This is a genomic window from Dyadobacter sp., assembly GCF_017744695.1.
In the GTDB taxonomy this organism is placed as follows: domain Bacteria; phylum Bacteroidota; class Bacteroidia; order Cytophagales; family Spirosomataceae; genus Dyadobacter.
In genome coordinates this window covers 314,095-371,765 of record NZ_JAGIAS010000008.1, presented here as the reverse complement: position 1 = coordinate 371,765, position 57,671 = coordinate 314,095, and the positions used below count along the sequence as shown (strand labels likewise).

Here is a 57,671-nt window from a genome sequence, read left to right as displayed (position 1 = left end):
TCGCAAGTTTAGGAAACGGATTTCATTCGCTGGATGATCAGAAAATGAGGGTATTGCGCCCCGACGCTTCCATGGATCTGTGCATTGTTTACGGCACCGGCGCTGCCTTGTGTGGCTGGGAGGGAAAGCTGGTGAACCTCGATTCTGCTATTGAAACGAATGCAGTTTTGTAACACAAAACTGGTCATACTCAGAAAGCCCTTAATCAAAGAACATCTTGCAAACACAACACGTAAAACATTTTACCTTTCTCATCACGCTCATCGCGGCGTTGGGAGGCTTTCTGTTCGGGTTCGATATGGCGGTCGTGAGCGGGATCATCGAGCCAGTCAGGACCCAATATGGCTTGTCGGCCGCAGAAGAGGGGTTGTTTGTTTCGTTTGCGTTGCTGGGTTGCATTATTGGGGTAGCGTTCTCGGGGTATCTGGCCGATAAGATAGGGCGGAAGAAAGTCCTGTTTGTGGCGGCATTACTCTTTCTGGTGAGTGCCATAGGATTTTCATTTTCAAATACCTATACAATTCTCATTTTATTCCGCATACTCGCCGGAGCGGGGGTAGGAGTGGCTTCCAATGTATCGCCGCTCTACATTTCCGAGATTGCGCCCGCCCCTAAGCGCGGTGGGCTGGTCACGTTTTATCAGTTGGCGATCACGATAGGCGTGCTGGCGGCCTATATCAGCAACTTGTTCCTGCACAGGTACTCGCTTGCGCATGCGAGTATGGGAAGCGGCATTTTGCATTGGCTGTTTGTAGAAGAGGTGTGGCGCGGGATGTTCTTTGTGAGCGTGATCCCGGCCGCCGTGTTTTGCGTGTTGCTGGTGACGGTGCCGGAAAGTCCGCGCTGGCTGGCTAAGCACGACAGAAACGAAGAAGCGCTCGCGATACTGATCAAAATAAATGGGGAGGACGATGCCCGTGCCGAATTCGGGGCAATCAAAAAGGCCTTCCTGCAAAAGGAGGGTGGGGCGAAGGAGCTGATGCAATATCCTTTGCGCGGACTACTGGTGATGACCATGGTCCTGACGGCCCTTTCACAATTCAGCGGAATTAATGGCGTGATATTCTACGGCCCGACCATCCTGCGGTCGGCCGGCATTGTGATCGGCGACGTGCTGTTGTACCAGGTCATGCTGGGCCTGGCCAGTATGGTCTTCACGCTGATTGCCATCTGGAAGGTCGATACGCTGGGTCGCAGGTCGCTGTACCTGATAGGCTCTGCCGGGGCGGCGGTATCCCTTGCATTGACCGGCCTGTGTTTCACCTATGGCATCAATGGGTGGGGAATGCTGGTGTGCATCATGCTGTTCCTGCTTTTTTTCGCCTTCTCGCTCGGGCCTTTAAAGTTTGTCATTGCTACGGAAGTATTTCCAAATCATATCAGAGGGACCGCATTATCGATCTGCATTATGACGATGTGGGTGTCGGATTGGATCGTAAACCTGCTTTTTCCGCTTATGCGCGACGGATTGGGTGTGGCTAATACATTTTTTGTTTTCTCCTTCTTCTGCGTTTGCTCGTACGTGTACGCGAAGCGGAACCTGTTTGAAACGAAAGGAAAGCGGCTGGAAGAAATAGAACAGTTCCTGAGTTCGGAGACTGTGAAAGGCGAAGTAAAGATTGGTTGATTGTGTAAAAAATTGCAAATGAAAAAGAAGTTCTTGTATCTGGGGGTACTATCCGGCGCCGTTGCTTTTCTGGCGGTTTCTTGTTTCAAAAAGAACGGCGTGTTGCAGTCCCAGTCGGGTAGTGAAGCCGTGAGTTATAATTTTGATATCCGGCCCATTTTATCCGATAAATGTTTCGCATGCCATGGCCCCGATGCCAAAAAGCGGGAGGCCGGGCTGAGGCTCGATCTGGCTGAAAGCGCCTATGCCAAGCTGAAAGACGGAAAAGGCGTGGCGATTTTCCCGGGCAAGCCGGAGCAGTCGGAAGTGTACAGAAGAATTACCTCGCCGGACCCGTCTTACCAAATGCCCACGCCTGAGTCGCACCTGGGATTGCTGAATGAAAACGAAATCGGGTTGGTGAAGAAATGGATCGAAGAAGGTGCCAAGTACGAGCGGCACTGGGCGTTCACCGCACCGGTGTTGCCGGCGGTGCCCGAAGTTTCCAATGAAGACTGGCCCAAAAACGAAATAGACCATTTCGTGTCGCGCAAAATGGAGGGCGCCGGATTGGCACCCAACGATGAAGCGGCCAAAAGTCACCTGCTGAAAAGGGTGGCACTGGACCTGACAGGGTTACCGCCGACCGTGGAAATGCAGCAGCAGTTCGAAGCCGATAAAAGCGACAAAGCCTACGAAAAAGTAGTGGATCAGTTGCTGGCACAGAAAACTTATGGCGAAAAGATGGCTGTTCATTGGCTGGACGTAGCGCGTTACGCCGATTCCTATGGTTACCAGGACGACGAAGTGCGTACACAATGGCCGTGGCGCGACTGGCTGATCAACGCATTCAACAAGAATATGAAGTATGACCAGTTCCTGATGTGGCAGATAGCAGGCGATATGCTGCCTAATGCCAATAAGGAGCAGATACTGGCTACGGCATTTTTCAGAAACCATAAATACACCGAAGAAGGCGGGGTGATCCCCGAAGAATACCGAATCGAATACAATATCGATAAAACAAAGACATTCAGTACGGGCGTGCTGGGGCTTACTGTCGAGTGCGCGCAATGCCACGACCACAAGTATGATCCTATTTCGCAGGAAGACTACTACCGGATGTTCGCATTTTTTAATAATTCCAAAGAGTCCGGTTTTGAGGGGGATATCTCGCAGACAAAACCGGCTAAAAACCCGATCATGACCATCTCGGACGAAGAGGCCCGGACGCTGCTCTCGTTCATCAACCGGCCGGATACCAGCCGTCTGATGGTATCGGTGCTGGGCGACCTGGATACACTCAGGCCTACGCATATCCTCAACCGTGGTTCGTACGATGCGCCGGGTAGGGTGGTTACCGCCTCTGCATTACCGGCGGTAATGCGTTTTGACACCATCAAACTACCGCAAAACCGGTTAGGATTGGCCAAATGGACAACCAGTAAGAGCAATCCGCTTACAGCCAGGGTGTTTATTAATCAGATATGGCAGGAGTTTTTCGGAAGGGGAATCGTGAAAAGCACGGGGGACTTTGGAATGCAGGGCGACTTGCCTACGAACCCCGCATTGCTCGACTGGCTTGCCGTCGACTTCATGAACCACGGTTGGGACATTAAAAGGCTTGTCAAGCAGATCGTGACTTCCGCCACCTACCGGCAATCCGCCAAAGTCACCGACGAAAAGCTAAAAGCCGACCCGGAAAATATTTACCTCTCGCGCGGCCCGCGCTACCGCCTGCCGGCGGAGCTGGTCCGTGATATGGTGCTGTCGACCAGTGGTTTGCTGAATCCCAAAATCGGTGGGCCGAGTGTAAAACCTTACCAGCCGAAAGGCTTGTGGGAAGCCGCGACCTCGGGACGGGGCACCCTGCGCACCTACCAGCAGGACAAAGGCGATGCGTTGTACCGCAGAGGGATGTACACGTTCATCAAACTGACCGTGCCGCCGCCGTCGATGATCATTTTCGATGCCAGCAACCGCGACCATTGCGAGGTAAAACGTTCCAAAACCAATACCCCTTTGCAGGCGCTGGTGATGCTGAACGACCCGACCGTGCTGGAAGCTTCCCGTGTGATGGCCGAACGCCTGGTAGCGAAATCGACCGATGTCGAGACCAATATCCGTTCGTCCTTCCAGGCGATTGTGTGCCGCCAGCCCACAGACAAGGAAGTGGAATTGCTCAAAAAATATTACCATGAAGAGGCCTCCATGTTCTCGAAACAAAAAGACAATGCAGCCAAAGTCCTGAATGTAGGCGAATTCCCGCACGAAGCAAAGGCCGATACCGTGCGTGCAGCAGCACTGATGCGTGTGATCAACACGCTGTATAATATGGAGGAGACGATAACGAAGAGTTGATGTGAGGGGCTTTAAGCTGTATGCTATAAGCTTTAAGCTTTTTGAATAAAGAACTGAGATAGTAAAGTAAAAGGAATATGTCAATTAAAGCAGACAGCTTAGAGCTTACAGCTTATAGCCTAACGCTTGCAGCCTTAAAAATATGGAAAAGCCAATATTTGACTACGGAGTCAACACTACACGCAGGCATTTTTTATCCAAACTCAGCCTCGGGCTCGGCAGCGCGGCGCTGGGATCGCTGCTCATACCGGATCTTTTCAAAGGTGGCGGCGGTGAACCGGATGTGAATGAGCTGATGGCCGGCCTGCCGCATTTCGCCCCGAAAGCAAAGCGGGTGATTTACCTGTTCCAGAACGGGGCACCATCGCAGCTCGACCTGTTCGATTATAAGCCGATGCTCAACAAAATGCACGGGCAGGACCTGCCGGAATCGATCCGGGGCGGGCAGCGCCTGACGGGTATGACCGCCAATCAGGCCAAATTCCCTTTGGCAGGTTCGATTTTTAATTTCAAACAGCACGGGAAAAGCGGTGCCTGGATGAGCGAGCTCCTGCCGCATATGGCGGGCATTGCCGACGATCTTTGCATTATCAAAACCCTTAATACCGAAGCCATTAACCACGACCCCGCACTTACGTTCTTTCAGACGGGTGCACAGGTGGGGAACAGGCCCAGCTTCGGCGCCTGGCTGAGCTATGGGTTGGGTAGTGAAAACCAGAATTTGCCGGGTTTCTGCGTATTACTCTCGCGTGGAAAGGGGAACGGGCAGGGGGTTTATTCCAAACTCTGGACCAACGGCTTCCTGGATTCGGTACACCAGGGCGTGCAGTTCAGCAGCGGCGAGAATCCCGTGTTGTATCTCAATGATCCCGACGGGATGGACCGTACCCAGCGCCGTAAAATGCTTGATAACCTGGCGGAATTGAACGCAGGCACATTCAATGATTTTGGCGATCCGGAAATCACGGCCAAAGTACAGCAGTATGAAATGGCGTTCCGCATGCAGACAGCCGTTCCGGAAATCACTGATATGAGCAAGGAACCGGAATCGATCGTGAAAATGTATGGCCCCGAATGCCTTGTACCCGGTACTTATGCAGCCAACTGTCTTTTGGCGCGGAAACTTTCCGAGCAGGGCGTACGGTTTGTGCAGCTTTATCACCAGGGATGGGATAGCCACGGCGGGTTGCCGACGGAAATCAAAGGGCAATGCATGGATGTAGACCAGGCGTCGGCCGCATTGGTTACCGACCTTAAACAACGCGGATTGCTGGACGAAACGCTGGTGATCTGGGGAGGGGAGTTCGGGCGTACCAATTACTGTCAGGGAACGCTTACCAAAGACAACTATGGCCGCGACCACCATCCAAGGGCGTTCACGGTGTGGATGGCCGGCGGCGGTATCAAACCGGGCATCGTTTACGGCGAAACCGACGAATTTGGCTACAATATTGTCAAAGACCCTGTCCATGTCCACGATTTTCATGCAACCATTCTCAATCAGCTGGGACTGGATCACGAAAAGTTGGTGTACAAACATCAGGGCCGCCGCTACCGCCTTACGGACGTGGCTGGTAAGTTGGTGAAGGGAATTATTGCGTAAAGTACAAACCTCTAATACAGTGAGTAGAATTTTGTCGGATTGGAAAGGGTACGTATATAACATGGCCTTTTTCCTGAATGGATTGCTCGTATTTCTGCTATTCTTCGAAAGCCGGTTTGCTGTTCCGCAGTGGATGCAGGCGTTGGGAAGAATGCACCCGCTCGTGTTGCACTTTCCATTGGTTGTGCTGATCCTTTACAGCCTCTGGGTACTGATTGTGCGGAAGCCGGATTCTCCCGCCTGGAATGAAGGGCTCGCCGAGAGTCTGCTTGTCATTGGCACATTTACGGCCGCAGTAGCGGCGTTTTCCGGCTTTGTTTTATCGCACGAGGACGGTTATGAATCCGACACACTGCTTTGGCACAAATGGCTGGGTATCGCCATTTCCATTGCTGCCGTGATCTGGTACGGGATAAGAAAGTCCCTGTTGCCGTGGACGGCCGGGGCAAAGGTGGTTGCGGGGGCATTCCTGGTGCTGCTTTTCGTAGGCGGGCATTTGGGCGGTAATCTCACCCATGGCGAGGATTTCCTGATCTCTCCGCTGGGGCCATCGGCCGAGCCTGCCCAGCATGTGGCTTTCGAGGAGGCCAAAGTATACGAGCACCTGGTAAAACCGGTAATTGAACAGAAATGTCTTTCCTGTCATAACGAAGAAAAATCGAAAGGCGGATTACAAATGCAGACGCAAGCCTTGCTCCAAAAGGGCGGAAAAGGCGGGGTGCTTTGGGATACCACCAAAGCGGATCTGGGACTGCTGATCAGCCGCCTGCATTTGCCGCTGGACGATAAAAAGCATATGCCGCCGCGCGGTAAAGTACAATTGACGGAAGAGGAAGTGGTATTGCTCGCGGCCTGGGTAAAAAGCGGTTCGCGCTTCGACCAACTGGTGAGTTCGCTTTCGCCCCAAAGTCCGGTGTATGCTTACGCGCAGAATGTGCTGGGCGGGGATCGTACCGAGGAGCAATACACGTTCAGCGCCGCATCCGCCGACGAGGTGAGGAAGCTCAACACCAACTATCGCCTGATTAAACCATTGTCGGCAGGATCTCCGGCATTGTTCGTGAATTTTTATAACAGGGCTAGTTTCAAAAGCCAGGACATCGAAGGGCTGCTGCCATTGAAAGATCAGATCGTATCGATGGATTTGAGTAAAATGCCCGTGAAGGACGAGGATATCAAAACGCTGGCCAAGTTCCCCGAACTCCGCAGGTTGATATTGAATTTCACAGATATTACCGGCGGCAACCTGCCTGAGCTTAAAAAACTGGCTAATCTGCGGGAGCTTTCGCTGAGCGGCACCGGCATTACCATGGCACATGTCAAATCGCTCGATGGTTTTCCCGCGCTCAGAAGGGTTTATCTGTGGAGCACCGGCATTAGCCCGCAGGAACTGGAAACTTTGAAAAAGGGCCAAAAGATCGCATTTGAAACCGGTTTCCGCAGCGACACACTCGTGATGGCGCTTAACCCGCCGGTGATCATCAACGAGAAGCAGCTGATAGGCAAGGGAGAAACGGTGGCCATGAAACATCAGATTGCCGGCACCGTCGTCCGTTACACGCTGGATGGCTCCGAGCCTGATAGCGCGACATCTCCTATTTATGACAAGCCGATTTCCATCAACGGAAACTTAAAGCTCAAAGCAAGGGCATTCAGGAAAGGATGGTATGGCAGCACACAGGTGAGCAAGTTGTTTTTCAAAGAAGGTTTTCACGTCGATAGTGCGCAGCTGATCACGCCGGTAGATCAGCGGTACCATGCCAAAGGGGCCGCTTCGGTCTCCGACGGCAAAGTTGGCGACACCGAGCGCGTAAGCGGCACCTGGCTGGGCTATGTCGAGAATGATTTCCAGAGCTATCTGTTCTTTAAAAAACCGGTAAAAGCCAGTGTTGTGACGCTGAGTACGTTGCGGAGTTTCGGGAGCTTCATCTTCGAGCCCACCAGGATCGAGGTGTGGGGCGGTGCCGATCCGAAAACACTGAAATTATTGAAAGTAATCACCCCGGAAATCCCGGCCAAAGACATTCCGGGCACGGAGAATATTGTTTATGAAGCCGGATTTGAGCCTCAACAGCTGAGCTGCATCAAACTGGTTGCGAAACCGCTTTCAAAAATACCAGCCTGGCATTCGGGTAAAGGCAACAAAGGTTGGCTGTTTGTCGACGAAGTAATTGTAAATTAAAGGCTGTTATGGCATATTCATGCTATTTAGTCCATTAGGTTAATCGGTGATGCATAAGCCCGCAGGTCATTGACTTGCGGGCTTTTATAATGAAAAGGCCCGGAGACGAAAGCCCCCGGGCCTGATTTATTAAAGAGCCTGCCTTTTGAGTACGCAGAACGGCTTGCTGTTTCGGCCGTCAAGGTCGGTTTTGTAGAGCTTCCAGGTATCCTTGTCAAGTTCTTCGAGGTGGAACTGGTTAACAGGGTCGGCAAGCTGCTTTTTGAGCCACCTGGGGAACGCATTGGCGGCCCGGGCATTTTCCCAGGTCCTGATGGCTTTGAAAATCGCATATTTCTCCGTGCAGGCTTCTACATCTTTCTGGTTGATTTGAAGGCTGTAAGTAGAGCCAATACCTACGGAGATGGCCTGAATGTGCTCATATTGCGCCACTGTCGAGCCCGCCTTGATCGGGAAGTTGCCGCCCATTCCCGACGGGAAGAAATTGGCATAGGTAACGTCGCGGAGATCCTTGCCCTGGCTCGTGCTGCTGCCCCATTCCCGTGTATCCACATCGTATAGGTTTTTACCCCCACCCACATTCCACACACTCTGGTAATGCCAGGAACCTTCGGAAAGCGTCGATCCGGTGAATCGGATGTAAGGCACACCCAGCGATTGGGCTTTTTCAAACATGTGACGGAAAAAGCGTTTGACGGAGTAGTACCCGTGGCCGTTGTTGAACAAAAACTCCTGACCGTCGAAATCGTAGTAGGCCATGCCGTTGACTTTACAAACCGTCGCATAATACGCGGCGATCTGGTCCTGCAACTGCATATTGGGGATCAGCCCGTCGTAACCGTAATTGATCGTCACTTGCAGCTTGTAAATGGTGTCACCGGCCGCGTGATGGGTGGTTGTGGTGTTCCAGTAGCCTCGTTTCACGTTGAGCAACCGGTATGGGGCCTCTTTGGAAATGCCCAGGTAATGAATGAGCTCCTTGCCGATCTTGATCATGTTCAGGTTCTTGCAATGGCCTTCCCAGCTGGCTATTTCATCCAGGTACTGGGGATCGTTGACGAATATCAGGGTGTCGGAGGCCGTGATGCTTTGCGTGAGAATGCGCTTTTGCTGATAACAAAGGCTGTCGCTCGGGAAAGGGCTGGCGTCGTGGGTACCGGGTGCGAGCGCGGTGGTGATGGGTGTGCGGCCGATGATAATGCCGAGCCGGGCGGCGATTTCGGAAAGTTCCTTGTGGGATTTATCCCCTGCCGCCATTTTCAAAGGTTTTTTCTCAAAGTTCTTTCCATCGATGTATCCTCCATTGCCGCGGTCGGGGCGGATAAAACCCTGATCGTACAGGCTGATAGCCTTGAAACCCAATTGATGGGTATAAGGTACAATGCTATCGTACACACCGCCGCTGGTGAGTACGTCGGGCCTGTACGCGGAAGGGTCTTTGACCCATTTGCCATTAAAGGTAGGGTAGGGCAAGCCTTCGGATAATACGATATTCCGGACGACATCCAGCAGGGCAGTACTATCGGGACTGCCCCAGAATGCCACCGAAGAGCCCACATAATCGATACCTGGGAGTGGTTGTACATCCAGGTGGTTCGGGATATTGGCTTCCATGTTGGGGATCAGGGAAAAGAATACGGTTCTTTTGGGGGCCCTGTCCCTGGAGTTGTATGCAATGGATATTCTGCCCTGTGCGTCGATCTGCGCAGCATTACCATACAGAATCCGGTAATAGGGCTCCTTATGGGCATAAAACGCCACATCGCTGATCCCATCGCCGCCGATGGGGAATATCTGGCCTTCATGCAGTTGGGCGGGAAGCGGGAAACGCTTCTTGTCCGGGCTGTGGATGATGTATTGGAATGGCGCCGCGTCGGCCACGGTTTCGGACGTGCCACCGAGGGTGTTGTCATTAAGCGCCAGCATTCCGATGGCGTAGTTGACCGCTTCGCTCGTATCCCGCGCCACACCGATGATCTCGCCGAAAAGGTTGGTGATATTGGTATGATAAGCGCCCCACTGCACATTATCGATGCCGTTGCGGGGGTGGAGCGATTGCAGGGTCAGTTTGAAGTATTTCTGTTGCGGGACGAGCGCAACCGTAGCCACCGAGCCATTGGCATAATGCAGCGTAAATGCCTGTTTGGTTTTGTTAAAAACGGCTTTTGTCGGCTGGTAATGCTTGTTGTTTTTACTGTCGAAAAGTGATAATAGGGGCGACGGCTTGTCGGTGGGGCTGAACTCGCGCTGGTGCGTTTTACCCGTGACATTTTTCATACTCGTGATCCATCCCTTGTTGTTGATGTGGATCTTAAAATAACGGGTACTGAAATCATGCTGGGCATAGGCACAGGATGCCAGAAAAACGGCAATCAGGCTTGAAACAAATGTTTTGGAAAATTGGAATCGCATAGCTGGGTAATAATTAATAAACACGCTTCCTGAAAGGTGACCTTCATAAAAAAGCGATGATGCCTATTCATTAAGAGTAAGCATCATCGCCCCCGTGACCTACTTTGTTTTTATTCCAATGGGTTAAATGTACCACCCCATTCGACATTTTGCTTCAATGCGGAGCTGGCTTCGAGGTCTGTCTGACTGATGGGGTAAAACCAATGGTTCGTATCAAGATTGAACTTGTATTGCGGGTCGCCATCGAGGTTTTCGATGAATACCGCCGTGAATTTCTTGCGGACTGGGGCGTCGGAAATGTCGTCGGTCCAGTCAATTTTGGCGCCATCCTTCAATACAAAATAGATACCCTGACGAAACCCGGTTTTATTCACCACGTCGAATCGCTTCCATCGCCGCAGATCGTTCCACCGCTTGTTTTCAAATGCGAACTCCACGAACCGCTCCGCCATGTAGGCTTCGCGGATGCCTGCCTGCGTGGTAGCCGTAATGCCGTACTTGCCCGATGTGCCCGGCGTAATGCCTGCCCGCGCACGGATATCCTTCAACACCTGCAGAGCTTCCTCCTGCTTACCCACCTCATTGGCTGCTTCGCCGTAATGCATCAGCACTTCCGCGAAACGTATTTCCACCCAGTCGGTTGATGCATTGCCGATGACTGTACTGGTAAGTGTATTATCGAGCCCTTTGATACAAAAGAACCCTGAAACGCCAGCGCCGATCGTAACGGCTTTCTGGTCACTCGCGAGCGAAACATATTTGAAACCGCCGGGCGCGGAGGCATCTGCGGCTTTCCTCCAAGCGCTCCAGTAACGGGTGCCTGTGGGGAGATCGGGGGTGGGATAGGGCGTACCACCGGTGAAAATCGTTGCGTAGAACCGGTCGTCGCGATTGGTGACAAAATCTGTCAGGTACTGCTCATTGTAAGCCGGGTCGGTCGCCAGTTTTGCCGCATCGAACTGCATCGGTGAGCCGTCCTTTTTCGGATAGGCATTCAATAGCGGCAGCAACGGCTGGTTCTTATTCGCGTCGCCCTGGGTGAGTGGTTGGGGGCGGATGCCCGCCTGGTTGAAGGGATGATCGGGGTAGGAGAACTGACTGACCATAATCACCTCTTTATTGCGCTCCTGTTTCCAGATTTGCCCGTATGCGCCGAGCAGGCCTTTTCCCTGCGTTTTCAGGAAATCAACGGCAGCTTTGTTGGCCTCATAGGCCTTTTGCCAACGCGACTGGTCGTTCGATGGGTTGAACAACGGGCTCGCGTACCAAAGCAACACTTTCCCTTTGAAAGCCATGGCTGTTCCTTTGTCGATCCGTCCATAGTTGGCATTATCCCATTGGTCGGGCAATGCGGCGATGGCGGCGTCGAGGTCGGCGAGAATCTGCGTCATGCATTCGGATGTTTTGCTCCTTGGTACGAAGAGGCTCTCCTTGTTGGCAGGATCCTGAGGTTTCAGTATCAGCGGCACCCCTCCGAAGATCGTCACCTTGCCAAAGTAATCCCATGCCCGCCAGAAAAGCGCCTGACCGGTCATTTGCTGCTGCTTCTCTTCGGAAAGTATCGCGGGCGACACATCCGCGATTCGTGCGAGGAAAAAGTTGATCTTGTCGATATTGGTATAAACCAGGTTCTGTCCGTCCGAAGCTACGCTGATGATTCCCCGCAGGTAAGTGCCCATGGACCCGGGGGAGTTCATGCCCTCATCGCTGCTATTGCCGTTGACAGGCCAGGATGGGATCATATTGCCGTGAATGTCCGTGAGAAACGCGGTAATCAGCTTTTCGTCATTCCAGACGTTATCCGGGTTGATCGCATTCGTATTCTCGTAGTCGAGGTTGGGTTCGCAGGCTTGCGGTACCATCATAACGGCCGCAAACAGCAATGAGAACGGAAGGTTTTTAAAATATTTTCGCATGATTAAATCCTTTAACATTGATCAGAATGTGACATTGATACCGAAGTTGAAATTCCGCATGACAGGATATGCCGTGCCGTCGCCGATTTCGGGATCGTAGTACGAGAAGCCGGTCAGGTTAAACAGGTTGGTACCTGAAAAATAGAGCTTCACGTTTTCCAGTGCCTTGTTGTACAGGTGCTTAGGGATGGTGTAGCCTACTGTGAGGTATTTCAGCCGGACAAAACCCGCATTACGGTACCAGAAGTTGGACTCCGCGCCGTAGGTGTTGGATTGATTGGCCGAGACCCGCTTAGGCAAAGTCGCATTGGGGTTTTCGGGCGTCCAGCTGTCATCGTACCACGCAGAGTACATCCGGTTCCATTCCACGCCGGCTGCCAGGTCGCGGAATGACTTCTGTTGTTTCAGACTCCCGTTGAACATCAGGTCTACGCTGAACCCTTTCCACGTACCACCGAGGTTTAGCCCGTACACGATCGGGAAATTGCTCGCTTTGATCACCACACGGTCGTAGGTGTCGATGATGCCGTCAGGAGTACCTTGTGGGCCGCTCAGGTCCTTGTAGGTCATCATGCCGAGCTCAGGGGCAATGCCATTGTACGAATACTTGGGATGTTCTGCGTTGAACTTGTCAAGGTCTGCCTGCGTGCGGATAATACGGTCGAACTGAAAACCTCTGATGACGGTCATGGACCTGCCTGTCGGTACGTCGATAGATAGCGCGTTTTGCGCGTAATCTTGCGTGACAACTTTGTTCCAACCATACGAAGCATTGACAGCGCCGTAGTAGCTGAATGCCTTGTCCTTTTTGTTTTCATAACCTACACTCAGGTCGAATCCCTGTGCTTTGATCACCCCATAGTTTTCTGCCGGCAAGTTGAGACTGAATGTCGGTGGAATGGATAGGGTTCTCGGGCCGAGAATATCGTAGGACTTTCGCTTCCAGTATTCTATTGTTGCCGTCCAGTTTTTCAGGAAGGAGATGTCGGCGGCCGCATTATAGGTCAATGCTTTCTCCCAGGTCAGGTTCGGGTTCACCACCGAGCCATAGGTTATCCCTGTTGCGGTTTTAGGTTCTGTACCAAAATAAGCGGAAGTTCCCTGCTTGTAGGATTCCTGCCAGAGCCAGCTGGTCAGTACCGGGCTGCCATTCAACCAGCCGATTGCGTCGTTTCCGGTAAGACCGGCCGATACGCGGAGTTTCAGCTGATCGATGCCGGAGGATGCCGGAAAGAAGGGCTCTTTGGACACCACCCACCCCAGTGCGCCAGCGGGGAAAAAGCCCCACCTTTTATCGGGCGCGAAGTTCATCGAACCATCTTTCCGGAATGAGAAGGTAGCCAGGTACTTCTCGTCGTAATCGTAGTTGAACTGGCCAATGTATGAAGCCCGGCCATTTACGTAGTCGCTGCTTCCGCCTGCATAATCGTCGGCGCGTGCGTTGCTGGCTGCCCACCACTGGTCGGTCGTGTAAACGGGGAACGTTTCACGGCCCGCATAAATACCGCTTCCGCTGGTCTCCGCTTTTTCATACACCAGAATGCCTTGCACGTGATGGATATTGTTGAACGTATTTTCATAGTTCAGTTGGAGGTCAAGCTGGTAATCCTGCCCCCACGACGCGTCGGTTCGCAGGTAATCCTTGGAGATGTTGGTTGATGCCTTGGTACCGATAATGCTGGCATCGTCGGTATGGATAATGTGCTTGTTAGCACCGTCCCGCTTCATGATATTCATCTGATAGCTCTTCTGGAAAACCTTACGGCGGTAGCTGCTGAAATTCTTGCTGAATATGGCTTTCGCGCTAAGGCCCTTGATGACCGGAATATTATAAGTGGCATTCAGGACGACCTGCGGTCTCAGGAAATTGCTCTTATCGTACCCGCCATGTCCGTTTACGGTTCCGCCCACGTTGGCGATCCAGCCGTAGTCGAGCAGTTTGCCGCTGTCGGTGTACACAGGCTGGTCAGGCTGCCACACGAGCAATTTTCTGTAAAGTGATTGCGGGCCTTCCCAGGTGACATTCCCCTGAAGATTATTGCTCAGGCCCAGACCGACAAAGAATTGCAGATCCTTGGTCGCGTCGACGGTCGTGTTCAGACGGATATTGTATTTGTCGTACGTCAGCGGTTTTAAAAAGCCATTCTGTTTGACATAGGAAGCGCCGGCGAAATATTTTACTTTCTCGGTGCCGCCGGAGACGTTCAGGTTATGCTGCGATGTGGAGGGGTTGCGCCAAACCGATTCCAGCTGATCGTAGCCCCATCCGTTGTTGATGGTTTTGTAATGGTCGATCTCCTCCTGCGACCACGCCCAGCCTGCGGGGTCGGAGTTGCCGTTGATGCGGTTGTATAGCTCACCTGCCTGCACTGCGCTGGTAAGGGGCACATTTTTGGTGCGGGTATCGAACCCGGTATTGAAGGAATAATTGAAAGATGGGATTCCCGTTTTTCCTCTTTTCGTGGTGACCAGGATTACCCCACCGGCAGAGCGCGACCCATAGACGGCGGCCGAGGCGGCATCCTTCAAAACGGAGATGGTTTCTATTTCGTTAGGACTCAAATTGTTGAAGTCCTCCCAGGTTCTGATAATGCCGTCGATGACGTAAGTCACCGGCTGCGCATTGAGCGAGGAGCCCGTTCGAATGCTGATTTGCGGGTTCGTACCGGGTATACCGTTGGGCGTACCGATGTAGACGCCGGCCAGCTTGCCGGAGAGCAAATTGCCGGTAGAAGTCGTAGGGATATTCTGCATTTCCTCCGTGACATTCATCGAAGCTACGGAGCCGGTCATCAGCGACTTTTTCTGTGAACTATAACCGACGACCACGAGCTCTTCAAGGGCTTTGGTGTCGGAGGCCAGCGTTACGTCGATGCGTGTTTTATTTCCGACAACGATTTCCTGCGACAAAAATCCAACAAACGAAAAAACCAGAACCGCATCTTTGTCAGCCGCCTCCACTTTGAATTCGCCGTTTTCGTCGGTGATCGTCCCGCGCTGCGTACCCTTCACTACCACGCTTACGCCGGGTAATCCTGCGCCTTTGTCGTCGGACACTTTGCCTTTAAGCACGATTTCGGCTGTTGCGCCGGTAGTTTGTCCACCCGTAGAGGCGATGAAAGACAATGCGCGGAGCGGGCTGTCGGCTGGCTGTTCGGCCGCATTGGATACCGGGGCCTGTGGGGGTTTCTTATCGCCCTTCAACGGTTTGATCACGATATACCCGCCGGTTTTGGACTTCCGGTATTTCAAGCCGAGCGGTTTCAGAATCCGGGCGAGGGATTTTTCCGCATTGGCCTGAAAATCGAGTGCGCTTAACGGCACCTCGTAGCCTTGCACGACGCTGTCGAAATAGAGGATGTCGACTTTGTAATGGGTTTTGAAATCCTGCAATACTGATTTCAGACTTCTGGTAGATTGCTGGGCAACGAACGGATGTTGCCGCTGTCCGATGGCCGCCAGCAACTGTGCGTGGCCGGGCGAACCGGCGCCCGCTGCTGCCAACACGAATAGAAGGGATCGTAACGGTCTTTTCATAGAAAATGGGTTTTAAGCAGGGTAAGAAAAGATTAAGGGGTTGGTATGGTAGTCAGAGGTTTAGATGAATGGCATTAATAATCGAGTGTGATGACTTTTCCATCCTCCGAACGGGAATAGGACAGTCCGGAGTCGTCGGCCAGTATTTCAAAGAGTTCTTCGGCATTCAGAGCCGTGAAGGAGCCGGAAACCGTTTGTGCGGCGAGGGTGGAGTCGGGTATTTGGATTTTCAAACCAAAATTGTCTTCAAACAGGTCGCATATCTCGCGCAGGCTTTCATTCTCAAAAACAAACCGATGGGCCTTCCAGGCCGAATAGTTGGCCGGATTGGTTGTTTTCCTGAGGGATGCATGTCCGGGGGCATCGAAAGTGACAAGGTCTCCGGGCCTCATCACGATCTGATCGGTCTCCGAGCCTTTCAGGTAATGCAGTTTGACTTTACCCTTGTTGAGCACAACACGTGAACGCCGCGGTCGTGCATATACGTTAAACTCCGTGCCCAGCACCTCCACATCAAAATTCTTTTCCGTGTGCACGATGAATTTCTGATGACTGGCCGTGTGTGTGATAGCAAAATCCGCCTCACCGGTCATGTATACATCCCGGGTGGTTTTTCCAAAGCCAAATCGCGGAACCCGGAGTGTGGAGTTGGCGTTGAGCACGACCTTGCTGCCATCTGGCAGTACCAGCCTTTCAATCTGACCAAAACCGGTCGTGTGAATCTCATAGCGCATGCGATCGCGCACGAGCCATCCACCTGCGAGTACCACCAATGCAACCGCCGCTGCGATGAGCCGGGACTTTTGTGCCCGTAACCTCAGTACCGGTCGTGCCACGGCAGGTGGTTCATCGCTTTCCACCGCCAGCTCGTCCATGCGCGCGAAATGGCGCGTAAGTGCTTGCTCGACGTCCGCATTGTACTGAATGTTCTGATTTTCCCATTCCACCAGCCAGATGAACAATTGTTCCCTGGCCCGGGGATCGGTACTCCAGCGATCGATCAGGTCCTTTTCGAGTGCGGTTGCATTTCCTGAAAAGTAGTTGAAAATCAGTTCTTTGTTTATTGGATCTTTCATGGTTAATTTTACGGATAATGTGTTCCCGCGCGGTAAAGGCTGGGACTAGTTGAATAGGAAGAACAGCGCGAACAGCCATTTGGCCTTGATAATCCTCCTGAGCTCCTGCATCGCCGTGTACATCTGCGACTCCACCGTCCGGTAGGATACGCCCAGTTCTGTGGCAATCTCACTGTATTTTTTGCCCTCATAGCGGTGCATGAGGTACACCCGGCGCTGCTTTTGCGGAAGCGCGTTGATGGCATTCTGTACATCGTTGTACAGGTCTTCATATTGCGTAATATGGTCGGGCTGCTGTTCCGGCTGAAGCGTCACATATTCGGCATGTTCCAGCGAGGTATTCCGCTTCATTTCCAACCTGGCATAATCGAATGCACTGTATCGCACGGCCGAAAACAGGTAGTTACGGAAAGATGTCTCTACGTTCGCAAAAACCTTGTCCTTATGGAATTTGTAGAAAACTTCGGATACGATATCCTCCGCTATTTCCTTCGATGATACATAGCGTACCACGTGGCTGCACAAAGGCCGGTAGTACCAGCGGAAAAGGAGCTCGATCCCGGTATTGGTGTCCGATTCAAATGCCTTTTTCAGCAACATCTCCGATTCGGCAGGAAATGCCGGCCGGGGCGAAAGCCGGTCCGGACCGTGGCCGGGAGGAGCGGGCTGGCCGGGACCATCCTCGTGATGATCAGACAATTCCAAACTATCCATGATTAGCGGGTTAAAAAATGCCGACAAAAGCCGGTTCAAGCGGCTTTTTATATAATGTCGTTCTCACCGCCGGAAACACTTAGAAGAAAAGTAGATTTTTTATTAAATAATCTGTAAATGTATGAATGTTTGGACAAACTTGCACTTTTGAAAGCTATCAGAGGGCATATTGGGAGCTATGCTAAGATTGCTTCTGACTAATTTCTTCAAATAGTCGCATAGCAAACAACCCATTCCCGACTGCGCCGCCGGCACGTAAAGCCGCAGCGATGAAAACTGTTTCTGCAATTTCTTCGCGGCTTGCACCCGCTTTAACGGCGTTTTCGATATGCGACTCAATGCAGAAAGAACACTGGGTCGTCAGCGCAACGGCGATAGACATCAATTCGCGGTATTTGACGGGGATTACTCCGTCCGCACGTTCCGCGGTGTGCTTCAAATTCAGAAAAGCCACTGCCTCCTTTTTAGCAGCATCGATCAGCGTTTGGGTATAGGCTCTGTCACCTGGGTTTTGGTATTGCTCCATAAGGTTAAGGTCTTGATGGTTTAATGTTTAAGTGTTGTTTGGTTACAAAGACATTAGTTTATAAATTTAGCGGATAGCACCTAATTACTTTGTATCATCGGACGAGCTTCCATGACAGTTCGGTAGTATTTCTTTAATTTAAGGGCATGAAATCCGGAAGGAGAAAGGGCCGCGATCACTATTTCAATCTATTGTTCATAAAAGTATAAATCAGAGGGACCATTCAGGTCCCCGGAGAACTGTGACCATCATAGATCAAAGTTTTAACGATGAGCAAAAGGGTAGATGTTAGCATCGCATTTTATGGTAAACCTTACCAGGCAATTGTTACCATAAAGACACTGATGAAATACAGTGGTGCGCACATTGACAAAATCTATTTTTCAAGGGAAAGAAAGCAGCCTCACAACGATTATGTGGGCATTTTCAAAGTTATCGACTACTTCCGGAATGACCCCGATGTACGGCTGGTCGTTCAATACCCTTACCACCATCTGGGGTTAGGCGTGATGGATATTGAGCGGGCAAAAACCGATACACGCTGGCGGCAGAGCATTATGTACCAGTATGCCTTGGAAACCACGGATAAGCGGTATTTGTGCATCATGCACAATGATATGCTCTATTCCAAAGATATGATCGGGGACATGCTCAAAGAATTTGATGCCGGCGAACCCAATTTAGCCGGTGTCGGGTCGATCGGCCAATGCTGGTCTTGCCCTGCCGGTCCTGCCTGGGGGAATAAATGCAACTCGTATATATATCGGGAGTATGTTCCGTCGATGGAGGAAGCCCTGGAAATAACGGCCGCCTATGCCACTCCCAGGCAAAAACTCCAGATGGAGGTTATCAAACACGGCAGGGTTCACATGCTACCGGAATGTCGGTTAAATGAGTATTGTGCCCTTATCGATGTCGACAAATACCGGCTCGAAACCGTACCCAACGGGAACATCGGCTGTTATGGGGGAAACTGGGGCGGCGTAGATACGGCCACGGTCTGGTCGCACGACATGTATAAAAAAGGATATGTTTTCAAACATTTGTGTTTGGAGGACTATGCGTTACACGCTCCATTCGATAGAACCGGAAGCGGCACGCAGGCGAATACCAGTCGGGATATTTACGAGAATGCCGAACGAAATGCCAAAGCCTATATCGAACAAAATTTTGGGGAGATCAGGCAGACGCCATACGTCGGTATCGCGAACTGGTTTGATGCCGTGAAAAGGAACGCATGGTTAGCGATTATACATACCTACGGTTTCTTTAAGCGTGTATTGGGTAAATAGGTGATTGGAGGGAGGTTTGGTAATACGCAGCCGGCCTGCAATGGGCATACATGGCGATGAATCCGCGAATACCAACGGATACAGACTTAAAGGTGATCTTCAAGTCATTGGAAATAGGTCAGGTCTGTTTCCCGTTGGCAGCTTTGTTAAATCAAAACATCGGACTTTAACCGTCTGAATACCTGGGAGGACGTCAAGTTCTTTTAGGGCCCAATCCTGCATTGTCCTGATTGCGGGGAATCAACAGCCGTGCGAGGATTATTATTTCCGGCACGCCACCATTGCAAGCAACCTGGAATGTCTTTCTGACATCTTCCGGATATTGGCAACTATATTCTCTGGTGTGTTAACCTCGCATTCCATATGATTCGTAATTATCTGAAAATCGCGTTACGGAACCTGAAACGGGAGAAGGTTTCGACGGTTATCAATGTGATTGGGTTGGCTATTGGGCTAGCTACATGCCTGTTGATCATGGCGTACGTGCAGCAGGAATTTTCCTATGATCGCTGCCACGAATATGCGGAACGTATTTTCCGGGTGGGAGTTAATCTGCGTTTGAATGGCAAGGATGTGAATGGACCGACGTTGGGGCCTACCGCCGCCAGGGATCTGCAACAGGAGTTTCCAGAGGTGCTGCAAACCACGCGTGTGCGGAATCAGGGAGGAAAGTTTGTTAGCAATGGGACCACAGCATTCAAGGAAGAAAGGTTGCTGTATGCCGACTCGACTTTTTTTGATGTTTTTACCCTTCATTTCATCAAAGGAAATCCAAAGAAAGCGCTGACTGAACCCAATACAGTGATAATTACCGCAGAAATTGCGCGGAAATACTTTGGAGATCAGGAGCCAATCGGAAAAGTGTTGCTGTTTGGGAGTGAAAAGGCGCCCTATCGGGTTACGGCGGTGGTCGGAAGCGTGCCAACGAATTCCCATTTTGAGTTCGATATGCTCGCTTCGCTGGCCGGTTTCAAAGAAGCACAAACTGTTGGCTGGCTTGACAATATGAATTTCTATACCTATGTGCTGCTGCCCGAAAAATATGACTATAAGAAATTGATTGTGAAAAGCCCGCAACTCGCTGAGAAGCAAATAGAAGGTGAGTTGCGTAAGTTTCTAAGTGTCAGCCTCGAACAGTTCTGTGCAAGAGGCGATAAATTCGAGATTTTTCTTCAACCCATTACCGATATTCACCTTCGATCCCCGTTTGCCGGAGCCGAGCTGAAACCAGGAGGCGACATTCAAAATGTGTATGTGCTGATAGCGATAGCCATTTTTATGCTCATGATTGCCTGTGTGAACTTTATGAATCTCTCAACGGCCAGGGCTGTCAGACGCTCGCGCGAGATAGGCGTACGCAAGGTACTGGGCTCGCAGAAAACACAGTTGCGTCAGCAGTTCCTGACAGAATCGGTTCTGCTGGCATTGATGGCGCTGTTTATCGGAATGCTTATTGCGATTGCCGCACAACCCTATTTCAGCCAGCTGACGGGTAGCGCATTTGCATTGCGTGATTCGGCCAGTCCGCTGCTGATGGCTGCATCATTAGTGGTTGCGCTAATGGTGGGGCTGTTAGCTGGCAGTTATCCGGCGTTTTACCTCTCGTCATTTAAGCCTGTGTCGGCATTGAAAGGACGTGTTGATAGCGGTGGGGGCGGGGGGCTCAATTTTAGAAGCGTTTTGGTAATTTTTCAATTTTTTATCACCATCACGCTCATCATTGCCACCCTCACGGCTGACGAGCAACTGCGCTTTATGCAATCCAAAAAAGTCGGTTTTGATCGTGAGAGGGTACTGGTGATTCATGAAACGTATATGCTTCGCAAGAATGAAGCAATATTTCGGGATCAGATTGCCCAGATTCCCCAGGTCGTTGCCACAACTCTTTCGGGGGACGTGCCTGTGGGGAGTGTTAGTTCCGATAATGCGGCCGTCATGCCGAAAGAAAATCCCGAAATAGGAGTGGCCAGTCGCTTGTATCATATTGACTATGAATACATTCCTACGCTTGGAATGCACATTGTGCAGGGACGCAACTTTTCAAAGGAATTGGCCAGCGATTCGTCCGCCGTCCTCTTGAATGAAACCGCTGTGCGTGCGCTGGGATGGACGCAGGGACCAATCGGTAAAGAGCTAATAGGGCACACCGACGATGACGGAACTAAAAGAATCTACCGCGTTATCGGCGTGGTGAGCGACTTTCATTTCGAATCCTTGCGGCATAAGATCGGGCCGCTCGTGCTGTTTTTGGGGAATAATTCCGGTAATATTCTTCTCAAAACCCGTACGGATCACCTTCCTCAGTTATTGGCTTCTTTGAAACAACAGTGGGAGTCATTTTCACTTGCCGCCCCATTCTCGTATTCATTTCTGGACGACCGCTTTGAGCAGGTTTATGCAGCCGATCAAAAAATGAGACAAGTATTAACCCTTTTTTCCAGCCTGACTATTTTCGTCGCTTGCCTGGGATTATTCGGATTAGCCACTTACACCGCTGCGCAGCGCACGAAAGAAATAGGTGTCCGGAAAGTCCTGGGCGCTTCCACGGGCAGCGTGGTTGCTTTACTTTCGAAAGATTTTGTCAAACTGGTGCTGATAGGTTTCGTACTTGCGTCGCCGGTTGCGTGGTGGGGGATGAACCAATGGCTGAACGATTTCGCTTACAGGGTTACCATCGGCTGGTGGGTTTATGCGCTGGCGGGATTGCTGGCCATTGGCATTGCATTACTCACAGTGAGCTTCCAGAGTCTCAAAGCCGCATTGACCAATCCGGTGAAAAGCTTGCGTAGTGAGTAAGGGGTTTGAGTACATCATGACAAATGAATTTCAAGGTAAACAGGGAAATAACAAATAGAAGCCATGGACAGGATTGTAGAATCCCTTCGCAAGCAAGTATATTGACTGGGTTATAAAAAAGAAAAATCCTGTAAATGGTTTATTTACAGGATTTTGTTACTCTTATCAGCAGAGAGGAAGAGATTCGAACTCTCGATGCAGTTACCCACATACCACCTTTCCAGGGTGGCCCCTTCAACCACTCGGGCACCTCTCTATCGGGCTGCAAATATAGTGAACAGATTGTTGTTTCCAAATGCAGCAGCAAAATCAAATGCTCATTTCTCCGCGTAATGGCTTACCGAGCATGTCGATGCACGCCCCGCCTCGGCTTTCACAGGCGAAAACGTACATCATTTTGGTGATGGCGGCTTCGGCAGTGATGTCGGAGCCGCTGATGACGCCGATCTGTTGCAGGAACTTGCTGGTCTGGTACTGCCCTTGCGATACGCGGCCGCCGTCGCACTGGGAGACGTTAAATATGACGATGTCGCGCTCGATGGCATTGCTGATGGCGTTCAGAAACCAGGGCTCAGTAGTAGCGTTGCCGGCACCGTAAGTTTCGAGCACGATGCCGCGCAGGCCGGCGATGTTCAGAATCGATTCCACTACTTGCTGACTAATGCCTGGGAACATTTTCAGGAACGCCACATTGTTGTCGAAACTTTTGTGGACTTTCAGTGTCAGGCCTGGTTTATAGGGTTTGATATACGGAAGGTTGTATTCAATGCGCACACCTGCATTCGCGAGCGCGGGATAGTTTTCAGAATGGAATGCATTGAAATCCGAGCTTTCCTGCTTTTTGGAACGGTTGCCGCGGAGCAGGTTGGAATTGAAATAAATGCAAACCTCGGTGATAATGGGACGGCCTTCCTCGTTTTTGGCGGCGGCCAGTTCCAACGCTGTTATTACGTTCTCACGCGCGTCCGAGCGCGCTACGCCTATGGGCAGCTGCGCACCCGTGAGAATGACGGGCTTGTTGAGGTTTTCGAGCAGGTAACTCAATGCGGAGGCGGTGTAAGCCATTGTGTCCGTGCCGTGCAGGATCACGAAGCTGTCGAACCGCTCGTAATGCTCCTCGATAATGCAGGCCAGCTCGATCCAGATCGACGGGTGCATATTCGAGGAATCAATAGGCTCGGGTAATGAGAGAAAGGTAATGTCGAAATCCAGCCGGCTGATCTCGGGGACTTTTTCGATGATCTGTTGGAAGTCAAATGGGACGAGCTGCTTGCCTTTGGTTTCGTACACCATGCCCAGTGTGCCTCCGGTGTAGATCACGAGCACGGAACCACTAGTTGGTTCGGGGGAAATGGGGTTGATATGTATTTTGGTATAACTCATTTTGATAGTCTGTTGACGACGCGCATTTGATATAACTTATTAAGGCACCTTAGCAAGCATGCTTTTCGCATTTGCGGTAGTGGCGACGATCACGTCGGCTTTGGTCATTTCTTTGAGATCGGCCACGCGCTGGGCTACGAGATCGATATAAGCGACTTCGTTGCGTTTACCGCGAAAGGGGACAGGTGCGAGGTAAGGCGCGTCGGTTTCCAGTACCAAATGCTCGATGCCGACGTGCGGGATCACTTTGTCCAATCCCCCGTTCTTAAATGTAGCCACGCCGCCGATGCCGAGTTTGAAACCGAGTTCAATGGCTTTCTGCGCTTCTTCCAATGTGCCGGTAAAGCAATGGAAAATGCCGGTCAATGCGGGGTCGGCGAAATCTTCAATCAATTTTACAGTTTCCCGGAATGCGCTCCGGCTGTGAATGTCGATCCAGAGGTTATGCTTGCGCGCGAGGCCGCATTGGTAGAGGAATGCCTTTTCCTGCTGCTCTTTGAATGTGACATCCCAGAAAAGGTCCATTCCGATCTCACCGACGGCGATGAACTGGTATTTACCGAGCCATTCTTCCATGATCTGCAATTCCTTTTCAAAATCTTCCTTCACGTAAGTAGGGTGCAGGCCGATCATCGGGAGGCATTTGCCGGGGTATTTTTCGGCGAGTGCGAGCATGCCTTCGATGGTCTCGTGGTCGCAGTTGGGCATCCATATCTGCTCGATACCGGCATTCCAGGCGCGATCGAGCATTTCGGTACGGTCTTCGGTGTAGTCGTCGCTGTATATGTGGGCGTGGGTGTCGATCATTGTTATGGGGCTTTAAGCTGTAAGCCTTAGGCTGTATGCTTTTTTGTGGTTGGTTTTTAAGGAAAGGGTTTGTTGGACTTCGGCAGTCGGCAGTCGGCAGTCGGCTTTCGGCTTTTTTACCTACGGCTTATAGCTTATAGCTTACAGCCTACCGCATTTCCAACGCTTCAAACCTGTAACCGCGTTCCGTAAAAGTTTCGAGGTATCTCGGTAATGCATAAAGCATGTTCTTTGACGCCTTAATGCTGTCGTGGAAAAGCACGATCGAGCCAGGTCGGGTGTGTTGAATGGATTTTTTTAAACAGATATCCGGACTGATTTCGGCGGAAAAGTCGCCGCTGAGTACATCCCACATGATGATCTGTTTGTCGCGCAAAACGACTTTCGACTGGCTCTTCTTAATGCGTCCGTAAGGCGGGCGGAAGAGCTTTGTTTCGAGGTTCAGTTGCTCGGTGCATTGCTGAATGTTTTCAAGGTAAATGGCGTCTTCGGTTTTCCAGCCGTTCATATGGTTGAACGTGTGGTTGCCAATCGAGTGGCCGCCGTTTTTGACCAATTCGTAAACATCCGGGTGTTTCTGCACATTGGCGCCAATGCTGAAAAAAGTGGCTTTGGCGTCGAATTTGGCTAATAATTCAAGCACTTGCTCGGTAATATCGGGAATAGGGCCATCATCGAATGTGAGGAAGATGGTCTTTTCCCTGACAGGAATGTGCCAGGTAAAACCGGGGAAAAAGGCTTTCAGCCAGAATGGGGAGTGATGCAAGAACATGCCGTAAACGGACGATATGATTCATATATAATCATTCAAATAAAATAAAAAAAGCTGCTTTATCAGACAGCCTTGCGATTTTATAGAGGATTATATATGAATCATTCAACAAGAAAGCTGCCCTTTCCGGCAGCTTTCTTGCAATAACAATATATAGAGGCTGGCTTAAACCTGTATCGTTTATGCGTGAGCAAATACAGGATTCAGCATGGACACAGCCTTGGCTTCGAGGAATGACTCGCCCATCAGGTACTCGTCCACCGAACGTGCCGCTTCACGACCTTCGCTGATCGCCCATACCACGAGTGATTGTCCGCGGCGGCAGTCGCCTGCTGCGAATACTTTCTCGTTGGAAGTCGATTGGTACCCGTTGGTTTTGATATTACCACGCTCGTCGAATTCCAGGTCGAGGTCACTCAGCAGGCCTTCTTGCTGCGGGTGCAGGAAGCCGGCCGCCAGGAACGCCAGGTCGCAAGGAATGGTACGCTCGCTGCCTTCCACCTCTCTCATTTGCATACGGCCCGATTCAGGGTCTTTCTGCCAGTCGAGGTCTACGATTTTCAATGCAACCAGATTGCCGTTTTCATCACCAACAAATTCTTTGGTGTTGATAGACCAATGTCTGTCGCAGCCTTCCTCGTGCGAAGTCGATGTGCGGAGCATCATCGGCCAGTTCGGCCATGGGGTGCTTGCATCGCGTTCTTTTGGCGGAATTGGCATGAGCTCGATCTGCGTTACGGATTTCGCGCCGTGACGGCCAGAAGTACCCACGCAGTCGGAACCCGTATCACCACCACCAATTACGACAACGTGCTTGTCGGTAGCGAGGATTTCACCGTTTGAATAAGCCACGCCGCGGTGATCTACCACGCGGTCGATACCGGCTACGCGTTTGTTTTGCTGGCTCAGGAATTCCATTGCGAAGTGTACGCCTTTGAAATGACGGCCCTGGATTTTTACATCACGAGGAACAGTCGAACCAACGGTCAGCAACACCGCGTCGAATTCGTTTTGCAGTTCTTCTGCTTTGATATCCACACCTACGTTCACGCCGGTACGGAATTCAACGCCCTCGGCTGCCATTACCTCGATACGACGGTCGATAATGCTTTTTTCGAGTTTGAAATCGGGGATACCGTAGCGTACCAGACCACCGATTTGATCCGCTCTTTCGAGCAATACCACCGAGTGACCGGCCTGGTTGAGCTGGTAAGCAGCCGCCATACCCGCAGGGCCTGAACCTACCACAGCCACTTTTTTGCCGGTACGGGTTTTAGGAATGCGCGGTTTCACCAAACCTAACTCGAATGCCTTTTCGATGATCGATTTCTCGATGTACTCGATCGCTACCGGCGGCTTGTTGATACCCAGTACGCAGGATGCTTCGCAAGGAGCGGGGCAAATGCGGCCTGTGAATTCAGGGAAGTTGTTGGTAGACGCTAATATTTCGTAGGCCAGTCCCCAGTTTTCATCATACACCGCGTCGTTGAACTCGGGTATGATGTTGCCCAGCGGACAACCATTATGGCAAAAAGGAATTCCGCAGTCCATACAACGGGCTGCCTGCTGTTTGGAATTAGAGTCGGTCGGTGCGGTTTCAATCTCACGGTAGTCCTTCAAACGCTCTTCTACGCTTCTTTTTTTCGGCAACTCCCTTTCAAACTCTAAAAATCCGGTTGGTTTTCCCATTCTTATTACTGATTTAAAAAATTCTGATAGTTGATCTTGAAACTGAAAATTACTGGTGCACTACGTCTACGACGATGTCTTTGTACACCACGTTCTTGTCGGCAATCTGCTGTGCGAGCGTGATACCGCGTCCTTCCAGCGCTTTGCGGAAGTCGGACGGCATTACTTTCACAAATTGCTTCACAGATTCTTCCCAGTTCTGGATCAGTTGGAAAGCGATGTTGCTGGTCGTGTACTGGAAGTGTTTATCCAGATACTCGCGAAGAATGCCCTGGTCTTCTTCGTTCAATGCTTCCAGCGTCACCATTTCTTTATTTACTTTCTCTTCGAAATTGCCTGCTTTGTCGAGCACGTAAGCCACACCGCCGGACATACCTGCCGCGAAGTTGCGGCCTGTTTCGCCGAGGATGATCGCCAGACCGCCCGTCATGTATTCCAGACCGTGGTCGCCGACACCTTCCACCACTACTTTCGCACCCGAGTTACGCACGCAGAAGCGTTCGCCCGCGGTTCCGCGGATGTAGGCGTCACCCGAAGTAGCACCGTAGAAGGCCACGTTACCGATGATGATGTTCTCTTCCGGCTTGAACTTCGCGTCCCGGTCGGGGTACACGATCAGTTCGGCGCCGCAAAGGCCTTTTCCGAAATAGTCGTTCGCGTCACCTTCCAGTTCGAGGCGTACACCCAATGTGTTGAATGCACCAAAGCTCTGTCCGGCAGTACCGCGGAATTTGAAGTGTACATTGCCGTTTGGCAAGCCCACACCACCGTATTTCTTCGAGATTTCGTTCGAAAGCATCGTTCCCACCGACCGGTTAAGGTTGTTGATCGGGTACTCAGCGTAAATCTCTTCCTTGCTATCGAGCGCCGGCTGCGCCGAGCGGATCAGGTCGAGGTCGAGAATGGCGTCGATACCGTGATCTTGCTCTTCCTGCTTGAATTGAGCTACCGAAAGGTCTCCTTCTTTGTACAGGATCGCGTCGAAGTTCAGGTTTTTGTATTTCCAATGTTTGATATCATTGCGCAGTTCGAGATACTGGGCCTGACCAACCATTTCATTTACAGTTCTGAAACCAAGCTGTGCCATGATCTCGCGCAGCTCTTCCGCCATGTAGGTAAACATGTTCACCACGTGCTCAGGCTTGCCCGAGAACAATGCGCGGAGTTCTTTGCGCTGCGTAGCCACACCCACAGGGCAGGTATTCAGGTGGCATTTACGCATCATGATGCAGCCTGCTGCTACCAGTGCAGCGGTTGCTACACCCCATTCTTCGGCACCAAGTAATGCGGCGATCGCGAGGTCGCGACCGGTACGGAGCTGTCCGTCGGCCTGAACGGTTACCCGGCCGCGCAATTTGTTTCTCACCAAAGTCTGGTGCGTTTCCGCCAGACCAAGCTCCCAAGGCAGACCCGCGTGGCGGATCGAGCTCAATGGAGAGGCACCTGTACCACCGTCGTAACCCGAGATCAGGATGTGGTCAGCGTGTGCTTTCGCTACACCGGATGCCACGGTTCCTACACCGGCTTCGGATACCAGCTTCACGCTGATACGTGCCGCACGGTTGGCATTTTTAAGATCGAAAATCAGCTGCGCCAAGTCCTCGATCGAGTAAATGTCGTGGTGCGGAGGAGGGGAGATCAAACCTACGCCCGGGGTTGAGTGACGCGTACGGCCGATCCAGTCGTCCACCTTGAAGCCAGGGAGCTGACCACCTTCACCCGGCTTGGCACCTTGCGCAGTTTTGATTTGCAGCTCGCCCGCATTGCTCAGGTAGTGGCTTGTTACGCCAAAACGTCCCGAAGCAACCTGTTTGATCTGCGAGTTCATGCTGTCGCCATTCGCGAGCGGGTTGTAGCGCAGTTCGTCTTCACCACCTTCACCGGAGTTGGACTTACCGCCAATGCGGTTCATCGCAATCGCCAGGGTAGTGTGCGCTTCCCACGAAATCGATCCGAAGGACATCGCACCGGTCGCGAAGCGTTTGAAGATGTTTTCAACCGGTTCTACCTCTTCCAATGGAACAGGGTTACCTTTTTTGAATCTTAGCAATCCACGTAATGTCAGCGCTTTGTGGCTCTGGTCGTCGATCAGTTTAGAGTATTTCTTGAACTGCTCGTAGCTTGCATTGCGGGTAGATTGTTGCAGCAAATGCACCGACTGCGGGTTGAAGATGTGTGCTTCACCACGTTGTTTCCACTGGTAAACACCACCTACTTCGAGTCGTGGCTTTTGCTCCGCGCTTTCGTGGTAAGCCACTTTGTGACGCACCAAAATCTCGCGTGCAATCTCAGGAATGCCCATACCGCTGATACGCGAGATGGTTCCTGTGAAATATTTGTCGATTACATCCTTGTTCAAGCCCACGCATTCGAAGATCTGTGCACCCTGGTACGATTGCAGGGTAGAGATTCCCATTTTTGAGAAAATCTTTAAAAGCTCCTTGTTAACGGCCTTGATGTAGTTGTAATGCAGTTTTTCGTCGGTGAATTCACCTTCGATCATGCCCTTGCGGTTCATGTACGAAAGCGTTTCGAATGCCATGTAAGGGCAAATACCCGCAGCACCGTAGCCGATCAGCGTCGCTACGTGATGGGTTTCCCAAACGTCTCCCGCTTCTACCAACAGACCCACTTTACCACGCAATCCTTCGCGGATCAGGTGGTGGTGGATGGTCGCCGTTGCAAGCAATGAAGGGATCGGCGCGTGGTCGGAGTCGATGGCGCGGTCGGAGAGGATCAAGATTTCAAATCCGTCTTCGATAGCGTCTACCGCGTAACGGCAGATTCTTTCCAAAGCTCTTTCCAGTGCTTTTCCGCCTTCGTCAGCACGGAAGTAGGTATTGATGGTTTTGGCCTGGAAGCCGTCTTTATCCACAAAACGCAGCTTATCGAATTCCTGTACCGAAAGGATAGGGTGAGGTAATGCGATCTGGCGGCAATGTTTTGGCGTTTCTGTGAGAATGTTCTCGGTGCTGCCTACGAAAGAGATCAGTGACATGATCGCACGCTCGCGGATCGAGTCGATCGGCGGGTTGGTAACCTGCGCGAACAGCTGTTTGAAATACGTAGACAAATGCTGCGACTGATCCGAAAGGACTGCCAGCGGGCTATCAGTACCCATTGAACCGATCGCTTCCATACCCGTCTGAGCCATTGGCCCGAGGATCATGCGCAAGTCTTCCGAAGTATAACCGAATGCTACCTGACGTTTCAGCAATGCATTTTCGTCGTATGCGCGGTAGGTGCGGATCGGGTGATCAAGCGCGTCCACGTGCAGCTTGTTCTCGTCCAGCCATTGCTGGTAAGGCTGCGCGGTACAGATTTGTTTCTTGATTTCTTCGTCAGGAACGATGCGGCCCTGCTCCATATCCACTACGAACATACGTCCGGGTTGCAGGCGGCCTTTCGTAACAACGCGTGACTGATCTACCTCCAATACACCCGCTTCCGAGCCCATGATGATGGTATCGTCGTCGAGTACCCAGTAGCGCGACGGGCGCAGACCGTTGCGGTCGAGCGTAGCGCCTACCATTTTACCGTCGGTGAAAGAGATTGACGCAGGACCGTCCCATGGCTCCATAATAGCCGCGTGGTATTCGTAGAATGCCTTGCGCTCAGCATCCATTTGTTCGTTGCCGTCCCATGCTTCGGGGATGAGCATCATCATCACGTGTGGCAATGAGCGGCCCGAAAGGTGCAGCAATTCGATCGCGTTGTCGAGGTTCGCAGAGTCGGACTGGTTCCTGTCGCAGATCGGCAGGAGCATGTCCATTTCTTCTTTCGTGAAGAATTTCGATTCAAAAGATTTTTCCCCGGCGCGGATCCAGTTCACGTTACCTTTCACTGTGTTGATCTCCCCATTGTGCGCAATGTAGCGGAATGGTTGGGCCAGCTCCCATGAAGGGAAAGTATTGGTCGAAAAACGCGAGTGTACTACGGCCAATGCAGACACCACCGATTCGTTTTCCAGGTCCGGGAAGTAATATTTCAACTGGGCAGTCGTAAGCTGTCCCTTATATGAGATCGTGCGGCATGAAAGCGACGAGTAATAGAAATTCTTGGCGCCTTTTACCGTGTCTTTAATCAATCTTGCAGAAACCTGGCGGAGAATGAACAGCTTGCGTTCAAACGCCATATCGTCCGTAATGTCGTCCGGACGTTTAATGAAAACCTGCTCTACGTTGGGTTCAACGGAGAGAGAGCCTTCACCCAGGGTGTTGTTCAGGGTAGGTACCTTTCGGTAGCCGAGCAGTTGCAGGCCCAGCATCTTGATCTTTCGGTTCAGGATATCCCTGCTTTCCTCCCTGGCAAGCTCGTTGCCCGGGAAAAAGATCATTCCCACACCATACTCACCTGCCGGCGGCAGGTGGAAGCCCAACTTGGTAGATTCTTCTACAAAGAACTCGTGAGGGATCTGAATTAAAATACCAGCACCGTCACCGGTGTTAGGGTCAAAACCAGTAGCACCTCTATGCTCCATCCTTTCGAGCATATGAATGGCATCAGCCACGATCTGGTGCGACTTACGACCCTTGATGTTAGCCCGGAAACCGATTCCACATGCATCATGCTCAAATTCCGGGCGGTACAGTCCCTGATTTTCTACCATTTGTTCAGACATTTGCGACATTTATCGAATTGTAGGTAATTAACAAATTCGTAATTAGAATCTGTTTAAATAAGCACTTTAAAAGGAAAGCGAAAACGCCAGTGTGTGATGTTTTGGGTAAAGCCACGCAATATACCCATAAAAAATATTTGGCTTATTATGGGAATGGCAAAATTTTCTATCACCAATATGCATTTGGCCGATTAATCACAATTATTATCAAAATATTGATAAACATGTAACGAATACCCGTATTGGTTACCATTTTGAAAAGCCGCAAACGCCGTTTTCGGTAACTTGGAGGATTACAAAAAGCGCCTAAGGAAAATATAAAAAGTGTTGGAATAACATAAGAAAAGCGTCCCGCCAAAACCCGGCGGGACGCTTTTCTAAATGCTGAAAATTATACTATTCAAATATTAAGGCTCCTTCGATTCGCTCACGCCTTCGTAATCTTCGTCGTCATAATCGTCATCTCCCGCACCGAACTCGTTTTCAAGGCTGTGCATGAAAATGGCGTCAATCGCCTCTTCTTTGGTAGGCAAAACGGTGAGATCGGGAATACGCAGGTCTTCCAGCACATCTATAAAATCGTCGTCGCGCGTGACGATTGCGAGCATGCCGAGGTCGTTCTGGCAGAGGCGGTTTACTTTCTTTAATATAGTAATGCCAGTGGCGTCCAGCGATTTCACGGTCTGCATGTTCACGATCAGGCTGTGATAACCTTCGCGGAACAGGCCGCGAGCGGTTTCTTCGAACGCCGCGGGTACATCGCCGGCGAATGCGGCGGCATCCGTTTCGATATAGACGTATTGTTCTTTCTTTTCCAGTTTAAAATCCATTTCGGTTGTCGTTTTGTCAAACAAATATTCTGTCAGGTGCATAGCGAACGTCAGGCAATGGCGCGCAGGATGGCTTTCTCGATCCTTTCCAGCGGGTGATCCAGGTTGTTTTTCTGAAACTTCATGCCGGTAACCTTTTCGAATAGCTCAATGTAACGGTCGGAGATCGAGGTCACTTTTTCGTCGGTCATTTCAGGCACAGTCTGGCCGTCTTTACCCTGGAAGCCGTTCTCGATCAGCCATTCCCTAACAAATTCCTTGCTAAGTTGCTTTTGGGCTATTCCGGCGCGCTGATTTTCCTCATAAGTGTCTTTGTAGAAGTATCTTGAGGAGTCCGGTGTGTGGATCTCGTCGATCAAATAAATCGTGCCATCCAATTGTCCGAATTCATATTTGGTATCCACCAGGATCAATCCCTGGTCGGCCGCCATTTCAGTCCCTTTCGCGAACAGCGCGAGCGTGTAGCGTTCGAGGTGTTCGTATTCGTCCTCGCTCACGAGCCCCTGCGCGAGGATCTGCTCGCGCGAAATGTCCTCGTCGTGCCCTTCGTGCGCCTTGGTAGTGGGGGTAATGATGGGCTGGGGGAGTTTGTCGTTCTCTTTCAGGCCTTCGGGCAATGCTACACCGCATACCTCGCGCTTTCCGGCTTTGTACTCGCGCCATGCATGGCCGGCAAGGTAACCCCGTACGACCATTTCCACCGGATAAGCCTGGCATTTGATTCCAATGCTCACATTCGGATCCGGCACCTCTTCGAGCCAGTTGGGCACGATGTCGGAAGTAGCGTTCAGGAAGTGCGCGGCAATCTGGTTCAAAACCTGTCCTTTATAAGGGATAGCGCGCGGCAGGATCACATCGAATGCCGAAATGCGGTCGGTGGCGATCATCACCAGACGTTTTTCAAACGAGTAAACGTCACGTACTTTCCCTTTATAGAAGGCTGTCTGGCCGGGGAACTGGAAGTTGGTTGCTGGTATGCTGTTCATTAGATTATTGGTAAAATTACCATTCGATTTCGCTCTTTTGTCCGGGCCTGGTATTGTATTGTTTGCGCCGGAGCTGGTAAATATATTGGGATTCGTTCGATTTCATGGCATCGAGGATCGCCCGCGCCTGCTCTTCGGACATGTTCATGGCCTTGAGACTCTTAAGCAATTCTTCCTTTTTAAGATCTTCGCTCACCTCGCGTATTTCCTGCGGCGGGGCCGGAGGAGGTGCCGGTTGCACCTGGTTCGTCTGCTGCTGGTTCGACTGGCGTTTTCGGGTGGTTACGTCCGATTGCTCGTCAATACCGGAGAAGCTCTTTTTCAGGATAATATAGTTGGTCCTTGCCAGTGCATTGCCTGGTTCGAGGCGTAATGCGGTTCTCAGGTTCGTCAATGCGCTGGCGGTATCTTTTCGGTTGACCAGGATCAATGCGATTTGTGCGTTTGCTATCGAGGCAATGCTGTTATTGTCAATGTCGCTTAACAGGCGGTAGTGTTTCAAAGCCTGTTTGTAGTCGCCCGCCTTGTACAGGGAATGGGCCAGGTTCAACCGTGCGGCCGGATCCGAAAAGAGCGAGCCGTAGGTGATTTGACGGTACAGCTCGGCCGATTTGGTAAACTCTTTTTTCCGGAAGGCCTGTTCGGCATCCAGCTTTCTCTGGTTCGCCTTGGTAATGGAATCAAACGTACGGTTATCCCAAAGCCAAAGCAGGACATAAAGGATCAAAGACGTCATATCGGTTCACATTTGCGTGCAAAAATAGGGAATTGCGCTTAGAGTCGGAACGTTCCGATGGTAATTAAAACGTCGAGCAGGATCAGTATCAGTGCCGCCCCCAGGAAATAATAGTACTTGTTTGAAACAACCGTGATCGTCCGCGAATCCACCAAAGCGCCTTCCGCCTGGTTGATGTCGCTGATCAGCTTCTGGACATCGTTTTTAGAATTGTTGAGCTCATAATACGAGCCGCGCGCCGAAGCGGCCACACCGCGAAGGAAATTCTCGTCCAGCTTGCTGATCACCAGTTTGTCGTTTTTGTCCATCAGCGGCTTGCCATTCTGTTGAATGCTGATACCGACTTTTGTTCCCACGCCCACTGAATATACCCCGATCCCGAATCGGCGGAGATTGTTGAACAAGGCATTGCTGCAACCCGTACTGTTCTCGCCGTCCGTGAAAAGCACCATCATCTTAGCCCGGCTTGTGGGATCAGCCGCGTTCATCAGCTTGTTATAAGCCATTTCAATGGCGCCACATACATTGGTACCATTGGTGGGGAGCAGATCCGTTTGCAGCGATTGAATGAAAAGTTCGAGCGCGGCTACGTCATACGTGAGCGGTACGTGTATGTACGCGTCGTTTGAAAAAATAATAATCCCGATCCGGTTCGCCCGTTCATTCTCCACAAAGCGGTTCAGCTCAAATTTTACTTTTTCCAGCCGGGAGGGTATCACGTCCGCGGCGTCCATCGACTTCGAAAGGTCGACTACCATAAATATGTCCTTCCCTTTCGCCTGGATGTCGCGCTCGGCTTCTCCGAACGACGGGCCGAGCAGGCTAATGATCAAAAGTGAAAAGGTAATGGTGCGTAAAAAGAGTTTGATGATGAGTGTCCGGGCGGTCGTTTGAAGCTGTCGGGCGATCCGAACGGTACGTATGATATAGGCTGTATAAGCGAAAATGAAAAAAAATATAAAAAAATATTCAGTGCTCTCAAAGGGGTAATTCCAGTTCATAATGAACGTATTGTGTGATTTAAACTTGGGCAAAAATAGGCATTTCACGCTTCTGGCGAAGTTTTTTTTCTTGGAATGTTTGCTTTTCTGAAAATGAACCAGCTATATTTGCACCCAAGAACGACGGACGAAGGAGGGATGGGTGAGTGGCTGAAACCAGTAGTTTGCTAAACTGCCGTACTCGCAAGGGTACCGCGGGTTCGAATCCCGCTTCCTCCACGCGGTTTCCGAACGTTCTGAAAAGTGCTCTTTCTTAAAGTAGAAAGGGAAAATTATCGGGGAGTGGCGCAGTCCGGTAGCGCATCTGGTTTGGGACCAGAGGGTCGCAGGTTCGAATCCTGTCTCCCCGACAACAAGCAAAAAGGCAGTAAGCCGTATGCAGTAAAACTGCACTGCTGACTGCCTTTTTTTATGACCGGTCCCGTAGCTCAGCTGGATAGAGCAACTGCCTTCTAAGCAGTAGGTCTTTGGTTCGAATCCAAACGGGATCACTTGAAAATCAAGCACTTAGATTAACTTCTAAGTGCTTTTTTGTTGCCAATTTGCAGTTCACGGCTTCGAATAAGAAGAAAACACGATTTTTTTGTCGGCATTATAACGAAGCATCCATTGTTCGCCCCGGCCGTTATCCAGCCAGAAGATGTAGCTTGTGACTCCCTCGTATTCATTCCGGTAACTTCTCATGAGGTTATAGCCTACATCCAGCCCGAAATTGAGAAAATGAGAGGGAGCTCCGAAAATATCGGTAAAGGTTGATATCTCTTTTCGTGTCAGGTTGGTATCGAAGTTGCGCCCGGAGAAATCCTCATTGTATTGCCGGATCTGGTTAAAACTACCTACCCAGATCAAATTGTAATCCTTATCGAAGAGCAGATTCTGTGAATCGGTGCCCAAATATCTGACTGCGACATCATATGTTTTTGTTCCGTCGAGGTTGGTGTATACCGTGGCCCCTCCGAACTCAAATTCGTTATTTTGGGCGATCGATTTTCTGGTTTCTTCATTGAAATTGGTGAGTGTGTTGACAAATGCAGGATTGGGTTTGCTTCGCTTTTGGATGAAGTCGATAATCGGATCCGGCAAATCGTTGATGTTTTTTATATAATACCATCTTGGATAAGGAGACATGTAAATCGACGATACGCCAAAAGACGCCACGAAATCCATTCCGTTTAATCGATAGTTTACCGCGGGATTGGAGACGTAGCCATCGAACAAAGTAATGGTCCGGTAATCCGAGATTGCGCCGCCCTTTATCGTTGCGTTTTGAAGTCTGTTAACTAAAGAGTCCGGTACTTCCTCTCCGTTGGTTCTGGCCGTCGAAATGATTTCACTATTATTGACAATGGCCGAGTACCGTTCGTCATCCACGTTGAAAGAGAATTCGAACACCTTTCCTTTTTCGATGACGGCGCCCGTCAGGTTCCTGGCATTGGGAAATTTCTCATAGACTAAACGTCGTGCATGTTCAGAAATCACCAGACTGCTGTTTGGAGCGGCTTCCTTCATCGTACAACCATATATCAGTGGAAGCAGGAGAAATACGAGCGAGGTTAGCCAACCGGATGTGCGACTATGTTTCGACAAACAGATCGCAGGATTAGTTTTTAAGGAATTAGTCAATGCTTTAAGGAAAATGTTCGAATGAAGCTGAGTCTCATGTCAACCAAAATACAGACGGGTTTGTTCGCTTGCTACGTTGCCTCCCCGAGTAGGATAAAACATCGCGGTGTCATTCATTATGCCAACGACGCCTTTGACGGACCAGATTATCGATAGACGTATATATTGAATCGGTAGTTGATTCCTTTGGATTTTAACTGATTGCTACGGTCTTACAAACCCCGTCGCGAAGAAAAATAGGACATATCGTCTTTATTTTTTTGTTATTTTTGTTTTCGTATCTCGACACTCCCTTATATGTATATCGACGAAAATGCAGCGGACGACGATCTGGTGGCCATGCTTATGGACGGCTCGGAGGCGGCATTCGACTTGATTTATGAGCGTTACTGGAAAAAGCTCTACAATGAAGCGTATAAAAGGCTCAGCGATTCTTCGGATAGCGAGGAAATTGTGCAGGATGTTTTCGTTGACCTTTGGAACAAGCGGGAGAGCAGACAGATCGATAACCTGCGGGGATATTTGCTGGGTGCGGTTAGATACCAGGTCTTTGCCGTCTACCACAGGCGGAAGAATTTGCCGGCCTTCGAAGAGCCGCTGGATTATATGGCGTTTTCCAGTGATGACGCCGATTCCAACTACATGAGGGACGAACTGCTGTCCAGCATTCATCTCTGGCTGGAAACACAGCCGGAAAAGCGACGCGAAATTTTCAGACTACGCTACCTGGAAGGGCTTTCTACCCTCGAAATCGCAGAGCAGCTCGATATTTCGAGGAAAACGGTTCAAAATCAGCTCAATACTTCACAGCAAAGCCTGCGAGAAAGCATTGGGAAACTTCTTGCCATGGCCATTTTGCTCCTTCGCCCGTAGCGCCTTCGCGGCAGTTTTTAAACTTTCCCGGAAATTTTTTTAAAAAATTAGAAGTTTGCCTGGGACTTTTTCGGGAATTCCTTCACTGGTATATAAACAGCATTCTATAAACATGCCAAGCGGAAATAGGAATAAGTTCAGGTCGATTGTCGCCAGGTACCTCAATGGTAGTGCCGATGAAGAGGAATCGGATATGGTCGAAAAATACTATGAACTTTTCGCAGGGAAACCAGACCGGCTTTCGAAGCTGTCGGCCGACGAGCTTGCCGGGGTCCGGGAAAGAATGAAGGGGAATATCTCCAAACGCATTACGCCCGAGCCTGTGCGAGCGCGCCCACTGCTGCCTGGCATATTCTGGCGCGTGGCGGCGGCTGTTCTCATTCTGATCGGAACGGGTTGGGTTTTCTTTGTGGTAAGGGAGGAGCGGAAGCCCGGAGTCAACCGTTCAGTCGCGCGCACGGTGGTTCACCGGTCTGTGAAAGGCCAGACGAAATTCGTCGTACTGCCTGACGGAAGCCGGGTCGTGCTCCATGGCGATACGCAGATCGAGTACGACCGGGATTTTAATCAGGAAACCAGGGAAGTATCGCTTACTGGTGAAGCCTATTTCGATGTAGTGCATTTAAATGTGCAAGGCCGGAAACCGGCTTCTTTTGTAATCAAGACGGGAAAAATCAGGACGACTGTACTGGGAACGGCATTCAGCATCAAGTCACTTCCCTCGGAAAAGGAGGTTGTGGTGACGGTTACCCGGGGTAAAGTGCGGGTGGACGACGGTGACAAACACACCAGTCTGCTGACTGCGAACCAGCAGGTAACATACAACACCCAAACGACCATTGCGGACGAGAAAGTGGTGAAATCCCAGGAGCTGACGGCCTGGGTACAAGCCGATATGGTGTTTCAGGAAATGCCTTTCGGAGCGCTGGCCGAAATGCTGGAAAAACGCTATGGCGTAAAAATCTCTTTTCAAAACCCGCAAATGCAACAATGCCTGATTACCGGAAGGTTTTCAGGGACAGAAACCCTGGATGAAGTCTTTAAGGTGCTGACACTGACCAGCAATACGAAATATTCCCTGGAGAGCGGCGAATTGATATTGAGTGGTGAAGGATGCCGCTAAACTGACTGATAACTAAATTCTTATGAAACAAATCTCCATCCATTCGGGCCGGGCACCGTAGCTTCCCGGCAATCATATGAAAAAGCTCCCCGGCCTTGGACAGCAATAGGGAGCTTTGAATAGAAAATTCGTAAAAACAAATTTCTAGACAATACAAATATATGAAAAAACCTATATCCGTAGGCAGAAGAACTATGCCTATCCGGCAAGGTATCTTGTGCCGATATCTTTGCAATTTAATGAAGATCAGCGTTTATGGTATCGGTGTTTTGATCATGGCAACCCAGCTGCTGCTTGCGGGGGTGAGCGGCGCGCAGGACATCCGGGATGCCAATGTCACCATGGGTTTGGAAAAGTCTTCTTTAAGGGAAGCACTTCAAACGCTTCAGGTGGAATCGGGCTACAATATCTTCTATCTTTCAAAGGCAGTTTCGCCTTTTGACAACATTACCCTCCGAAAGGAATCCCGCACTGTTCAGAAAACACTGGAATTGATTCTGGACAGAACGAACCTTGCTTTCAGGCAGGAGGGGAAAAATATCATTCTCACGGAAAGAGAGGTCGTCATTCCGGAAACGAAGACCCGGGCACCGGTCAGGGGTAAAGTCACGGACAAGGATGGGCAGGGGCTGCCGGGCGTGAGCGTCATTATCAAAGGAACCAGCCACGGGACTATTACCGACCAGAACGGCAGTTATAATCTTGAGTTGCGGGAAGAAAACCCGGTCCTGATATTCAGTTTCGTAGGCTACGTAGCCCAGGAGGTGGAAGTGGGTAAGCGGGACGTGCTGGACGTCGTACTGGCAACGGATGAAAAAGCTTTGGAGGAGGTGGTTGTGGTAGGTTATGGTACGCAGAAAAAGGTGAACCTGACCGGCGCGGTCAGCAATGTGACGGGCTCGGAACTCACGACCCGGCAAGCGCCGAATACCACTTCACTCTTGCAGGGCCGAATGCCCGGGGTGCAGGTAACGCAGAACTCGGGGCAGCCGGGCGCAGAGAACGCGAGTATCCAGATCCGCGGGCAGGGCACATTTAGTGGTGCGGGAAACGATCCGCTCATTTTGATCGACGGCGTGGAAGGTAACCTCAACAACGTCAACCCGAACCAGATCGAAAGCATTTCCGTGTTGAAGGATGCGGCTTCGGCTGCTATTTATGGCTCGCGGGCAGCCAACGGGGTGATTTTGGTGACGACGAAAACGGGTACAGCGGGGCGGCTGAATGTCGATTACAGCTACAACTTCGGCAGCCAGCGGGCGACGTCGGTTTATGACAGGATCACGAACTCGGTGCAGTTTATGGAGTTGCTCAACAAGGCTATTGCCCACACGGGTACGAATGCCAACCAGCTTTATACGCCTGCGCAGATCGAGGAATACCGGCAGGGAAGCATTACCAATCCCGCACAATATCCGAGTTACGACTGGATGGACGCCATTTTCCGGACGTCCCCGATGCAGCAGCATTACGTAAGCGTGAATGGCGGCAAAGAAAATACGACCTACAATTTCGGAGCGGGTTACCTGAATCAGGAGGGTATCCTGATTGCGACGGGCTACAAACGGTACGACGCGCAGTTCAATTTCAAAACAAGCTTGAACAAGATAATTACCTTCGGTACCAACCTGGCTTTTTCGAAAGGCGACCGGAATGAGACGGCATTGAATACGCAGTTCGACGGAAATTCAACGGAGGACCAGATTTTGAGCGCATTGGCAGCGCACCCCACATTTACGCCTAAGCTCCCCGATGGAAGCGGTCGCTATGCCGCCAAGGCTTACATTCAGGAAGGAGGGAACAAGAATCCGGTTGCGCTCGCGGAAAACGGGGGCCGGTATGTCAGAAATTACTACGCGCTGGCATCGGCATTTATGGATATCCATATTTTGCCGGGTTTGAAAGGGCAGATCAAGGGCGCCGTCAAGTTCAATGACCGGCAAACCAAAGTCCATGTGGTAGGCATTCCGGCTTATATGTTTTTGCCGGACGCCAGCGGGCAGTATTTGTACAACACGCAATGGAATGGTACGGTGGGTGAAAACAACCTGACGGTCCGGAAAGAAAATGACGTGCAGTACACGGTATTTGGTACTTTGAACTACACCAAAAAAATTGGAGAAAACCATGACCTGAACGCATTGCTGGGTGTAAGCCAGGAGACATTCCGGTATGACCGCTTGCAGGGCTTTAAACGGAATGCGCCCTCGAACGACATTCTGGAACTGGGCGCATATTCCCCTGGCGGGCAACTGGCCGATGGGCTGGCTTACGAATGGGCATTGCAATCGGTGTTCGGGCGGGTGAGCTACAATTTCAAGGAGAAATACCTGCTCGAGGGGAATTTCCGGTACGACGGCTCGTCGCGCTTTCCGAAAGGCAACAAATGGGGCTTTTTCCCGTCGGCGTCGGCAGGGTGGAGGCTTTCGGAAGAGCAATTCCTGAAACAGGTCAGCTGGCTTGAAAGCTTGAAAGCACGTGTATCATGGGGACAGGTAGGTAACCAAAACGTGAACCGGACACTGAGCGGCGAATCGGTGCCTTACCCGTACCAGCAGGTACTGAACCCTGTGGTGTACAATATCGGCGGTTCATTGCAGCAAGGTGTAACGCAAACCGACCTCATTAACCGCAACATTACCTGGGAAACCACGACGGTGACCGATGTCGGTTTCGACTTCGGGCTGTTCCGGGCATCCGTGTTCGGGAGCGTTGACTGGTATTCCAAAAAGACGACGAACATCCTGAGACCTTTGCAAGTGCCTGATTTTATCGGAGTAGCTGGTCCGACGGTCAATTTGGGGGAAATGAGCAATACCGGTGTCGAAATCTCATTGGGTTACCAGAACAGGATCAAGGATTTCCGGTACAAAATCCAGGGGAATTTTGAAACCTACAAAAACAAGGTCTTGAAGTTTGGCGCACGGGAAGTGAACAACGGGAATGGTACCGTAACGCAGGAGGGCTTGCCTTACAATTCCTATTTCATGTACGTTTTCGACGGTATTTATCAAAATCAGGGAGAGATTGACAATGGCCCGACACCACTCGTGAAACCCAAACCCGGAGATATGAAGTACCGGGATATCAGTGGGCCTGATGGCGTGCCGGATGGTAAGATTACCACCGACGACCGGATGGTGGTCAGCGGCGCATTTCCGAAATTCAATTACGGTCTGACTTTCAATGCGGATTATAAAAACTTCGACCTGGGAATCTTCCTGCAAGGCGTAGAAGGCCGCAAGATTTACATCAAGGAGTGGGGGATAGCACCTTTCCGGCAAGCGGGACCGCCTCCTACATTCTGGGAAAAGGCCTGGGACGGCGAAGGAACATCGAACACGATCCCGCATATCTTCAACGAAAATTACGCACCTAACACCCAGGTTTCCGACTGGTGGCTGCAAGATGCATCCTATTTGAGGTTGAAGAATTTTCAGCTGGGGTACAGCTTCCCTGCCAAGCTGATTAACCGCGTGAAAGTGCAGATGCTCAGGGTGTATGTGTCGGGTGATAATTTGCTGACATTCACTAAGTTTTTTAAGGGTATAGATCCCGAGCGCGCCGCTGCCAGCGGCAGAGCGGCCATTTATCCGCAAGCCAAGATCTACTCATTTGGGGTTAAAGTCACATTTTAATTCGTAATGCTATGACGACCAGATTCATAAAAAATATATTCCTCCTGATATTGACCACGGTTGTGTTCGCCTGCAAGGACACGCTGGATAAAAATCCGCTTGCCAATCCCAATTCCGAGAATTTCTGGAAAACAGAAACAGAAGCCAACAAGGCCCTCATCGCCTGTTATGCCAAGCTCAAAGAACCGATTATATCCAACGGTCCTGCGCAGAGCGGAAACTTTCTCTTTTGGGAATCGCTATCCGATAATGCTTCCAATACTTCCAATTACGAGGCATTCGATGTCGTAATGCGTGGCGAGCATAACTCGGCTACTACCGGGATCGTCAGCAAGTCGTTCACGATCGGATTCCAGGGTATTGCCGCCTGCAACTATTTCCTGGCGAACATCGACCGCGTAACGGCCACTACCGACGCCGTCCGGAACCGGATGAAGGGGGAGGCCTTGTTTCTGAGGGCTTTTTATTATAATGATCTTGCACAACTCTACGGTGACCTGCCCATTATGCTGAAACCGGCCGAGCTCGATGACAACATCCGGGCAACACCGAGAGCACCCAAAGCGGAGGTGGTAGCCCAAATATTGAAAGACCTGGACCTGGCGATTTCATACCTCCCCGCAGTTGCGTATACGGACGGGCGTGCCGTGAAGGGCTCGGCCATTGCATTAAAAACGAGGGTATTGCTGAATAGCGAGCGTTATGCCGACGCTGCGGATGCCGCATGGAGCCTGATCGGCGATGCGACTAACCCGTTCAAACTCTCGGACAATTACTCAGGCGTGTTCTTTGGAAATCAGATCAACAATCGGGAGATCATGTTTTCTGTTCAATTTAAGGCGCCCGACGACTATCATTCACTGGACCAGATTATCGGCGCGCGGATGTCCGTCTTTCCTACACTTGAACTCCGCGATGCTTATGAGCCCAATGACCCGCGCCGGAAGATGACCATCTTCGAAGCAGGAGACCCGTGGGCTTACAACCCGGCCGGTTTTAAACAGACCGGGAGTCTTGCCGAAGGACAGATCCCTTACACCGGCATGGCCTTCAAGAAATGGGTTAATCCGGCGATCAACAACGGGTCGGGCTCCACATTGAGCGAGCAGCATATGGTGAAGATCCGCTATGCCGACCTGCTGCTCATGTATGCCGAAGCCATGTTCGAAAGCGGGAAGGGAAGCGATGCCAATGCATTGAAAGCGTTGAACGACGTGCGGGCGAGGCCGGGTGTGGAAATGCCTGCTAAAACTGCCCTCACGCGCGAGGTGATCCGTAACGAACGGAGAGTGGAGCTGGCCTTCGAAGGTTTGCGTTACAACGACCTCGTACGCTGGAAACTGGCCGAGAAGGTGATCCCCCAGGTAGCATACGACGCGAAAGGCACGAAAAGAAAGTTCAAAGCCTATCTGTTACCGATCCCGCTGGGGCAAATGGATATTATGAAAGGGGTTTGGACGCAAAACGAAAATTACTGATCACTGAAAATGATGTTTGGTATAAAAAGATTGGTGGTGCTGGTACTTCTGGCATCCGCCCGGCTACTGTCTGCGCAAAATCTGACTGTCAATAGCCCCGATAACAGGATTTCATTCCACCTTTTTACAAAAAGTGATTCCCTTTTTTATCGTGTTTCCTATGCAGACAAGGACGTCATAGAAGCTTCGCCCGTCCGTATGTCACTGGACGCGAAGGCGATTGCCGACAAAGTCAGGATTGGTAAATCAGAAAGCTACCAGGTAAAGGAAGAATATCCCTGGAATGGCGTTCATTCCGTCGCGCGCAACCATTGTAACGGCTCGAAAATCAGCGTCAGCCAGGGTGCATTGCGATACACTGTTGATGTCAGGGTGTTTAACGACGGAGCTGCATTTCAATTGATCGTGCCCGGTAAACCCGACGCAAAACGCATTGCGGACGAGTCCACCGTTTTCAGGTTACCGGTCGGAACCACCTCCTGGTACCACGACCTGAATATGCATTACGAAGGCGAATATGTCCGGAAAAGTATGGATACCGTGAAAGCCGGACAATGGGCTGCCCCTTCGGTGACGTTCCGGTTGTCCGATAGCCAGCTCTATTTGTCGGTGACGGAAGCAGATCTTAAAAATTATGGTGGAATGGCTTTGCAGACCGACGGAAACAGGGGAATGGTATTGAGATTGCCTCAAAACCAACCGACTTCCTATCCCTACAAATTGCGCTACAGTGCCGAGGACGTGCTCCGGCTCTCGCAGCCTGCCGCTATTACCGGGACCATTACAACGCCCTGGCGGGTGATCTTGATCGCCGATGGGCTGAATACCCTGGTTAATAGCGATATCGTACATAATCTGTGTCCGCCGCCAGACAAAAAACTTTTCCCGCAGGGCATTAAGACCGACTGGATCCAACCGGGCTCCGCAGTTTGGAAATACCTGGATAATGGGGGCGGGGGCACCCTGGAAACCATGAAGGAATATTCCCGGCAGGCAGCCGAATTGGGTTTCAAGCACAACATTCTTGAAGGCTTTTGGAAAAAATGGCCGGATGGCGAGCTGAAAGCTCTGGTAGACTACTCCCGCGAAAAGGGTGTTCATATCTGGCTGTGGGAGCATTCGAAAGAGCTTCGTGATGCGAAAGCCCGCCAGGCCTTTTTCAGACATTGCCATGATTTGGGCATTAGCGGTTTGAAGATCGACTTCTTCGACCACGAAGCAAAGGAGGAAATTGATTTATACCAGTCAATCCTGCGGGAAACGGCGGAGCTTCAAATCATGGTGGACTTTCATGGCGCCAATAAACCAACGGGCCAGGAGCGCACATGGCCCAATGAACTGACCCGTGAAGCCGTGAAGGGAATGGAGGCCAGCAAGCTGAAAGACCGGGCCGGGCATAATGTAACTTTGCCGTTTACCCGTTTCGTGACCGGGCACGCCGAGTATACGCCCGTGCATTTTGGTGATCGCCGGAAAAACACGACCTGGGCGCATCAGATTGCCAGCGCAGCCATCTTTTCGGCTCCATTGCTTACCTATTCGGCCAGCCCGGAGCATTTGCTGGAAAACCCCGCGGTTGACATGATTAAAAGCATTCCGTCCGTTTGGGACGAGACCATCGTGTTACCGGGATCTGCGATCGGTGAGGCGGCCGTGTATGCCCGCAGGAGTGGGAAGCGTTGGTTTCTGGCTGTAATGAATGGCGCAGTGCCTCAAAGCATCGATATTCCGTTGAACTTTCTGGGTGAAGGGACTTTCAGCGCGTCGGAAGTAAGGGATTCTGCGGAAAATCCCGCAAGTGTTGTGCTCGGCAAGGGAAGCTATGACAAACACGGGAGCATTCGGTTGAACCTCGGAGAAGGCGGTGGTTTCATTGCAAAATTTGTACGCCCATGAACGCGGTTTTTCGGACAATGACTATTCAGGGATTTTGCCTTTCCATGGCTTTGCTGCCAGGCCTGCTGCAAAAAGTAAACGCGCAGGAGATCTATGCGGGACGCTACAAAGCTGTTTTTACAAGCACACCCCGTAAAGTCCCGACTTCCAAAACCCCGGACGGGCCATTGGCAGGCAACGGGGATATCGGGTTGACGCTCGGGGGAGATCCTGACAAACTGCGGTTCTATTTGGGAAAGAACGATTTTTGGCGTGCTTATCCGGTTTATCCCGGCGGAGGAATTGCCTTACCAGGTTGGTTGGAAATGAATATCCCCGCCCTTGCAGGTGCCGATTACTATGCCGAGCAAATACAGGACAAAGCCCAGATTGCAGCGAGGTTTACGAAGGATAGCCTTTCCGTGTCAGTAAAAACCTGGGTATCGGCGACGACGAATACGGTTGTAGTGGAGCTGGGGACTAATAGACCTTGCTCCGTGGATTTTGCACTAAAAGCGGCAGAAGGAAACACATCCGTAAATGCGGAAGGCGTCGAAGCCGGCACGCATTGGGTGACGCGCTCTTTTGAAAATACACCATTGCTGGCATGGCCGTCGCATGTTGCGATAGCCGTAAAGGTGTTGGGAACGACGCCGGGAAATGGCGGCAGTATTACCTTGAAGCCAGGCACCCAAACAACTTTGGTGGTTACCATGTATTCCAATCACGACTCGAAAGACTGGAAGCAGAAAGCGATAACGGGGGCAAAGACCACGACGCCAGCGAAATTAAACCAGTTGCGGAAGGAACATTACGCATGGTGGGCAAAGTACTGGAGCCGTTCGTCGGTACAGATCGGCGATCCTTTTCTGGAAAAATACTACTATGCTTCCCAATACCTTTTCGGAGCGACCTCGCGGGCGGGTAAGTTTGCGCCGGGCATCTGGGGGCCATTTATCACCAGGGATTCTGCCGCATGGGGTGGCGATTACCACCTGAACTACAACTACCAGGCCCCTTACTGGGCGGCTTATTCTTCGAACCACATCGATGAAACCGATAATTTCGATAAGCCCCTGCTCGATTATATGCAAAGCGGGAAGCAGCATGCCAAGGAGCTTCTGGGTATCAGGGGAATATACTACCCGGTCGGAATCGGACCGATGGGATTGGTGACTACCCGTTGGCCATTAACGGCCGATGAAATGGAGAAAAGGTATGCGTCCCGCGAAAACACGATCGATGGAGGATATAAATTCCTGGGGCAAAAAATCAATGCGGTGTTCAGTGTAGGCAATATGCTTATGCGCTTTTACAGCACCTATGACGCCGCGTATGCGCGCAAGGTGTACCCATACATGCACGAGTGCGCGAATTTTTGGGAAGATTATCTGAAGTTTGAGAACGGGCGGTACGTCATCTACATGGATCACTATAATGAGGTCATGCCTAATCTTAAAAACAAAGGCCAATGGCGTCAGCTCCTGGGGGATTTCAACTCGACGTTGTCGGTTGGGTTGGTAAAAATGCTTTTCAAAGGGATGATCGACGTGAGCGGTTTTTTAAATGTAGATACGGAAAGACGCCCGAAATGGGAACATATCGTAAAGCACATGAGCCAGTTTACGGTGCGCGAGGTGGATGGCAAACCAAGTTTGAAAGGTGTCGAATCCAGCCCTTCACCGATACACAGCGGAGTCGAGGGGCTGGCCAGGGTGTCGATCCACGGGCTGGTGCTGCCGGGCGGCGTGTGCGGGCCGGTGACGGACCCCGCATTCAACCAGGTCCTGCTGGGGGACGTCAGCCGCTGGAAAGACAAAATGAAAGCGCCGGGAGAATGGGCCAATACCCTCGGCAATGGTGTCGAAACCTGTTTTCCTGCCGCAGTCAGGGTAGGATACGATGCCGACGAGGTTATGAAGCAACTGACAGACCGTATCAAGCGCCAGTCGTTGCCTAATCTTTGGATTACCGCGGAAGGTGGTGGTATTGAGACGCTGTCGGCTGTTCCGCTGACGATCAACGAAATGATGATGCAGAGCTATGAAGGCGTTATCAGGATATTCCCCAATTGGAACAGGACAAAGAATGCGAGCTTCAATCAGCTTCGGGCTTATGGTGCTTTTTTGGTAAGCAGCGATTTACAGGAAGGTAAAATAGGAGTTGTGAAACTTTGGAGTGAAGCGGGTAGGCCCTGTCGCATAGAAAACCCCTGGCCCGGCCGTCCGGTGCAATTGCTTCGGAACGGAAAGAAAGCAGAGCGGCTGAGCGGTAGTACATTCACCTTTGCGACCTCTCCCGGCGAGCGGTTGCAGCTAATTGATTCGCTATGAGAATATTGCTGGTAACCGTTCTATTGTGCATTGTTCACGGAATTGCCTTTGCGCAGGATAAACATCACCTGCTGGTAATTACCGGCGGTCATGGATTCGAAAAAGTGCCATTTTACAACATGATGGATTCGCTGGGCAATTTCACCTACGACCATATCGAACAGCCCAAAGCCAATGAGCTGATCGCTTCCCCCGCGATCGATAAGTATGATGCACTGGTTTTTTACGACATGAACGACTCGATTACCCCTTCGCAAAAACGGGCCTACCTGCGGCTGTTGCAAAAAGGGAAGGCGATGGTCTTCCTGCATCATGCATTGGTTTCCTACCAGCAATGGGATGATTTTCAGCGGATAATAGGCGGTAAATATTATGAAAAGGCAACGGCGGTCAACGGTAGTCTGGTAAAATCGACTTACCAGCATGATGTGGTGATTCCGGTGAAAATTGAGAATCCGACGCATCCGGTGACGAAAGGGCTCGCCGATTTTGAGATATACGACGAGGTTTACGGTAACTTCCTCACCCAGCCGACGATCCGTCCGCTGCTGAGTACGACGCATCCCGGAAGCTCAAAGTACATTGCCTGGACCAATCCGTTCGGTCACAGCGAAGTACTCTTCATTCAGCTGGGGCATGGGCCGGAGGCTTTTCGAAGTCCCAATTACCGGAAATTGCTGCGCCAGGGCATCGAATGGTCGATAATCCGGCACCGGTAAAAATATCTTAAACCAAAAACATACTAACTAGTATGTTTTTGGTTTAGCTTTGCATGGAAATCAACAAACCCATGCATCAAACACTTCTTATCTTACACTCCATCAACAGATGGCTTGTTCTGGCAAGCCTGCTTTATGCAATCGGGATTGCGCTGTCGGGACTCAGGTCCGGCAGCGCATTTTCCGTAGCCCACAACACCGTGAGGCATGTTACGGCCACCATAGCGCACGTCCAGTTGTTGCTCGGGCTTTCGCTCTACATGATCAGTCCGGTGGTAAAGTTCGATGTTGCGGAAGCCGCAGGGACCGGGCTAGTCAGCGAGCATATGTTCTTCCGGTTCATTCACATTGCTTTAATGGCTATTGCTGTGGTCGTTATCACGATCGGATCGGCCAAAGCGAAGCGCGTCGTGTCGGACGGACAAAAATTCAGGACAATGCTCGTCTGGTTTACAATTGGTTTGCTGATTATCCTCGCAGCCATCCCCTGGCCGTTCTCCCCATTGGCCGGCCGGCCCTATTTCAGATCATTTTAACTTCTTTCCTATGTTTCGACTGTTCAAAACGCCATTGGGACGCCTGAGATTACTCGGCTTTTTAGAAGGTATTTCGTTGATACTCCTGGTATTCATTGCTGTCCCGCTGAAATATTGGGGAGGACAGCCCCTGTTTGTAAAGGTGATAGGACCTGTTCACGGTCTGCTTTTTACGCTGTTTGTGCTGGCAACACTGAGTGCGGGTGTGACTTACCAATGGAAGTTTTCAAAAACCTCCTGGAAGGTCCTGCTCGGTTGCATCATTCCATTCGGGACTTTTTACATTGATAAGCATATCCTCGCACGTGAACAATCTGTTTGGGAAAACCACCAAAATTAAAGCGATGCTCCCGGGAGAAGGGGATAGGATAGGGGCAGAGCCGTTATGGCTGGTGTTGGTCGCCATTTTATTGGTCGCGTGTGGCGGTAGCCCGCAAGAGATCCGCAACAATATTTCTTTCAAAAGCAGGTTGTCGGAGTACGCATTGTTTAAAGGAAATATGCCGGACCTTGTGCCGGCCGACGATGTAGTGCCGGTTCAGATCGGCTCGTCGTTGTTTACCGATTACGCCGAAAAGCAGCGCCTGCTGAAAATTCCTGCCGGACAAAAGATGATTATTGCAGGCGATGGGCTACCCGTGTTCCCGGATGGCACGCTCATCGCGAAGACGTTCTATTATTCAAAATCCGGGAAGGGGACCAGGCAGATTATCGAAACGCGTTTGCTGCTGTATTCCGGTAATCAATGGAACGTCGCCACCTATCGCTGGAACGCCGGCCAGACCGATGCGGAGCTGTTGACCGAAGGGGCGACTGTGCCGGTGTATTTCGAAGATCGATATGGTCAGCGGAGGCATTTAACCTACAAGATTCCGGCGCAGAACGATTGCGGGAGTTGCCACCGGTCGGGGGATGAACTGACTCCGCTCGGCCCGCAAGCGCGAAATCTGAATGTGTCTGTCGACGTGGGAGGCGAAAAAGTGAATCAGCTTGCCTACTTAATGAAAAGAGGAATGCTTGCACAGACGGATGTCAGCCGGATTACTTCACTTCCTGATTACAAAGATTCGTCCCTCCCATTGGCTTCGCGTGCCAGAGCTTACCTCGAAATGAACTGTGCCCATTGCCACCGCGAAGCCGGTACGGCAGCGAGTACCTCTTTGGACCTGAGCTATAACACGCCATTTGAAAAAACGGGTATTGGCTATAACAGAGCGAATATCGTCATCAGGATGGGCACGATGGGCGAGTACCACATGCCTAAAACAGGTACGACGACGATTGACGACGAAGGGGCGCGGTTAATCCGGGACTATATTAAAAGCCTTGCGGATTAATTTGAACTGTAAAAAATGTAGGTTTGGTGAAAAATGATTGATCGATCCATGAAAAAGGCGGAAGCGACCAGGTTGACTATTCTGGAAAAGGCATTTGAACTGATATATGTGAAGGGATACCAAACCACAAGCATCGACGACATCATCGCGACGACCAGGGTAACGAAGGGCGCTTTTTATTACCATTTCAAAAACAAGGACGAAATGGGCCTCGCGATCATCAACGAACTGCTGAAACCGACACTCGTAGGCAGCTTCATCGGGCCATTGCAAAGCGCCGCTGATCCTTCCACTGCTATTTACGAGCTCATGCATAATTTGCTGATGGAAAATGAATTTCTCAAAGTGGAATACGGCTGTCCGGCTGCCAATCTTACCCACGAAATGACTTCCTGGAATGCAGATTTCAATCAGGCGCTAAACGAGCTGACCGGGCAATGGACCGAATCGATGACCCAGTTGATCGAACGTGGTAAATTGAACGGCACCATTCGCAAGGACGTAAATGCGAGGCAGGTTGTCATGTTCGTCATGGCAGGTTACTGGGGCATTCGCAACTTTGGCAAATTGGAAAGGAATAAAGAGGCGTACCTGCCCTATTTGGAAGAGTTGAAAAATTACCTTGAAACCTTGCGGTGAGGGTTACGGGCGCGTCACTTTTCCGGGCTTTGTTACTTCGTCCTGTTTATCCTCAAACCAACCGATAAACCGACCTGATTGGGCCGTACTTTGATACTGTATTCGGCAGTATGCACCTTATTGAAGTTGTATTCGAAGTAGGGGCCGACTGTCAGATCGGTAGTTTTGTTCACGGTAAGAACCTTTCCCGCCGAAAGCGCTCCCGTGATGAAATTTTGTCCGCTGGATTGCAGCTGACGGGAATAGTCGACACCGATCTGCGTGAAAAACCGTCCGGTACGTTTGCTTTTGAAATTGAACTGCTTTTTGAGCCCAATCCCGGCCAATTCTACTTTACTCGTTACAGTTTCAGCTTTTCCCAACCGTTCGAAAACATAGCGATTGGCCCCCTCCTCGTCAGCTTTAAATTCATCGATCGCGTAAATATATTCTGCTTTCCAGCTCAGGTGGCTGTAATGGAACAGCCACTGGAACCCCGCTATTTGGAACCCCGCGCCCAATTTGTAACCCAGATTCGCGGTCGAAACCGGGAACGAGACTTTCAGGATACGTGATTCAGCGTTTGGCAGCAGGTAAATGCTCTGAAAGGTATTGGTTGCCGTGAGGTTGAACAGCCAGGCAAATGATTTTTTATCCGATGGCTGATAGCGTGGGAAATCGAGCTTTTCCTTCACCGGTTGATTTGCCGGAGCCTGTAATGTCGAATCTTCTGCATGGGACACATCGCTGATTTCCGGCATGGTCAGGTCGACAAGCAATGGCGACAGGGAGCCGGGCGCGATAGCGCTCACGCTCGCGTGGCTAACGGGACTGCTTGTCGTTTGAACAGGTAAAGTATATTCGCCACCTGTTACGGTCGGCAAATTGTTTTTAGCAGGAGAAACAGGAGCCGCCACAGCCCGGATCTTTTCAAATGCAGGTTTCGCTCGTTCACGATCTGAATGAATATGTGCCGTTTTTACCGGTGCAACTGTTTCCTGCGGTTTCCGGATGCCCGGTTTGGCCAGATTTGCATGGGTACTGTTTTGGGCATGGGATGGTTGGTCGGCGCTGACCACGATATTGCCGTGAAGCGGTACCACACTAGCAGTCTCCTCTAATGCCTGGTTTGTGGGTCGTGAATCCGTAATTGACCGGAAAGAAGTATAACGGTCGCGCATTTCCACTACTCCGAAGCCAAGCAGTAACAAAAGTGTCGCAGCCGCAAAAAGCAGCAGAGGCCTTACCCTGGACGGTTTGTCGAGGGCTTCATATATTTTTTGATCAATGGATGCACCTGGCTTTCTTTCAAAATTCTCAAACGAATCGTGAAGGGCCTTCTGAATGGCATCATTTAATTCGTCATCAAAAGATTTCATGCTGCTTGATCCCTTTTTGTTCCAGTTTTTTAATTAAAAGATTCCGCCCCTTCAATAATTGTGAGCGGGATGTGACCTCCTTAATGCCCAGCATTTCAGCTATTTCCGCGTGTTTGTAGCCGTCAATGAAATGCATGTTGATCACAATACGGTAGCCGTCGGGCAGTTCGTTGATGGCCTCAAGAAGCAGGCTCACGTCCAGTTTGCTGAATAGCACCGTGTAGTCGTTATTCTCCCAATCCAGTCGCACGTCCTCGTGGGAGGTACTCAGCATTTCCTTGCGCGTCACCTGGTTGTAATAATCGATCGCATGGCGGACCATGATCGTTTTGACCCAGTTATCGATCGCCTGGGGATTTTGAATGTCATTGATTTTTGCAAAAATCCGTAGTATACCTTCCTGAAAAATGTCTTCGGCCTCGGCCACGGTTTTCGCATAGCGAAGGCAAACGCCCAGCAATTTGCTTTTATAGCGATCGTAGAAAACAGCCTGTGCCCGTGCGTCCTGCCGTTGGCAAGCCTTCACGAGCTCAGCTAATTCCATTTTATTTTTGGATTGAAATAAGGCCATTCGCAAGTTTGATCGAAACAGGGGCTATTAGTTGCTGACTGCTCGAGGGTCCTGCATGAACAAGCTATCTAAATACATAGGATGAGTATTGGTCATAAATAATTTCTCCCGTGGTGGCGTTGACAAAAACTTCTCTCAGTTCATTAATGAATGTGCGTGTGCCCTCTACTCCGGACTTTTTCTGCAATACATACCGGACACTTTTCAGGCCGTCGAATTGCGATTCGAACGCGACGTTAGTGGGCGTCGTGAAGTCCTCGTACCCCTCGGTCACTTTCGCAAGCAGCTCTGCGGTACCCACCTCGCTGTTAGTCTTGTTCACGACGTTCGATCCGTCGGAATTGCGGGCTATCCAAAGCAGTTCTCCCGTCTCACTGAAAATAAGCGGGTAGAGTTGTGCTGCTGGGTAGATGTAATAGGCTTTCTTACCATCGGCATCGGTGATCAGATTGATGGTGCTGTTGGCCAGCGATATAGATTTTTGCTGACAAAACGACTGGATAGCTGCCGGCAAATCCCCGGTATCGACCACGAACGACTCGGTAGGCGCTTTCGCGGTCAGTTTGATAATATGCCAGTCATTAAGGATATAGTAATTCAGCAGGAATGGCTTGCCGTTGAATAGGTACTTCATCCTCGCTCCGTTATCGGTGGCTTTGTCAGCCAGCTGCACGCCGGATATCGATCCGCCTCTTACTTTCAGCTTATCGGTAAGGTTCTTGTACAGTGTGACGTCGGAAGATTCCCTGTACACCTGGGCAACGATTGCCGTGGGACTGACCTGTGTTTCAAAATTGGAAGCATTGCTGATAAATTTTGCTTTCCATAATTTGTCTTTCAGCAAAGTCTTGAATACAAACTTCGCAGCATCCGGGTAGTCCGTTTTTATGGCCGTGATGGTGGCGTCGGGAACAGTTTCTGTATCAGGTTCTTGCACATCGACAACCTTATTGCAACCGATCATCATTGACAGGCAGACGATTGTGATAAAAAGTGCAATCTTTTCGAAGTTCATTAATATTATAATAGGGCGTAACGCCGGCTTGTTTGCGTAAGAGACAGGTCTATGGCTAAAAAGTGTTGCCTGCATCGACCATTTTTTTTGAAAATGTTTTTCATTCCCCAATAACGGACAATTTATTTCCGGACCGGGCAACGTTTGAAACAAAAAAGCAGGTCTATGATGAAAGCCAGTAAACCAGGACAAAAGCCAATGAGATTTCTTCTATTTTTTGCGGTACTGTTATTAACTATTTTGGGATGTAAATCTCCCAAAAACTCAGAAACGACACCAGAGCCGGAATTGGAAATACCGGAAACAAAGATAGAGTTGCCGGAATCGGTGAAGCAGCTCGTATATAAATCATACCCATCGGCAAGCAAATTGAAGGGTCTTTCGGAGGTGGAAAAGGGTCGGGTATACGAGTTGTCTTTTGAAAATAACAACGCAGGCTACAATGCTATCGTCGGTACATCCAGTATTCTCAGGGTGGCGGCGACGGCCGGAGAAGCGGTGCCGGATTCATTGGTTGCAAAGGTTCAGAGCCTGGCGATCAGAGGAGGTAAATTGAGTAATTACAGAAAGCTGGTTTATCTCAATGAGCAGGATTCATACGGTGCTGATTACGAATTGAATGGCTTGAAATATCTGGTACGGTTTGTCAATGGAGGTGTCACGCTTACGAGTTATGAAAGGGGATTTGTGACAAGGGAAATCAAGGATTTGCCCGATGTGATCCAGCAATATATCGCCGCGCGAAATAAGCCTAACCCGACATTTGTGAATTCGCTTACGAATCTTAACGAGGCGAGCCGCAATTACATCATCAATAACAATGAATTGGTATTTTCCGACTGTACAATCAGGTTAATGTCCGACGGAAGCAAGCAATACATGGTTTCTGTGAAGTTCCTTGGAGCGACCAATCTTCCTATTCTTTTTAAGGAAAACGGACAGGTAATATGGGTCGGCTCATTCAATAGGATTCGTCAGTTTGAACAGGATTTTAATGGCTCACCCGCACTGTGGGCACCTAATTTAACATCGCAGGAAATTACTTATTTCCGTGATCTGCTGGCCGGATCTTCGCAATTCCTGGGCTTTAATCTTGACAACTTCCTTAATTTCAACAATAGTTTCAGAAATGAATATGAAGATAACCGGGGATATACATTTGCGCTCAGTAACAGCAACAATGAGCACTGGTATTTGTCCTTCAATGGTGATAGGGAATTAGTGTATTCGTCATATTCTTCTTATTGATTATTAGGGAATTAGTTTCAAATTATACAATTCAATAGCCCAAGACTGAAATCTGCATAATGATCAGTCGGTTTGAACCGTTAAAAGGCAAAGCCTTCATACGTGTTATCAAGATATTTGTTAATCCTCTTCTTCTGTTTCCATTACGCCGCCGCGCAGCCGTATTACACGCGTGTGCGCGGGGCTTTTGGAGCCGACGCATACGGTATCGCACCCAAGGCGGCGGTTACTGCCGAGGCAGCCTTCGGATACCTCAAAAAATCATTCTGGAATGTTCAGGCAGGAGTTGGTGCTATCACCAGCGCGCATTTTCGCAGCCCGAGTGTTCTGGCGGCGTTGACGCATTGTTTTATTTTAAATCCCTATAAGCGCAGCTCCTGTGTTCCTCAGCCCGGCAACTATCTCATTGAAAGTTATCTGGAGGCTGGAATAGGCGGTTTCCTGGTTGACCGTTACGATAACGGCATCTATTTCGATCAAAACAAACAACGATTGCTGACACCATCGGGCGTGGCCGGTGTTCGCTTTCACATTGTTTCCCAAAAATGGATCTATATGCTCAAACTACGTTACACGCCCCCATTGCTCCCTAATGAGCTCGCTTCACACGCGGGCGTGGGCATAGGGGTGGGCTGGCGCTGAACGCTGGATAGTTGCATTCGGATGATCATTCCCTGGTCTTGCCAAACTTTATCAAAAACGATGCACCGGGACCGGCGTTTGCGCGGACATGAACGTTTAGTAACTCGGCCAGCTCCCGGACGATCATCAGACCGATGCCGTTGATACTTTGTTCGCCGTCAGACGATTCGGGATATGCCATGCTACTGTCGTTGAGCCAGTTCCGCACCGGCGTCGGAAGATCGGTACCGGTGTCGGATACCAACAAGGTAGTCAGCCCACCGTCCTGCCCTGCGCTTACGGTAATAGCCCCCTGATACGTGAATTTATTGGCATTATCGATCAGGTTGTGCAGGATAATTTTCAGCAATTGCTGGTTCGATCGGACGACTACCGAATCGGGGACGTTGTTGACGAATGTATTTTGCCGAAGCACAAATGCGTCTTTGAAAATCGTGGCGACGTTGTCTACCAGCTTACGCGCGGGTACCGCTTCGAATGCCACGGAGCCGCCCGACACCTGTGATTTAATATACGAAAGCATGTTTTCCAGCAGCAGCAGGATTTTTTCGGAAGATTCACTTACGCTGGCCCCTACATTTTTCGCAAGGCCATATTCTCCTTTCTGAATCAATGAAGGGATTTGTGATGAGGTAAATTGAATGGACCGGAGCGGACTACGAATATCATGACTGATCGAACCGATCAAATGCATTTGCAGCCTGATCTGCTTGATGAGCTCCTGTTCGGAAACTTTGAGGGCGCTTAATGTATCCTGCAAGTCGCGTGTCTTTTCCGAAACGCGCGATTCGAGCACCCTGTTAAGCCTGTCCGCTTTTTTCAGCCGGTTTTTGAAATATACCCAAACAGCCACCGCCGCGAGAACCAGCATCAGCATTTTGAATGGCCAGGTCTCGTACCATTCATAGGGAACGAGTACGGTCAAGGTCGTCAGTCGCTCCGCATTGCTTCCAAATCCTGCATTTTTGCGGATTCTCAGGGTATATGTGCCCGATTCCAGGTTGTTCAGGTGAATGGATTGCTGCTCATTTTCAATAGGGAACCAGACCTGCCCCGTTTCTGCTCTCCGGTCGCTTGACACCGCGTAGAAGAGCTGCTGGTTTTCCCGGTTGCCGAGGTAAGGCGAAGAAATGAATACCTTCAGATCGGTAGCCGTTGCGGGCAGCTCTATCCGGTTGCCTGTAAGAGGCACGTTTTGCGAGTTGCTTTCAACGCGATCGATGAAAATTTTGGAGTCGGGCACATCCATCGGCGTTTGCTCAGGTTTGAAAAAGACCAGGCCGTCGAGAGAAGGCATCGACACATAGCCGTTGTTTAAACGCACCGCGCAAGGCTGGCAACCGCCATTGAATTCATCAATGCGAAGACCGTCCCGCCGGATGTAGCGATGGTAATACAGCCGGGTACTGTCGCGATGATTGGTATAGTCAAGCAGATCATTACGGAGCATCCGGAATAAGCCATTGTTTGTGGACATCCAGAAATAGCCGTTCTTGTCAAGGATCAGGCAGTGTGCCGAGGCCATGAAGCGATTCTTATCCACGGGGAATAGCGTGAGATTGTCATTTCGGAACAGGCAAAGACCGTGGTCGCGAGTAGCAAACCAAAGTTCTCCCTTGAACGGCATGTAGAGGTTTTTGACAAAAATGTTTTCAGTGTTTGGTATGAGCGAAAACGTTTTCCGGCTGAGATTAACCCTGAATAACCCGGTATCGGCTCCTACCCAGAGCGTTTCCCGGCCTTCTTGCAACATGTAAGTAATGCGCAGGATCTTTGGCGTAAACACGTGCACGGGCATGCCTTTCTCTGCGGGATCG

40 protein-coding genes and 4 tRNA genes (2 of these 44 only partly in view) are annotated in these 57,671 nt (G+C 50.6%); 23 read left to right on the top strand and 21 right to left on the bottom strand.

What is annotated here, in order from left to right:
• The 5 genes from J7619_RS26745 to J7619_RS26725 all read left to right on the top strand — a co-directional run.
• Positions 1-173: the 3' end of an ROK family protein gene (locus J7619_RS26745; RefSeq protein WP_291206279.1), read on the top strand. 1,093 nt of this gene lie to the left of the window's left edge; the window shows 173 of its 1,266 coding nt (coding positions 1,094-1,266); its start codon lies off the left edge, out of view; it ends in the stop codon at positions 171-173.
• A gap of 44 nt (positions 174-217) precedes the next feature.
• A complete protein-coding gene (locus tag J7619_RS26740) occupies positions 218-1,627 on the top strand; it encodes a sugar porter family MFS transporter (protein WP_291206276.1) in 1,410 nt (469 codons plus the stop codon).
• A gap of 18 nt (positions 1,628-1,645) precedes the next feature.
• The gene (locus J7619_RS26735; RefSeq protein WP_291206273.1) at positions 1,646-3,967 is read left to right on the top strand and encodes a PSD1 and planctomycete cytochrome C domain-containing protein; all 2,322 of its coding nucleotides are present in this window, start codon (positions 1,646-1,648) and stop codon (positions 3,965-3,967) included.
• Between the two features lie 142 nt (positions 3,968-4,109).
• Complete coding sequence (locus J7619_RS26730; RefSeq protein WP_291206270.1) at positions 4,110-5,570, top strand: DUF1501 domain-containing protein; 1,461 nt, start codon at positions 4,110-4,112, stop codon at positions 5,568-5,570.
• A gap of 19 nt (positions 5,571-5,589) precedes the next feature.
• Complete coding sequence (locus J7619_RS26725) at positions 5,590-7,752, top strand: chitobiase/beta-hexosaminidase C-terminal domain-containing protein (RefSeq protein ID WP_291206267.1); 2,163 nt, start codon at positions 5,590-5,592, stop codon at positions 7,750-7,752.
• Between the two features lie 129 nt (positions 7,753-7,881).
• Here J7619_RS26725 and J7619_RS26720 read toward each other — a convergent pair whose 3' ends face one another.
• From J7619_RS26720 to J7619_RS26695, 6 genes are all read right to left on the bottom strand, one after another.
• Positions 7,882-10,164 (bottom strand): hypothetical protein, encoded by a 2,283-nt coding sequence (locus J7619_RS26720; RefSeq protein ID WP_291206264.1) that lies wholly within the window; start codon positions 10,162-10,164, stop codon positions 7,882-7,884.
• 110 nt (positions 10,165-10,274) lie between these two features.
• Positions 10,275-12,080 carry a RagB/SusD family nutrient uptake outer membrane protein gene (locus J7619_RS26715; RefSeq protein WP_291206261.1) on the bottom strand — a complete coding sequence of 602 codons (1,806 nt, stop codon included), beginning with the start codon at positions 12,078-12,080 and terminating at the stop codon, positions 10,275-10,277.
• Between the two features lie 21 nt (positions 12,081-12,101).
• Positions 12,102-15,617: a TonB-dependent receptor gene (locus tag J7619_RS26710; protein ID WP_291206257.1), complete on the bottom strand. Its 3,516-nt coding sequence runs from the start codon at positions 15,615-15,617 to the stop codon at positions 12,102-12,104.
• Positions 15,618-15,691: 74 nt separating this feature from the next.
• Entirely contained in the window at positions 15,692-16,693 is a 1,002-nt protein-coding gene (locus J7619_RS26705) for a FecR family protein (RefSeq protein WP_291206254.1), read from the bottom strand.
• A gap of 45 nt (positions 16,694-16,738) precedes the next feature.
• Positions 16,739-17,407 (bottom strand): RNA polymerase sigma-70 factor, encoded by a 669-nt coding sequence (locus tag J7619_RS26700; protein ID WP_291206252.1) that lies wholly within the window; start codon positions 17,405-17,407, stop codon positions 16,739-16,741.
• A 181-nt stretch (positions 17,408-17,588) separates the two neighbouring features.
• A complete protein-coding gene (locus tag J7619_RS26695) occupies positions 17,589-17,933 on the bottom strand; it encodes a carboxymuconolactone decarboxylase family protein (RefSeq protein WP_291206249.1) in 345 nt (114 codons plus the stop codon).
• A 269-nt stretch (positions 17,934-18,202) separates the two neighbouring features.
• Between J7619_RS26695 and J7619_RS26690 the strand changes: the two genes are divergently transcribed.
• Both J7619_RS26690 and J7619_RS26685 read left to right on the top strand, forming a co-directional pair.
• Positions 18,203-19,225, top strand: a complete 1,023-nt coding sequence (locus J7619_RS26690; RefSeq protein ID WP_291206247.1) for a hypothetical protein — start codon at positions 18,203-18,205, stop codon at positions 19,223-19,225.
• A gap of 363 nt (positions 19,226-19,588) precedes the next feature.
• Positions 19,589-22,021, top strand: coding sequence for an ABC transporter permease (locus tag J7619_RS26685; protein ID WP_291206244.1), 2,433 nt, complete (start codon positions 19,589-19,591; stop codon positions 22,019-22,021).
• Between the two features lie 169 nt (positions 22,022-22,190).
• On the opposite strand, the gene J7619_RS26680 is transcribed toward J7619_RS26685, so the two are convergent.
• The 10 genes from J7619_RS26680 to J7619_RS26635 all read right to left on the bottom strand — a co-directional run bounded on the left by J7619_RS26680 (position 22,191) and on the right by J7619_RS26635 (position 34,846).
• Positions 22,191-22,277 (bottom strand) — tRNA-Ser (locus J7619_RS26680).
• 53 nt (positions 22,278-22,330) lie between these two features.
• Positions 22,331-23,404, bottom strand: a complete 1,074-nt coding sequence (locus J7619_RS26675; protein WP_291206242.1) for an asparaginase — start codon at positions 23,402-23,404, stop codon at positions 22,331-22,333.
• Positions 23,405-23,443: 39 nt separating this feature from the next.
• Complete coding sequence (locus tag J7619_RS26670) at positions 23,444-24,211, bottom strand: TatD family hydrolase (RefSeq protein ID WP_291206240.1); 768 nt, start codon at positions 24,209-24,211, stop codon at positions 23,444-23,446.
• Between the two features lie 148 nt (positions 24,212-24,359).
• Positions 24,360-24,983: a polysaccharide deacetylase family protein gene (locus J7619_RS26665; protein ID WP_291206238.1), complete on the bottom strand. Its 624-nt coding sequence runs from the start codon at positions 24,981-24,983 to the stop codon at positions 24,360-24,362.
• A 180-nt stretch (positions 24,984-25,163) separates the two neighbouring features.
• Positions 25,164-26,672: a glutamate synthase subunit beta gene (locus J7619_RS26660; protein WP_291206235.1), complete on the bottom strand. Its 1,509-nt coding sequence runs from the start codon at positions 26,670-26,672 to the stop codon at positions 25,164-25,166.
• A 49-nt stretch (positions 26,673-26,721) separates the two neighbouring features.
• Positions 26,722-31,302: a glutamate synthase large subunit gene (gltB, locus tag J7619_RS26655; RefSeq protein ID WP_291206232.1), complete on the bottom strand. Its 4,581-nt coding sequence runs from the start codon at positions 31,300-31,302 to the stop codon at positions 26,722-26,724.
• Positions 31,303-31,700: 398 nt separating this feature from the next.
• The gene (locus tag J7619_RS26650) at positions 31,701-32,123 is read right to left on the bottom strand and encodes an STAS domain-containing protein (protein WP_291206229.1); all 423 of its coding nucleotides are present in this window, start codon (positions 32,121-32,123) and stop codon (positions 31,701-31,703) included.
• Positions 32,124-32,173: 50 nt separating this feature from the next.
• Positions 32,174-33,109 (bottom strand): phosphoribosylaminoimidazolesuccinocarboxamide synthase, encoded by a 936-nt coding sequence (locus J7619_RS26645; RefSeq protein ID WP_291206226.1) that lies wholly within the window; start codon positions 33,107-33,109, stop codon positions 32,174-32,176.
• Between the two features lie 16 nt (positions 33,110-33,125).
• Positions 33,126-33,845, bottom strand: coding sequence for a tetratricopeptide repeat protein (locus J7619_RS26640; RefSeq protein ID WP_291206223.1), 720 nt, complete (start codon positions 33,843-33,845; stop codon positions 33,126-33,128).
• Positions 33,846-33,883: 38 nt separating this feature from the next.
• Positions 33,884-34,846, bottom strand: coding sequence for a VWA domain-containing protein (locus J7619_RS26635; protein ID WP_291206220.1), 963 nt, complete (start codon positions 34,844-34,846; stop codon positions 33,884-33,886).
• Positions 34,847-34,978: 132 nt separating this feature from the next.
• Between J7619_RS26635 and J7619_RS26630 the strand changes: the two genes are divergently transcribed.
• The 3 genes from J7619_RS26630 (at position 34,979) to J7619_RS26620 (ending at position 35,337) form a co-directional block, all read left to right on the top strand.
• A tRNA-Ser gene (locus J7619_RS26630) sits at positions 34,979-35,065 on the top strand.
• 57 nt (positions 35,066-35,122) lie between these two features.
• Positions 35,123-35,196, top strand: a tRNA-Pro gene (locus J7619_RS26625).
• Between the two features lie 67 nt (positions 35,197-35,263).
• Positions 35,264-35,337 (top strand) — tRNA-Arg (locus J7619_RS26620).
• Between the two features lie 58 nt (positions 35,338-35,395).
• On the opposite strand, the gene J7619_RS26615 is transcribed toward J7619_RS26620, so the two are convergent.
• Positions 35,396-36,433 carry a hypothetical protein gene (locus J7619_RS26615; RefSeq protein WP_291206217.1) on the bottom strand — a complete coding sequence of 346 codons (1,038 nt, stop codon included), beginning with the start codon at positions 36,431-36,433 and terminating at the stop codon, positions 35,396-35,398.
• Between the two features lie 333 nt (positions 36,434-36,766).
• Here J7619_RS26615 and J7619_RS26610 point away from each other — a divergent pair, with 333 nt between their 5' ends.
• The 11 genes from J7619_RS26610 to J7619_RS26560 all read left to right on the top strand — a co-directional run bounded on the left by J7619_RS26610 (position 36,767) and on the right by J7619_RS26560 (position 51,020).
• Positions 36,767-37,342 carry an RNA polymerase sigma factor gene (locus J7619_RS26610; RefSeq protein ID WP_291206214.1) on the top strand — a complete coding sequence of 192 codons (576 nt, stop codon included), beginning with the start codon at positions 36,767-36,769 and terminating at the stop codon, positions 37,340-37,342.
• A gap of 112 nt (positions 37,343-37,454) precedes the next feature.
• Positions 37,455-38,465, top strand: coding sequence for a FecR family protein (locus tag J7619_RS26605; protein WP_291206211.1), 1,011 nt, complete (start codon positions 37,455-37,457; stop codon positions 38,463-38,465).
• A gap of 239 nt (positions 38,466-38,704) precedes the next feature.
• Entirely contained in the window at positions 38,705-42,103 is a 3,399-nt protein-coding gene (locus J7619_RS26600) for a TonB-dependent receptor (protein ID WP_291206208.1), read from the top strand.
• 11 nt (positions 42,104-42,114) lie between these two features.
• Entirely contained in the window at positions 42,115-43,581 is a 1,467-nt protein-coding gene (locus J7619_RS26595; RefSeq protein WP_291206205.1) for a RagB/SusD family nutrient uptake outer membrane protein, read from the top strand.
• Between the two features lie 9 nt (positions 43,582-43,590).
• Positions 43,591-45,477, top strand: a complete 1,887-nt coding sequence (locus J7619_RS26590; RefSeq protein WP_291206202.1) for a glycoside hydrolase family 97 protein — start codon at positions 43,591-43,593, stop codon at positions 45,475-45,477.
• Entirely contained in the window at positions 45,474-47,789 is a 2,316-nt protein-coding gene (locus tag J7619_RS26585) for a glycosyl hydrolase family 95 catalytic domain-containing protein (protein ID WP_291206199.1), read from the top strand. The genes J7619_RS26590 and J7619_RS26585 overlap by 4 nt, the downstream gene beginning before the upstream one ends.
• The gene (locus J7619_RS26580) at positions 47,786-48,508 is read left to right on the top strand and encodes a ThuA domain-containing protein (protein WP_291206196.1); all 723 of its coding nucleotides are present in this window, start codon (positions 47,786-47,788) and stop codon (positions 48,506-48,508) included. The genes J7619_RS26585 and J7619_RS26580 overlap by 4 nt, the downstream gene beginning before the upstream one ends.
• 71 nt (positions 48,509-48,579) lie before the next feature.
• Complete coding sequence (locus tag J7619_RS26575; RefSeq protein ID WP_291206193.1) at positions 48,580-49,044, top strand: hypothetical protein; 465 nt, start codon at positions 48,580-48,582, stop codon at positions 49,042-49,044.
• Positions 49,045-49,054: 10 nt separating this feature from the next.
• Positions 49,055-49,384, top strand: coding sequence for a DUF3817 domain-containing protein (locus tag J7619_RS26570; RefSeq protein ID WP_291206190.1), 330 nt, complete (start codon positions 49,055-49,057; stop codon positions 49,382-49,384).
• The gene (locus J7619_RS26565; protein WP_291206187.1) at positions 49,350-50,381 is read left to right on the top strand and encodes a c-type cytochrome; all 1,032 of its coding nucleotides are present in this window, start codon (positions 49,350-49,352) and stop codon (positions 50,379-50,381) included. The genes J7619_RS26570 and J7619_RS26565 overlap by 35 nt, the downstream gene beginning before the upstream one ends.
• A gap of 48 nt (positions 50,382-50,429) precedes the next feature.
• Entirely contained in the window at positions 50,430-51,020 is a 591-nt protein-coding gene (locus tag J7619_RS26560; protein WP_291206184.1) for a TetR/AcrR family transcriptional regulator, read from the top strand.
• A gap of 32 nt (positions 51,021-51,052) precedes the next feature.
• Here the strand turns inward: J7619_RS26560 and J7619_RS26555 are convergent, their stop codons facing one another.
• The 3 genes from J7619_RS26555 to J7619_RS26545 all read right to left on the bottom strand — a co-directional run bounded on the left by J7619_RS26555 (position 51,053) and on the right by J7619_RS26545 (position 53,964).
• Complete coding sequence (locus tag J7619_RS26555; RefSeq protein ID WP_291206181.1) at positions 51,053-52,378, bottom strand: hypothetical protein; 1,326 nt, start codon at positions 52,376-52,378, stop codon at positions 51,053-51,055.
• A complete protein-coding gene (locus tag J7619_RS26550) occupies positions 52,365-52,922 on the bottom strand; it encodes an RNA polymerase sigma factor (protein ID WP_291206178.1) in 558 nt (185 codons plus the stop codon). The genes J7619_RS26555 and J7619_RS26550 overlap by 14 nt, the downstream gene beginning before the upstream one ends.
• A gap of 91 nt (positions 52,923-53,013) precedes the next feature.
• Positions 53,014-53,964, bottom strand: coding sequence for a hypothetical protein (locus J7619_RS26545; protein WP_291206176.1), 951 nt, complete (start codon positions 53,962-53,964; stop codon positions 53,014-53,016).
• 198 nt (positions 53,965-54,162) lie between these two features.
• On the opposite strand from J7619_RS26545, the gene J7619_RS26540 reads away from it, so the two are divergent.
• Positions 54,163-55,212 carry a hypothetical protein gene (locus tag J7619_RS26540; protein ID WP_291206173.1) on the top strand — a complete coding sequence of 350 codons (1,050 nt, stop codon included), beginning with the start codon at positions 54,163-54,165 and terminating at the stop codon, positions 55,210-55,212.
• A gap of 102 nt (positions 55,213-55,314) precedes the next feature.
• Positions 55,315-55,854 carry a hypothetical protein gene (locus tag J7619_RS26535; RefSeq protein ID WP_291206171.1) on the top strand — a complete coding sequence of 180 codons (540 nt, stop codon included), beginning with the start codon at positions 55,315-55,317 and terminating at the stop codon, positions 55,852-55,854.
• A 25-nt stretch (positions 55,855-55,879) separates the two neighbouring features.
• Here the strand turns inward: J7619_RS26535 and J7619_RS26530 are convergent, their stop codons facing one another.
• Positions 55,880-57,671, bottom strand: the 3' portion of a protein-coding gene (locus J7619_RS26530; RefSeq protein WP_291206168.1) for a two-component regulator propeller domain-containing protein. It continues 1,364 nt past the right edge of the window; the window shows 1,792 of its 3,156 coding nt (coding positions 1,365-3,156); its start codon lies beyond the right edge, outside the window; it ends in the stop codon at positions 55,880-55,882.

Excerpts from the sequence above, each read along its gene's own strand:
- J7619_RS26735 (WP_291206273.1), top strand. The coding sequence starts at position 1,646 with ATGAAAAAGAAGTTCTTGTATCTGGGGGTACTATCCGGCGCCGTTGCT.
- J7619_RS26730 (WP_291206270.1), top strand. The coding sequence starts at position 4,110 with ATGGAAAAGCCAATATTTGACTACGGAGTCAACACTACACGCAGGCAT.
- J7619_RS26720 (WP_291206264.1), bottom strand. The coding sequence starts at position 10,164 with ATGCGATTCCAATTTTCCAAAACATTTGTTTCAAGCCTGATTGCCGTT.
- J7619_RS26715 (WP_291206261.1), bottom strand. The coding sequence starts at position 12,080 with ATGCGAAAATATTTTAAAAACCTTCCGTTCTCATTGCTGTTTGCGGCC.
- J7619_RS26710 (WP_291206257.1), bottom strand. The coding sequence starts at position 15,617 with ATGAAAAGACCGTTACGATCCCTTCTATTCGTGTTGGCAGCAGCGGGC.
- J7619_RS26705 (WP_291206254.1), bottom strand. The coding sequence starts at position 16,693 with ATGAAAGATCCAATAAACAAAGAACTGATTTTCAACTACTTTTCAGGA.
- J7619_RS26700 (WP_291206252.1), bottom strand. The coding sequence starts at position 17,407 with ATGGATAGTTTGGAATTGTCTGATCATCACGAGGATGGTCCCGGCCAG.
- J7619_RS26695 (WP_291206249.1), bottom strand. The coding sequence starts at position 17,933 with ATGGAGCAATACCAAAACCCAGGTGACAGAGCCTATACCCAAACGCTG.
- J7619_RS26690 (WP_291206247.1), top strand. The coding sequence starts at position 18,203 with ATGAGCAAAAGGGTAGATGTTAGCATCGCATTTTATGGTAAACCTTAC.
- J7619_RS26685 (WP_291206244.1), top strand. The coding sequence starts at position 19,589 with ATGATTCGTAATTATCTGAAAATCGCGTTACGGAACCTGAAACGGGAG.
- J7619_RS26675 (WP_291206242.1), bottom strand. The coding sequence starts at position 23,404 with ATGAGTTATACCAAAATACATATCAACCCCATTTCCCCCGAACCAACT.
- J7619_RS26670 (WP_291206240.1), bottom strand. The coding sequence starts at position 24,211 with ATGATCGACACCCACGCCCACATATACAGCGACGACTACACCGAAGAC.
- J7619_RS26665 (WP_291206238.1), bottom strand. The coding sequence starts at position 24,983 with ATGTTCTTGCATCACTCCCCATTCTGGCTGAAAGCCTTTTTCCCCGGT.
- J7619_RS26660 (WP_291206235.1), bottom strand. The coding sequence starts at position 26,672 with ATGGGAAAACCAACCGGATTTTTAGAGTTTGAAAGGGAGTTGCCGAAA.
- gltB (WP_291206232.1), bottom strand. The coding sequence starts at position 31,302 with ATGTCGCAAATGTCTGAACAAATGGTAGAAAATCAGGGACTGTACCGC.
- J7619_RS26650 (WP_291206229.1), bottom strand. The coding sequence starts at position 32,123 with ATGGATTTTAAACTGGAAAAGAAAGAACAATACGTCTATATCGAAACG.
- J7619_RS26645 (WP_291206226.1), bottom strand. The coding sequence starts at position 33,109 with ATGAACAGCATACCAGCAACCAACTTCCAGTTCCCCGGCCAGACAGCC.
- J7619_RS26640 (WP_291206223.1), bottom strand. The coding sequence starts at position 33,845 with ATGACGTCTTTGATCCTTTATGTCCTGCTTTGGCTTTGGGATAACCGT.
- J7619_RS26635 (WP_291206220.1), bottom strand. The coding sequence starts at position 34,846 with ATGAACTGGAATTACCCCTTTGAGAGCACTGAATATTTTTTTATATTT.
- J7619_RS26610 (WP_291206214.1), top strand. The coding sequence starts at position 36,767 with ATGTATATCGACGAAAATGCAGCGGACGACGATCTGGTGGCCATGCTT.
- J7619_RS26605 (WP_291206211.1), top strand. The coding sequence starts at position 37,455 with ATGCCAAGCGGAAATAGGAATAAGTTCAGGTCGATTGTCGCCAGGTAC.
- J7619_RS26600 (WP_291206208.1), top strand. The coding sequence starts at position 38,705 with ATGAAGATCAGCGTTTATGGTATCGGTGTTTTGATCATGGCAACCCAG.
- J7619_RS26595 (WP_291206205.1), top strand. The coding sequence starts at position 42,115 with ATGACGACCAGATTCATAAAAAATATATTCCTCCTGATATTGACCACG.
- J7619_RS26590 (WP_291206202.1), top strand. The coding sequence starts at position 43,591 with ATGATGTTTGGTATAAAAAGATTGGTGGTGCTGGTACTTCTGGCATCC.
- J7619_RS26585 (WP_291206199.1), top strand. The coding sequence starts at position 45,474 with ATGAACGCGGTTTTTCGGACAATGACTATTCAGGGATTTTGCCTTTCC.
- J7619_RS26580 (WP_291206196.1), top strand. The coding sequence starts at position 47,786 with ATGAGAATATTGCTGGTAACCGTTCTATTGTGCATTGTTCACGGAATT.
- J7619_RS26575 (WP_291206193.1), top strand. The coding sequence starts at position 48,580 with ATGCATCAAACACTTCTTATCTTACACTCCATCAACAGATGGCTTGTT.
- J7619_RS26570 (WP_291206190.1), top strand. The coding sequence starts at position 49,055 with ATGTTTCGACTGTTCAAAACGCCATTGGGACGCCTGAGATTACTCGGC.
- J7619_RS26560 (WP_291206184.1), top strand. The coding sequence starts at position 50,430 with ATGAAAAAGGCGGAAGCGACCAGGTTGACTATTCTGGAAAAGGCATTT.
- J7619_RS26555 (WP_291206181.1), bottom strand. The coding sequence starts at position 52,378 with ATGAAATCTTTTGATGACGAATTAAATGATGCCATTCAGAAGGCCCTT.
- J7619_RS26550 (WP_291206178.1), bottom strand. The coding sequence starts at position 52,922 with ATGGAATTAGCTGAGCTCGTGAAGGCTTGCCAACGGCAGGACGCACGG.
- J7619_RS26545 (WP_291206176.1), bottom strand. The coding sequence starts at position 53,964 with ATGAACTTCGAAAAGATTGCACTTTTTATCACAATCGTCTGCCTGTCA.
- J7619_RS26540 (WP_291206173.1), top strand. The coding sequence starts at position 54,163 with ATGAGATTTCTTCTATTTTTTGCGGTACTGTTATTAACTATTTTGGGA.